This is a genomic window from Paenibacillus xylanilyticus (genome assembly GCF_047246825.1).
GTDB classification, from domain to species: domain Bacteria; phylum Bacillota; class Bacilli; order Paenibacillales; family Paenibacillaceae; genus Paenibacillus; species Paenibacillus xylanilyticus_B.
Window position 1 is genome coordinate 1 of sequence record NZ_JBFOLB010000004.1, and the last position, 57,671, is coordinate 57,671.

General features: G+C 47.7%; 49 protein-coding genes, 1 tRNA gene and 2 other annotated features (1 of these 52 running past the window's edge). Of the genes, 2 read left to right on the forward strand and 48 right to left on the reverse strand.

The features are described from left to right. Positions 1-511: 511 nt before the first annotated feature. From AB3N00_RS22595 to AB3N00_RS22825, 47 genes are all read right to left on the reverse strand, one after another. Positions 512-2,137, reverse strand: coding sequence for a LysM peptidoglycan-binding domain-containing protein (locus AB3N00_RS22595; protein WP_413036616.1), 1,626 nt, complete (start codon positions 2,135-2,137; stop codon positions 512-514). A gap of 196 nt (positions 2,138-2,333) precedes the next feature. Beyond that, positions 2,334-3,218 carry a branched-chain-amino-acid transaminase gene (ilvE, locus tag AB3N00_RS22600; protein WP_413036617.1) on the reverse strand — a complete coding sequence of 295 codons (885 nt, stop codon included), beginning with the start codon at positions 3,216-3,218 and terminating at the stop codon, positions 2,334-2,336. 143 nt (positions 3,219-3,361) lie between these two features. Beyond that, positions 3,362-4,243, reverse strand: coding sequence for a prephenate dehydratase (gene pheA, locus AB3N00_RS22605; protein ID WP_413036618.1), 882 nt, complete (start codon positions 4,241-4,243; stop codon positions 3,362-3,364). Next, complete coding sequence (gene thrB, locus AB3N00_RS22610) at positions 4,240-5,208, reverse strand: homoserine kinase (protein ID WP_413036619.1); 969 nt, start codon at positions 5,206-5,208, stop codon at positions 4,240-4,242. Before thrB ends, pheA begins: the two co-directional genes overlap by 4 nt. After that, positions 5,205-6,275, reverse strand: coding sequence for a threonine synthase (gene thrC / locus AB3N00_RS22615; RefSeq protein WP_175394378.1), 1,071 nt, complete (start codon positions 6,273-6,275; stop codon positions 5,205-5,207). Before thrC ends, thrB begins: the two co-directional genes overlap by 4 nt. 107 nt (positions 6,276-6,382) lie before the next feature. Further along, positions 6,383-7,669: a homoserine dehydrogenase gene (locus tag AB3N00_RS22620; protein ID WP_413036620.1), complete on the reverse strand. Its 1,287-nt coding sequence runs from the start codon at positions 7,667-7,669 to the stop codon at positions 6,383-6,385. Between the two features lie 111 nt (positions 7,670-7,780). Next, a complete protein-coding gene (locus AB3N00_RS22625; protein ID WP_024633956.1) occupies positions 7,781-8,218 on the reverse strand; it encodes an ACT domain-containing protein in 438 nt (145 codons plus the stop codon). 231 nt (positions 8,219-8,449) lie between these two features. Further along, positions 8,450-9,760 (reverse strand): GTPase ObgE, encoded by a 1,311-nt coding sequence (obgE, locus tag AB3N00_RS22630; protein WP_413036621.1) that lies wholly within the window; start codon positions 9,758-9,760, stop codon positions 8,450-8,452. Positions 9,761-9,775: 15 nt separating this feature from the next. Beyond that, positions 9,776-10,513 carry a Spo0B domain-containing protein gene (locus AB3N00_RS22635; protein WP_413036622.1) on the reverse strand — a complete coding sequence of 246 codons (738 nt, stop codon included), beginning with the start codon at positions 10,511-10,513 and terminating at the stop codon, positions 9,776-9,778. 161 nt (positions 10,514-10,674) lie between these two features. Continuing rightward, entirely contained in the window at positions 10,675-10,986 is a 312-nt protein-coding gene (gene rpmA / locus AB3N00_RS22640; RefSeq protein ID WP_095293321.1) for a 50S ribosomal protein L27, read from the reverse strand. A gap of 23 nt (positions 10,987-11,009) precedes the next feature. Then, complete coding sequence (locus AB3N00_RS22645) at positions 11,010-11,339, reverse strand: ribosomal-processing cysteine protease Prp (RefSeq protein ID WP_413036623.1); 330 nt, start codon at positions 11,337-11,339, stop codon at positions 11,010-11,012. A gap of 13 nt (positions 11,340-11,352) precedes the next feature. After that, a complete protein-coding gene (gene rplU, locus AB3N00_RS22650) occupies positions 11,353-11,664 on the reverse strand; it encodes a 50S ribosomal protein L21 (RefSeq protein WP_095293319.1) in 312 nt (103 codons plus the stop codon). Between the two features lie 14 nt (positions 11,665-11,678). After that, positions 11,679-11,763 (reverse strand) — a sequence feature (ribosomal protein L21 leader region). A gap of 56 nt (positions 11,764-11,819) precedes the next feature. After that, on the reverse strand, positions 11,820-13,070 hold the full coding sequence (locus AB3N00_RS22655; protein WP_413036624.1) for an Rne/Rng family ribonuclease: 1,251 nt from the start codon (positions 13,068-13,070) through the stop codon (positions 11,820-11,822). A 106-nt stretch (positions 13,071-13,176) separates the two neighbouring features. Beyond that, on the reverse strand, positions 13,177-14,037 hold the full coding sequence (locus AB3N00_RS22660; protein ID WP_413036625.1) for a M50 family metallopeptidase: 861 nt from the start codon (positions 14,035-14,037) through the stop codon (positions 13,177-13,179). Beyond that, positions 14,030-14,908 carry a peptidoglycan DD-metalloendopeptidase family protein gene (locus AB3N00_RS22665; RefSeq protein WP_413036626.1) on the reverse strand — a complete coding sequence of 293 codons (879 nt, stop codon included), beginning with the start codon at positions 14,906-14,908 and terminating at the stop codon, positions 14,030-14,032. The genes AB3N00_RS22660 and AB3N00_RS22665 overlap by 8 nt, the downstream gene beginning before the upstream one ends. Positions 14,909-15,141: 233 nt before the next feature. Beyond that, positions 15,142-15,936: a septum site-determining protein MinD gene (gene minD, locus AB3N00_RS22670; RefSeq protein ID WP_024633965.1), complete on the reverse strand. Its 795-nt coding sequence runs from the start codon at positions 15,934-15,936 to the stop codon at positions 15,142-15,144. Between the two features lie 3 nt (positions 15,937-15,939). Continuing rightward, positions 15,940-16,602, reverse strand: a complete 663-nt coding sequence (gene minC / locus AB3N00_RS22675; RefSeq protein ID WP_175394387.1) for a septum site-determining protein MinC — start codon at positions 16,600-16,602, stop codon at positions 15,940-15,942. A gap of 74 nt (positions 16,603-16,676) precedes the next feature. Next, positions 16,677-17,210, reverse strand: coding sequence for a rod shape-determining protein MreD (gene mreD / locus AB3N00_RS22680; RefSeq protein ID WP_175394388.1), 534 nt, complete (start codon positions 17,208-17,210; stop codon positions 16,677-16,679). Then, on the reverse strand, positions 17,210-18,085 hold the full coding sequence (gene mreC / locus AB3N00_RS22685) for a rod shape-determining protein MreC (protein ID WP_413036627.1): 876 nt from the start codon (positions 18,083-18,085) through the stop codon (positions 17,210-17,212). Before mreC ends, mreD begins: the two co-directional genes overlap by 1 nt. A 185-nt stretch (positions 18,086-18,270) precedes the next feature. Then, positions 18,271-19,305, reverse strand: coding sequence for a rod shape-determining protein (locus tag AB3N00_RS22690; protein WP_095293312.1), 1,035 nt, complete (start codon positions 19,303-19,305; stop codon positions 18,271-18,273). Positions 19,306-19,490: 185 nt separating this feature from the next. Continuing rightward, positions 19,491-20,180 (reverse strand): RadC family protein, encoded by a 690-nt coding sequence (radC, locus tag AB3N00_RS22695; protein WP_413036628.1) that lies wholly within the window; start codon positions 20,178-20,180, stop codon positions 19,491-19,493. 34 nt (positions 20,181-20,214) lie between these two features. After that, positions 20,215-20,826, reverse strand: coding sequence for a Maf family protein (locus AB3N00_RS22700; RefSeq protein ID WP_413036629.1), 612 nt, complete (start codon positions 20,824-20,826; stop codon positions 20,215-20,217). 93 nt (positions 20,827-20,919) lie between these two features. Next, on the reverse strand, positions 20,920-21,162 hold the full coding sequence (locus tag AB3N00_RS22705; RefSeq protein WP_175394392.1) for a DUF4321 domain-containing protein: 243 nt from the start codon (positions 21,160-21,162) through the stop codon (positions 20,920-20,922). Positions 21,163-21,306: 144 nt separating this feature from the next. Continuing rightward, entirely contained in the window at positions 21,307-22,485 is a 1,179-nt protein-coding gene (locus AB3N00_RS22710; protein WP_413036630.1) for an SPOR domain-containing protein, read from the reverse strand. A 133-nt stretch (positions 22,486-22,618) separates the two neighbouring features. Beyond that, positions 22,619-23,938: a UDP-N-acetylmuramate--L-alanine ligase gene (gene murC, locus AB3N00_RS22715; protein ID WP_413036872.1), complete on the reverse strand. Its 1,320-nt coding sequence runs from the start codon at positions 23,936-23,938 to the stop codon at positions 22,619-22,621. 56 nt (positions 23,939-23,994) lie between these two features. Continuing rightward, positions 23,995-25,371, reverse strand: a complete 1,377-nt coding sequence (locus tag AB3N00_RS22720) for a bifunctional folylpolyglutamate synthase/dihydrofolate synthase (RefSeq protein WP_413036631.1) — start codon at positions 25,369-25,371, stop codon at positions 23,995-23,997. A 78-nt stretch (positions 25,372-25,449) separates the two neighbouring features. Next, positions 25,450-28,116, reverse strand: coding sequence for a valine--tRNA ligase (locus tag AB3N00_RS22725; protein WP_413036632.1), 2,667 nt, complete (start codon positions 28,114-28,116; stop codon positions 25,450-25,452). Between the two features lie 58 nt (positions 28,117-28,174). After that, positions 28,175-28,461, reverse strand: a binding site (T-box leader). A gap of 161 nt (positions 28,462-28,622) precedes the next feature. Then, positions 28,623-30,161 carry a LysM peptidoglycan-binding domain-containing protein gene (locus AB3N00_RS22730; RefSeq protein WP_413036633.1) on the reverse strand — a complete coding sequence of 513 codons (1,539 nt, stop codon included), beginning with the start codon at positions 30,159-30,161 and terminating at the stop codon, positions 28,623-28,625. Positions 30,162-30,296: 135 nt separating this feature from the next. Beyond that, positions 30,297-31,205, reverse strand: a complete 909-nt coding sequence (locus AB3N00_RS22735) for an RluA family pseudouridine synthase (protein WP_413036634.1) — start codon at positions 31,203-31,205, stop codon at positions 30,297-30,299. Then, entirely contained in the window at positions 31,202-32,506 is a 1,305-nt protein-coding gene (gene hemL, locus AB3N00_RS22740; RefSeq protein ID WP_413036635.1) for a glutamate-1-semialdehyde 2,1-aminomutase, read from the reverse strand. The genes AB3N00_RS22735 and hemL overlap by 4 nt, the downstream gene beginning before the upstream one ends. A 147-nt stretch (positions 32,507-32,653) precedes the next feature. Beyond that, positions 32,654-33,655 carry a porphobilinogen synthase gene (gene hemB / locus AB3N00_RS22745; protein ID WP_413036636.1) on the reverse strand — a complete coding sequence of 334 codons (1,002 nt, stop codon included), beginning with the start codon at positions 33,653-33,655 and terminating at the stop codon, positions 32,654-32,656. A 136-nt stretch (positions 33,656-33,791) separates the two neighbouring features. Next, the gene (gene cobA, locus AB3N00_RS22750; RefSeq protein WP_413036637.1) at positions 33,792-35,354 is read right to left on the reverse strand and encodes a uroporphyrinogen-III C-methyltransferase; all 1,563 of its coding nucleotides are present in this window, start codon (positions 35,352-35,354) and stop codon (positions 33,792-33,794) included. Between the two features lie 4 nt (positions 35,355-35,358). Continuing rightward, positions 35,359-36,315 (reverse strand): hydroxymethylbilane synthase, encoded by a 957-nt coding sequence (gene hemC, locus AB3N00_RS22755; RefSeq protein ID WP_413036638.1) that lies wholly within the window; start codon positions 36,313-36,315, stop codon positions 35,359-35,361. Between the two features lie 2 nt (positions 36,316-36,317). After that, complete coding sequence (locus AB3N00_RS22760; RefSeq protein ID WP_413036639.1) at positions 36,318-36,968, reverse strand: bifunctional precorrin-2 dehydrogenase/sirohydrochlorin ferrochelatase; 651 nt, start codon at positions 36,966-36,968, stop codon at positions 36,318-36,320. A 5-nt stretch (positions 36,969-36,973) separates the two neighbouring features. Then, positions 36,974-37,801, reverse strand: coding sequence for a cytochrome c biogenesis protein CcsA (ccsA, locus tag AB3N00_RS22765; protein WP_413036873.1), 828 nt, complete (start codon positions 37,799-37,801; stop codon positions 36,974-36,976). Positions 37,802-37,816: 15 nt separating this feature from the next. Beyond that, a complete protein-coding gene (hemA, locus tag AB3N00_RS22770) occupies positions 37,817-39,205 on the reverse strand; it encodes a glutamyl-tRNA reductase (protein ID WP_413036640.1) in 1,389 nt (462 codons plus the stop codon). A gap of 328 nt (positions 39,206-39,533) precedes the next feature. Continuing rightward, positions 39,534-39,932 carry an adenosylmethionine decarboxylase gene (gene speD / locus AB3N00_RS22775; RefSeq protein WP_413036641.1) on the reverse strand — a complete coding sequence of 133 codons (399 nt, stop codon included), beginning with the start codon at positions 39,930-39,932 and terminating at the stop codon, positions 39,534-39,536. Positions 39,933-40,259: 327 nt separating this feature from the next. After that, positions 40,260-40,847 carry a non-ribosomal peptide synthetase module gene (locus AB3N00_RS22780; protein ID WP_413036642.1) on the reverse strand — a complete coding sequence of 196 codons (588 nt, stop codon included), beginning with the start codon at positions 40,845-40,847 and terminating at the stop codon, positions 40,260-40,262. Beyond that, a complete protein-coding gene (locus AB3N00_RS22785; RefSeq protein ID WP_413036643.1) occupies positions 40,832-41,053 on the reverse strand; it encodes a hypothetical protein in 222 nt (73 codons plus the stop codon). Before AB3N00_RS22785 ends, AB3N00_RS22780 begins: the two co-directional genes overlap by 16 nt. Before the next feature lie 63 nt (positions 41,054-41,116). After that, complete coding sequence (gene yihA / locus AB3N00_RS22790; RefSeq protein ID WP_413036644.1) at positions 41,117-41,776, reverse strand: ribosome biogenesis GTP-binding protein YihA/YsxC; 660 nt, start codon at positions 41,774-41,776, stop codon at positions 41,117-41,119. 160 nt (positions 41,777-41,936) lie between these two features. Then, entirely contained in the window at positions 41,937-44,276 is a 2,340-nt protein-coding gene (gene lon, locus AB3N00_RS22795; protein WP_413036645.1) for an endopeptidase La, read from the reverse strand. A gap of 87 nt (positions 44,277-44,363) precedes the next feature. After that, positions 44,364-46,121 carry an ATP-dependent protease LonB gene (gene lonB, locus AB3N00_RS22800; protein ID WP_413036646.1) on the reverse strand — a complete coding sequence of 586 codons (1,758 nt, stop codon included), beginning with the start codon at positions 46,119-46,121 and terminating at the stop codon, positions 44,364-44,366. 173 nt (positions 46,122-46,294) lie between these two features. Continuing rightward, entirely contained in the window at positions 46,295-47,392 is a 1,098-nt protein-coding gene (gene ispG / locus AB3N00_RS22805; RefSeq protein ID WP_413036647.1) for a flavodoxin-dependent (E)-4-hydroxy-3-methylbut-2-enyl-diphosphate synthase, read from the reverse strand. Between the two features lie 120 nt (positions 47,393-47,512). Continuing rightward, complete coding sequence (gene clpX / locus AB3N00_RS22810; RefSeq protein WP_063566713.1) at positions 47,513-48,766, reverse strand: ATP-dependent protease ATP-binding subunit ClpX; 1,254 nt, start codon at positions 48,764-48,766, stop codon at positions 47,513-47,515. Between the two features lie 12 nt (positions 48,767-48,778). Continuing rightward, positions 48,779-49,369, reverse strand: a complete 591-nt coding sequence (gene clpP, locus AB3N00_RS22815; protein ID WP_091001992.1) for an ATP-dependent Clp endopeptidase proteolytic subunit ClpP — start codon at positions 49,367-49,369, stop codon at positions 48,779-48,781. 376 nt (positions 49,370-49,745) lie between these two features. Then, positions 49,746-51,086 carry a trigger factor gene (gene tig, locus AB3N00_RS22820; protein ID WP_413036648.1) on the reverse strand — a complete coding sequence of 447 codons (1,341 nt, stop codon included), beginning with the start codon at positions 51,084-51,086 and terminating at the stop codon, positions 49,746-49,748. 135 nt (positions 51,087-51,221) lie between these two features. Continuing rightward, positions 51,222-52,064, reverse strand: coding sequence for a hypothetical protein (locus AB3N00_RS22825; protein WP_413036874.1), 843 nt, complete (start codon positions 52,062-52,064; stop codon positions 51,222-51,224). A 326-nt stretch (positions 52,065-52,390) separates the two neighbouring features. Between AB3N00_RS22825 and AB3N00_RS22830 the strand changes: the two genes are divergently transcribed. Both AB3N00_RS22830 and AB3N00_RS22835 read left to right on the forward strand, forming a co-directional pair. Then, a tRNA-Arg gene (locus tag AB3N00_RS22830) sits at positions 52,391-52,464 on the forward strand. 292 nt (positions 52,465-52,756) lie between these two features. Next, a complete protein-coding gene (locus AB3N00_RS22835; protein ID WP_413036649.1) occupies positions 52,757-53,986 on the forward strand; it encodes a CynX/NimT family MFS transporter in 1,230 nt (409 codons plus the stop codon). 358 nt (positions 53,987-54,344) lie between these two features. Here AB3N00_RS22835 and AB3N00_RS22840 read toward each other — a convergent pair whose 3' ends face one another. Next, positions 54,345-57,671 carry the 3' portion of a S8 family serine peptidase gene (locus AB3N00_RS22840; protein WP_413036650.1) on the reverse strand. It continues 666 nt past the right edge of the window, so 3,327 of the gene's 3,993 nt are visible here — the last part of the coding sequence; its start codon lies beyond the right edge, outside the window — the gene reads right to left on this strand; the stop codon is at positions 54,345-54,347.

Consider the following 57,671-nt stretch of genomic DNA (forward strand, 5'->3'; position numbering starts at 1 on the left):
CTCCAATAAAGTATTGAAAAGAGCGATTAGCTCATTTTGAATCTGACGAGATTAAAAATCTCAATTGTGCTTCGAAATCATACAGTCAAATGACTTATACCGATTTCTCAGCGTCGATCTTGCAAGCAAGATCGTTACTCACTCGTTGTTCAGTTTTCAAAGATCAAACTTATCATTTTATCTCATTATCGCGTCAGCGCTGTGTTTCAGCGGCGACTTAAATAATATAACATATCGGTGAATCCATTGCAACAGTTTTTTTCTTTTTTTTATTTCATAGATTTCAGACACACGTTAACTCTTTCAAATCCAATAAAATAAAACGTATTGATATACTATCACAAATACAACGAATTAACAATTATTTTACAACTTTTCGTTTACTACTAGTTTATATTTCTCACTTTACTGAGTCTGATCAATCCTGCTAATAGTAACAAGCCAGCCCTTCTTACATAGGCTGGCTTGTTACTATTTTAGCAATCAGTTATTGACCATCCCATTTAGTTGACTATGACTGTATCCAGGGATTACGACGCTTTTGGGTTGAATTGCGTTTGTCAGCTTCTGTTTTACGTCTGTCATTTGCAGATGAAACGGATACTTTGGAAGCTCTTCTCCCAGTTGGTTTACTTGTTCTGCGCTTCGCTGTTCCGGTTTTTGCAGAAGCTTGCTTCGTTTTCCCGCCTGCATCTGTTACTTCTTCCCCTGATACATTGGACTTGCTTAAATCCGCCTCTTCCCGTTCACCTTTTTTACTTCCTCCATTACCTTGTGAAGGATACAATTCTCCAAAAGCTCCAAGCGGAGATGGGGGTACCATATTTTGTGAAGGGTATGGATTTTGATAGGCGTATTCCACGGGTTGGCTTGGTACAAAGTTCGGCCCCATGTTGGACTGCATACCATACGGGTCGTATGGGCTATACATTCCCCACGCCGGCTCCTGATAAGTATGTGCAGGATAATGACCATAGTGTGGAGTATGCATGTGTCCACCACACCCACAAGGCGGATACGGAAGCGTTGAATATGGTGAAATAAATGGCGACTGATTCATTTGTGCATCAGCGACAAACGGAGGGAATGGGCTGTTTACTTGAGCTGCCGGCGCTGTTGGATAAACATTACCCTGCAGCTCTGGAGCCAGGTTCGGCATCACATTGTTATGGTTGTGCTCCGGCCATTGACCTTGGTGTGAATGGCTTACTGAATACGGTGTAGCTTCGGGTAAGCCAGGAAATCCTGAATTATGGTTAACCCCAGCAATATAGGTCGATTCAGGAGCGGCATATACCTCTTGGACCGGTACCGGAATTTCAGCATATGGATGCTCTGCCGGTGCATGATGCAATTTGTTCCCGCAACCGCAAGGCGACTTGGTTGCTGGAGATACGACAGAAGGTGATTTGGTATTGGGGATGACTGGTAGCGGCATAATTTCAGGAGAAAGATTGGGCATTGTGTACGTTGGCACTTCCGGCAGTGGCGCTACTTCGGCCGCTGGAGCAACCTGTTCTTTTTTCTCAGGCTCCTTCTCCGGCTTAACTTCAGGAATCTCCGGCAGTTGTGGCAGTACTTCCAGTTCAGGCATGACATTAGGCATGACAGGATTTGGAGGAACAGGTGTAGGCGCTGGTGTCGGAGCAGGAACTGGCGCTTCTTCCACAGGCTTAGGCGTTACCGGTGCTGGTGGTGCTGGTGCTGGCTCTTCTTTGACTCCCGTGTAATCTTTCCCTTCGGGTGACAGCTTTTCATGAGCGACAATGTTACCCGCCTCACTACCTGCTACCGTATTCCCCTGAAGATGCTGGGATGGAATATAAACGGTCTCTCCTACAAGCAGTGCATTCGGGTTTTTCAATTGAGGATTGGCGTTGATCATATCCTTCAATGGAACTCCCCAAGCCTGAGACAGCTTCCATAAGGAATCTCCCTGTTGGACTTTGTGGCTGTGCAATATTCCTTCCGGTTTCGGTGTTACAGGCTCTGCAGGAATTTTGACTTTCATACCGATATCCAGCTTCTCGGGATCGGCAATTTGCGGATTAGCCGCAATAATTTTGTCCAGGCCCACATTATATTTTTGGGACAGTAAATATAACGTGTCGCCTTTTTTCACCATGTGTATTTTCACGGGGAACTAACCTCCTAGACGTGATACTTGGGCAGTGCATTCGCCCATACCGTTACTACATCCTATGCAGGAACTGGGCCAATGACATCAACTATACAAAAAAAATCCTCCCCGCCTCTAAAACCCGCCCCCTGATTGGGATACAGATTTTATTGGACAAGAAGGACATTATATTATTTAAATATATTTTTAATAATTAAGCTTCCCAAACCTTATAACCGTCTTTATCAACAATTTGACGGAACGCTTCGAGCAATCTCAACGTGACTGGGCCTGCTACACCCGATCCAATTGTTCTTCCATCAACCTTATATGCAGCGATGACTTCTGCGGCTGTTCCCGTGAAAAAGACTTCATCAGCGATGTACACATCATGCAGGGTAAAAGGAACTTCTTTTAGTTCCAGATCCAATTCGCCACACAGATCAATGATAGCCTGACGTGTGATCCCTTCCAAAGCTCCCAGGTAGCAAGGCGGCGTATAGACAACACCATTTTTAACAATAAAGATATTATCACTTGAGCCCTCAGTAACGTAGCCTTGAGAATTCAGCATAATCGCTTCACCAACACCTGCATAGTTGGACTGAATTTTAACAAGTATGTTATTCAGATAGTTGAGTGATTTAATTTTCGGATTGAGCGCATCCGGGATATTCCGTCGCTGGGATACAGATACGGCCTTCAAACCCGTGAGATACGCTTCTTCTGGGTAAATCGCCAGTTGCTCTACAATAATAATAACCGATGCCTTCGGACAGCGCAGCGGATCCAGACCCAGATTACCAGGTCCACGCGATACGATCAGTCGAATATAGCCGTTACGCATATCATTGCGACGAACCGTTTCCGCCATAACTTCGAGCATTTCATCATACGATAAAGGAATGTTTAGACTGATTGATTTTGCCGAATCATACAGACGGTCCAAATGTGCCTTACATCTGAAAATGTTACCGTTATAGATCCGAATGCCTTCGAAAATTCCGTCCCCATACAAAAAGCCGTGATCATACACAGAAACGGTTGCGTTCTCCTTGGTCACATATTGACCATCCAAATAAATCCACTGTTCTGACATGGATGACTGCACCTCCGTTAAATTTCCAACCATTGAATCCCGATTCTTGAATTATTCCATTTTATTGTACAACAAATGACAAGCCTTTACGTGCACTTTTTACCCGCCTCGATGTCAACCCTAGGCTGAATTCTATCCTATTATTAGGTGGTCTTCAATGAAGGATATGTATAACATGGATAGCTGCCCAAAACACGGACCTGACAATTCAAAGCCTCGATCTCAGCCATGGCTGCTGTAAGCAACACGGATTCTACCGTTTCCTCAACATCGATATAAAAATAGTAACTGCCCAGCCGTTTCTTGGTAGGACGTGACTCCAGTCTTGTCAAGTTCAGCTTCCTCCAGGCAAATGCAGACAACACCTGATGCAGGGCACCCGGTGCATCTTCAGGCAGCGTGACCAGCAAGCTCGTTTTTACATGGTCCGGCTCACGTTGTACCTGCACGGGCTCATGACCAATCAGCAAAAAACGGGTGTAATTGTTGTCATGATCGGTTACCCGTTCAGCCATAATGTCCAATCCATGCTTTTGTGCGGCAAGCCGGGTGCCAATAGCCACCCAGCCTTTGCCCGGATTCTTTTTCACCAGTTCCACAGCTTCTGCTGTACTGTTAACACCCTCAAGCTCAGCTTCCGGGGAATGAAGACGGATAAAGTTCTGGCATTGCGGAATGGCTACCGGATGAGACATGATCTTGGTAATTTTCCCAAAGTCATATGCACCACTCTCATCAATGAACTCGGAACCATGCCCGATAACATTTTGTATGGAGGGATAGACCCACTCGGCTTGCATCGGAATATCCACTTCGTTAACCAGCCAGTCCATATGCAAACTAACGGAACCTTCAATTGTATTTTCAATAGGAATTACACTATATTGTGATTTCCCGCTATCCGCAGCACGAAAAACATCAGAAATCAGCTTGGAATGAAGCAACTCGAGCGGTTCCCCATTAAACAGAAATTCTACGGCTTCATGGGAAACTGAGCCTTCAGGTAATACGGCAATTCGTTTCATGCATTAACTTCCCCTTTAATTCTGTCCAAAAAAGGACGTTCATCTTGATCAGACAGTACGGTTACGCCGTCCAAATCCGGATCCAGCCACAAGGCCGTCGCAGTAATGCCCTCACTGCTCATGGTCTCCATCAAATACTGCTCTAGGTCCGCTTTGCGAATATCATGCCGATCTACCAGTGTCAGAACAGTGGGACCAGCTCCACTGAGTGCAGCTCCCAAAGCGCCATGTTGCACAGCATGTTCCAAAATTTCAGTCATTCCCGGCACCAAGGATGCCCGATAGGGTTGATGGATACGATCAGACATTGCTTTCTGGATCATATCCAGCCGACCGCTTGCCAGGGCCGCAACTAACAAGGAAGATCTGCTTATATTATGCACGACATCCGACTTATCAAACTGCTGCGGAATCACATTTCTTGCTTTTGAAGTCGACAACTCGAAGTCCGGCACGATGACCAATGTCTGCAGATCCTGGTGAGGCTCGATGCGAATATAATCTACACGACTACCATCCCACGCTGCCGTGATGATCCCGCCATATAGCGAAGCACCAACATTATCCGGGTGCTTTTCCAGCGAAGTCGCCATATCCATAAGCTTGTCTTCCGATAACGGAGCTCCAATTAACGCGTTCGCAGCAGCGAGTGCACCAACAATAGCAGATGCACTGCTACCCAGTCCGCGGGTAAGAGGAATATCCGAATACATGGAAATCTCCAATTCAGGTACAGAAACTCCTGCTTCTTTGAATACCATTTGTGCAACTTCGTAGATCAGATTGGAATGATCTGTTGGCAAACCAGTCAGATGTTCTCCATGTAAATGGAACACAGTCTGATCAGCCGGTTTCATCTCAATCCAGGCATATAAAGACAATGCCATGCCCAGGGTATCGAACCCCGGGCCCAGATTGGCTGTACTTGCGGGTACTTTTACTGTAACTCTTTGCTGCAAGCTCATACAGATTGCTGCTCCAGCTGTGCAATGGCCGCCATAACCGCTTCTTCCGAATCTTCTACAACCAGCGGCTCTGTTGCAACCGTTTTGATTGCGATGTTCGGATCTTTCAAGCCATGTCCCGTCAAGACACAAACAACTGTCTCTCCGCCTTTAAAGTATCCTTCCTGCTTCAGTTTATATACTCCTGCAACTGAGGCAGCCGATGCCGGTTCAGCGAAGATGCCTTCCCGTGCTGCAATGGTACGGTATGCTGTCAAAATTTCTTCGTCTGTTACATAATTGATCTGTCCACCAGATTCCTCAGCCGCGGCTACAGCCGTCTTCCAACTAGCCGGGTTACCAATGCGAATCGCCGTGGCTACAGTCTCAGGCTCAAGAATCGGCTCTCCTTTAACGATCGCCATCGCTCCTTCCGCTTCGAAACCAACCATACGTGGCAGGGAATCCGATTTTCCTGCTTCTTTATATTCTTTGAAGCCTTTCCAGTAGGCTGAGATGTTACCCGCATTGCCGACTGGGATTGCGAGAACGTCAGGTGCTTGGCCCAATTGGTCAACAACTTCAAATGCAGCGGTTTTTTGACCTTCAATCCGGAAAGGGTTCACGGAGTTTACCAGCGTAATTGGGTGCTTGGCTGTAATCTCACGTACAATTTCGAGTGCACGGTCAAAGTTACCGTTAATCGCAATCACTTTGGCTCCGTAAATCATGGCCTGAGCCAATTTGCCCAGCGCGATGTTGTTATTTGGAATTAATACGATACAGTTCAGGCCACCACGTGCCGCATATGCAGCTGCTGCAGCTGAAGTATTTCCTGTCGAGGCACACATGATGGTACGGCTGCCCTCTTCCATGGCTTTGGCAACAGCCATTACCATTCCGCGGTCTTTAAAAGAACCGCTTGGGTTCAAGCCTTCGTATTTGAAATATAAATTCAGTCCAAGCTCCTTGGACAGGTTTTCAGCATGAATCAGAGGTGTATTCCCTTCCTGAAGCGTGAGCATAGGTGTATTTTCATTGACCGGAAGGTACTCTTTATAAGTTTGCAGCAATCCTTGATATCTCATTGTAGTAAGCTCCTTTATGATTAAATAATACGAATATGAAGACCTGCATCTATATAATTAAACGTGTACATTTAAAATTGGAATCCTAACGAGAAATGAAATGCAACCTAACCCTCAACCCGATATACACTCTTGATGCGACGAATGACACTAAGCGATTCAAAGTGCTTCAACACTTTATCCATGCTTGCCTTGCTTGCATTATGTGTAACAATAATGATCTCGGCATCCGGGTTATGCTCATTTGGCTGTTGAACTACAGAAGCGAGACTGACTTCATATTCGGCAAAAATTTGCGTGATCTGTGCCAAAACGCCCGCTTTGTCGTCCACGTGCAGCAAAATGAAGTTTTTCGACATAATCTGCTCATCGCTCTGCAGACGTTTTTGTTTGTAAGGGACGATGGCTTTGAGTCCATTTACGCCGAGCTTCAGATTTTTGATGACAGCGACCAAATCTGCGACTACGGAAGTTGCCGTTGGAAGTTCGCCCGCACCCGCACCGTAGAACATCGTCTCGCCCACTGCTTCCCCATGGACATACACCGCATTGTATACACCATTAACAGAAGCAATCGGGTGACTCTGTCTGACCATGGTTGGTTGAACACTGATGTTGATCTCATCATCGCGGCAATCCGCGATCCCAAGCAGTTTCATCTCGTAGCCGAGTCTTCTGGCATACGTAATGTCTTCACGGGTTACAGATGAAATACCACTAACGGTTACATCCTGCAGCTCCACATTGGTGCGAAAGCCCAGTGTTCCCAGGATTGCCATTTTGCGAGCGGCATCCAGACCTTCCACATCCGAAGTCGGATCTGCTTCTGCATAACCCAGAGCCTGTGCCTCTGCGAGAACCTCTCCATAGGAGGCACCTTCCTGACTCATTTTGGTCAAAATAAAGTTCGTAGTTCCGTTCACAATCCCCATAATGCGGGTAATCCGGTCAGAGGAGAAACCTTCAATCAGTGTGCGGATAATTGGGATCCCCCCGGCTACACTGGCTTCATAGAAGACATCACATTTCTTCTCCTGCGCCTTTGCCAAAATCTCCGAACCGTGGAGAGCCATCAGATCCTTGTTTGCTGTGACGATATGTTTACCCCGCTCCAGCGCTTCAAGAATATACTCTTTCGTCTGGTCAATACCGCCCATTACTTCAACGATCACATCAATGTCCGGGTGGCGAATCACTTCCCAGGGATCTTCTGTCAGTTTGGCACGATCCACAGCAATGACACGATCCTTGTCCGTGTTTTTAACGGAAATCTTTTCAATGACAATTGGTGAACCAACCTGACTGCTCAGATCCTCCTGATTGCCTTCCACAATGCGAACGACACCGGTACCTACCGTTCCCAGTCCCAACAATCCCACTTTCACTGGCTTCACTAACGATCTACCCCCTAATATCTTTTACGTCTGCTATTCCTGTACACTTTCTATGTACAATAAAGCAGTTTAGTTAAGCATATATTCGAACATTTATGAGATAAATTTCAGTTAGCCCTGACCTACAATCCGTGTGCGCCGAACTCCAGGCATATCCTGCATCCGATCCAACATTTCACCGATCTCTCCATGGAGATGTGACGTCTCGACCGATATAACAACATTGGCTCTCCCCTGAAGCGGGATACTTTGGTTAATGGTGAGTACGTTGGCCCCATATCCAGCCACATGTCCTAACACACGAGACAGTATACCGGACTGATGCTCCAGGTCAATCGAGATGGTAACGATTCTTTCCCGTTCAAGCTGGTTGATTAAGTGGATTCCATCCTTGTACTTGTAAAAGGCACTCCGGCTTAATCCGACCTGCTCTACGGCTTCATGCACTGTTTTGACATCTCCCGAAGCCAGCAGCTCTTTTACCTGCATCGTCTTCACGACAGCTTCTGGCAAAATGTCTTCCCGTACTAAGTAATAGCGTTCATTCACAGAACGTCCTCTCCTCAAAGACTCATGTTTTCATATAGTGGACATTATAAAGGATCTACACTAAAAGGGCAATACGTTACATGTCTATTTTTTTGAGATACGTTCCTCACAGTATACAAGTTTATCCCTGCTTCATGTTAGGAAAAACAAAAAAACGCAGAGCCGCGGGTCGATTCCCCACGTCTCTGCGTTTATATGAGCATAGCTAAAACTCACTTCACACGCCAGAACTTAATAGTAGCTGCTGCCTTCAACAAATTCGAATTCAAAGTCACCAATGCGCACAATCGTGCCTTCTTCGGCCCCGCGTTTACGCAACTCTTCATCCACGCCCATATGACGGAGCGTACGTGCCAGTTTAAGTATGGCCTCATGCGAGTTCAACTGCATCCGTTTCATCATGCGATCAATCTTGGCACTCTCGACAACAAAGATTTCATTCTCCCGCACAATACGGAAACCTTCGTCCTCTTTCTTGTCCAGACTGTACACCTTGCGTTCGGATATGTCCGCTACCTCTTCCACTACAACCTCGTCCGGGATTTGATCGAGCAAATCCGCCGCACGATACAAGAGCTCTTGAATCCCTTTACGTGTCAGGGACGAGATCGGCATGATCTCAATATCCGGTTGAACCTCGCGGACCTTTTGCATGAACTGCTCCAGATTTTCTTCCGATTCCGGCATATCCATTTTGTTGGCAGCCACAATCTGAGGTCTTTCCGCAAGCACCGGGTTGTACAGCTTCAGTTCATCATTGATTTTCACCCAATCCTCAAACGGATCCCGTCCTTCTGAACCGGACATATCCACAACATGAACAATGATACGGGTACGTTCAACATGCCGCAAAAACTCATGTCCAAGTCCGATTCCTTCATGAGCACCTTCAATCAACCCTGGCAAGTCCGCCATGACGAAGCTGCGTCCTTCACCTACACCGACTACACCCAAGTTAGGAGTAATCGTAGTGAAATGGTAAGCTCCGATCTTCGGCTTCGCCGCCGATACGACAGACAGCAGTGTGGATTTTCCGACACTCGGGAACCCTACCAGGCCAACATCTGCCATAACTTTAAGCTCAAGCACAATATAACGTTCTTCGCCCTCTTCACCATTTTCCGCAAGCTCCGGGGCAGGATTGTTAGGTGTAGCAAACCGGATATTTCCCCGGCCGCCTCGGCCACCACGTGCAACAACAACCTGTTGGCCATGACGTGTCAGGTCTGCCAGTACTTCTCCACTGTCATCATCCATAATGACAGTTCCCGGTGGAATACGAACGATCATATTCTCTGCATTGGCACCGTGCTGACTTTTATTACGGCCTTTCTCTCCGCGCTTCGCTTTGAAATGGCGCTGGTAACGGAAATCCATCAACGTACGCAGACCTTCATCTACACGGAAAATGATATCGGCACCCTTGCCTCCATCGCCTCCTGCTGGTCCACCTTCAGGCACATACTTCTCCCGACGGAAGGAAACGATCCCGTCTCCTCCATCTCCTGCTTTTACATAAATCTTCGCTTTATCAACAAACATGGCTACCCCTTCTTCCTATATTCCACACGGCATTCTGAATTGTATAAACGTGTCTTCAGACGGAAGCTGCTCCGTTCTGACTTTTTTTCCTTTGAGTACGGCATTAAGCTGCCGCAATGTTTCCGGATCAGGTGTTTGATCCCCATCCAGTCGAACAACCACATCCCCATGGTCCTGTCCGAAGTTCAAGGTCAGTTTGCGAACCTCTCCCCAAGACGACCGGCCGCCACCGTATTGATAGGCTCTGATTGCATCTGCAATTGCCCCCGTAAGCGACTCGCCATCCTCGGGAGAGACCAGAGCACTAAGCTGCAACTCTTCCTCGACTTCCACATGCAATTCCAGAGCAACTCCACTGGCACGGAACGACTGCAGATAAAAAACGAGTGAGGGAATGCCTAATTTGGAAATGCGGCTCTCCTCGTTTACCCGCTCTTTTATTCTTTCCACACATTGCACGGATTTATCAAGTTTGCCCAGCCGAAGATATCCATATAACACCTGAAGATCGTTCATCCAATCATGCCGATGATGATTTAATGATGCAATTGCTGTCTTTTCCATAGATTGTATGATGGTTCTGCGTTCCGCTTCTGCTTGTCTCTTCATCACATTCATCGAAATAAAGAGCACAGCCACGGACCACAATGCGCATACAGCACCCGAAATGGCTGCCGGATACAGCATAACGAAAACCAAAGGAATCAGAAGTGAACATGCCGCGATCCACGGCACTCTTTTCCAAGATTTCATGGCTTCTCCCCGTTCTACAAAACTCGGTTGGTTTTAAACCCCACCGTAACCAAGTATAACATGTCTTTTCTACCAGTTCATTATCGAAAACATTTATACCACCGTAAATACAAAGAGCCTCCGGCAAAATTGCCGAAGGCTCCTTAGGCGGAATGCCGATATTATGCTTTTACTGCAGCTGCTACTGGAGCAACGTCCACAGGGTAGATGCTTACTTTTTTACGATCGCGTCCCCAACGTTCGAATTTCACAACGCCGTCCACTTTCGCAAACAAAGTGTCATCTTTACCGATACCCACGTTAGTACCTGGGTGGATTTTCGTTCCGCGTTGGCGAACGAGAATGCTACCACCAGTTACTGTTTGACCGTCAGCACGCTTAACGCCAAGGCGTTGCGCTCTACTGTCACGACCGTTCTTCGTGGAACCTACACCTTTTTTCGATGCGAATAACTGAAGATTTAATTTCAACATGATTGGTTGTCCTCCTTCTTTACTTATTTGAGTTGCTCTATCTTAATATACTTCCCGTATGACTCTGCAATATCAGTGAGCATAAGAACCATGGATTCGAGCAGCAATTGCACCTGGGGCCAAGTTTCATCTCTCTCCAGCATTGGTAAAGAAGCGCTTAGAAAGCCATTCTTCATCTTGGCGTCCATTTCAACACCAGTCAATGTTTCGATCGAGTTTACCGTACCCACTGTAACAGCAGATACCCCGGCACATACGATATCTTCTCCCCGCTTGGCATAATTGGCATGCCCTTTGATGGAAAAGCGATCGATACTCTCGTCATCGTTACGAAAGATTTGAACGATAATCACTTATCGCACCCTCTTACGCTTGGATTTTCTCGATAGTTACTTTAGTGTACGGTTGACGGTGACCTTGCTTCACATGGTAGTTCTTTTTCGGTTTGTATTTGTATACAACAACCTTTTGACCTTTGCCATGTTTCTCCACTTTAGCCGTTACAGTAGCTCCGGAAACCAATGGTGTACCTGCTGTCAAACCTTGATCGTTAGATACAGCCAGGACACGGTCGAACGTTACGCTTTCGCCATCGTTCGCAGTCAATTTCTCGATGAACAGAACATCGCCCTCTTGGACTTTGTACTGTTTGCCGCCTGTTTCAATAATTGCGTACATTTGCCTTGCACCTCCTCATGTCTCAGACTCGCCCGGTCTCAGGTGACAGCCTCCTTGCGGAGCTGTTCTTGTACCCGGCCAGTGCGGTTACAGCATGTGCAAGACCATTTGGCTAAACACATACCTGATGATTATACCACCAACTATAATAAAAATCAATGCAATGGTGAAATATATCTTTTACCTGTACCATGGCAGGAAGAACAAGGCTCCACATAAGGAAGTGTACTTTCTTCCCGGACCTTTTTGCGGGTAAGCTCCAGCAGACCCAGTTTGGTCCAGCCCATTACAAACGCCTTGGTTCGGTCTTTTTTCAGTTCAGCTTCCAGCGTTGCAGCCACTTCCTGCCGATTGGTCGCTTCCTCCATATCAATAAAGTCCACAATAATCATGCCGCCAATATCCCGCAGACGCATCAAACGCGCAATCTCAACCGCTGCCTGCATGTTGGTTTCCGTTACGGTTTCTTCAAGGCTATCGCCACCGCCTCCAGTGAACTTGCCAGTATTGACGTCTATCACGGTAAGCGCCTCTGTATGGTCAATAACAATATAGCCCCCACCCGGAAGCCACACTTTACGTGCAAAATCCCTGTTGAGCTGCTCCAGAACCCCATACGCAGCAAAGATTGACTCCGAGCCTCGGTAAACCTGTACTTTCGGCTGATGGCCAGGACAGATTTCCTCAAGCAAAGCCGTCACTTCGCGGGCTTGTCCTTCACTGTCAGTAATGACTTCATCACTGCCCGGTGTGTACACATCCCTGATAATTCGCTGTACCATGCTGTGATCCCGATGCAACAGGCTCGGTGAAGGCAAACTATCTGCTTTTTCGCGAATCAAGCGCCATTGTTCACGCAACGTTTCCAAGTCAGTCTCAATCGCTTCCCGCTGCTCTTCTGCCGATACGGTTCGTATAATGAGCCCTTCCTCATCCCGCCTGAGCTGATCACCCAGTGCCTTGAGGCGAGAACGATCCCCTTCACGGGCAATCTTCTTGGAGACGGCTACGTAATCCGCTATTGGCATGTAGACAAGCCATCGGCCCGGCAGTGAGTAGTGTGTCGTCACCCGGGCTCCTTTGCTTCCTACAGGTTCTTTCAGAACCTGAACGATGACATCCTGACCCGGACGAAGCAATTCGGAGATCGAAGGCTTCACTTTGGGTTGTTTTTCCAAATGCGGATGCAGGACATCATCGACATATAGAAAGGCATTTTTTTTCTGACCAATATCCACAAAAGCAGCCTGCATACCCGGTAACACGTTGACGACCCGCCCTTTGAAAAACGAACCAAGCAGCCCGCGTTCACGCGTACGTTCTGCCGTGAATTCCACAGCTTTGCCTTCTTCCAGAAGCGCCATTTGCATGAGGTTGTGTTCATTATGTACGATCATTTGTTTCATGGCTTCACCTCTAGAAGACAATTCAATTCATCCACATCCATTCTATATCTTTGCATTACGCATTGTATATGTATTACCCCAATTTAGGACGAGTTCACCAACCATGTTACAGTTTATCCGTGTTCTGTTTGAAGTACGAACCGATAATGCGTTGTTCCGGCAATACGGCCATAATTCGTCCCTGTCTGTTCATCACATATACCATATGATATCTCTCTCTCTTTAATAGACGCAAAATAGTGTCCAAAGGTTTCGCCGGAAATGAGATTATCGGCTGCGCCAAACTGCCTGCAGCGGCGTGATGAGCAAATGCGCCTTCCCGGTTCATCAAAAAGCGGATAAAACGGTAGGGCACGTTGCGGTAATCGGTTACGTTGGAATAGAACAGAAAAAGACCAATCAACAACACATTTAGCGGAAGCCCGTAGTCTCCGGTGATCCATTTGCTGATGGCAAACAAAATAACACCTATACTGCACAGGATACTAATCCGGTAGGTCCACATTAAAGTGGTATAGTATGGAGCAATCAGACTAACAAGGGCCTGTACGATTTTCCCGCCATCCAGTGGCAGCACCGGCAGCAGGTTAAACAGAGCGATCATCAGATTCCCTTGAATGATGTATGCCAAGAACACCGGATCTCCCAGATTGGCATATTGCAGCAGCAAGGTGATTCCAACCATCAACATATTTTGCAAGGGGCCAGCCAGCGCAATCACGATCTCCCGCCCAGCAGTAAGACGGCCTCCATCTTCGATGACAGCCACCCCTCCAAAAGGAAGCATCTGAATCGACAGGACACGGCAGCCCAGAAGGGCTGCCGCCGCAGCATGTCCACACTCATGAATAAATACGATCGCAAACAGGGTGATAAGTTCGATAAAGTGACCCGTGGCCAGGGAAGCCAGCATGATAATGACAAAAAACGGATGCAGCGAAATGCGTACACCCCGTAACCTAATCAAGGGCAACCACTTCCGCAGGGTCCACGTACTCCTCGCCTTCTTTTACAGCAAAATATAACGTGGCTGGCTGTTCCCCACCTGTTGCCTTGAGGCTCCCTACGACACTTCCCGCTTCAACCCAATCATTCACGTCCACTTCACTCTCGTTCAGACGGCCGTAAATCGCAGTCAGGTTTCCCGTGTGCTGGATGACTACGGTTATACCACTCTCTGAATCACCAAGAACTTGCAGAACTCGCCCCGCATCCGAACTGACTACCTGGACCAATCCCGTCCCCTCTGCTTCCGGAACGATCTCTATGCCCTTCATGCTCAGCGCAAAAGGCTGAACGACCGTTCCCGAGATGGGTTTGTCCAGCAAGGACCGTACTCCCGAACCATTAGCAGCATCTGTTGTATGGCCCAATACGGGCAGAAAGGACGGTGTGCCGCCAAAATGCCGTTCATACCAGAGAGCTGCCGAAGCAAAATCCATATCCCGATGTAGTGCATCTGCAATTGCCGTTTTCGGGGAAGCGGTCCAGGACGAATTTAGTTGAAACAGGCCCCACACTGCACCGAAAATCAACGCACTAACTACTGTTCTTCGTACTAAAGATTTCGTCAAGTTAAATCGTGCATGCCCACCTGGAACGTAACGCCCGTTCTCTTTTTTCCACAGCCATTCCGGATCCCTCTCTTGCTCCCCCACTAGAGACCCTACACTTCGTACTGGACCCTGTATATCAAAAGAAGAATGGGGACTTTGGCTTTCCGAACCCTTCTTGCCTGGCCCAGAGCCCGCTTCCTGCATGATCTCCATCGCAGCACCATCCAGCAATCGCCGAATGCGTTCTTCTCTTCTCTGCTTGATTCGAAGTTTCGTATTCATGGAATATCCTCCCGCCGAGGCTTGTTTAATACATCCTATGAAGGCCCCCTTCATAATATGAACAAGCTCCAGGGTCGAAGCAAAATAACCCCGCCGAATGAGGTTAACCTTAACCTGTCGAAGGAGTCCGCTGCAAGAAAAGAGCATAAGGATATTTCAATGTTGTGCTGAAACATAAAAAAGCCGGGCTAAAGGCCGCGGCTGTAAGGAATAACGTTATGAAGACGATCGGATTAACCCATACCAAAAAACTTCTTAAAGCGTGAAAATGCGCCTTTTTTCTGCTCCAACTGCATTAGTGGAACGGTGTCTCCCAGAATACGACGGGCAATGTTCCGATATGCAATGGCTGCAAGTGAGTCCGGATTCATTACCGTAGGCTCTCCAGAGTTGGCCGCCTTGATGACGAGTTCGTCATCAGGAACAATTCCAATCAGATCAATGTTAAGGACTTGCAAAATACCATCAATATCAAGCATGTCACCCGATTTGACCATGTTGTTCCGAATACGGTTTACAACAAGCTTCGGCGATTGGATATGTGAGCTTTCGAGTAAACCAATGACCCGATCCGCATCACGTACAGCGGCATTTTCAGGTGTAGTCACCACGATTGCCTGATCCGCTCCGGCTACCGCATTTTTGAATCCCTGTTCAATTCCGGCAGGACAATCGATAATAACATATTCAAAATCCTTTTTTAATTCAAGGATGATATCCTTGACCTGCTCCGGTGACACAGAGTTTTTGTCTCTTGTTTGAGCCGCAGGCAGCATATATAATTCTTCGAAGCGTTTGTCTTTTACCAACGCCTGATTCAGACGGCAGCGGCCGTCTGCAACATCACACAGATCGTAAATGATCCTGTTCTCGAGTCCCATCACGACATCCAGATTGCGAAGGCCGATATCGGTATCTACCAGACAAACTTTTTTTCCGAGCAGCGCCAGCGCTGTTCCGATGTTTGCTGAGGTGGTTGTTTTACCAACGCCGCCTTTACCCGAAGTGATCACGATCGCCTCTCCCATGAGCTACACTCCTTTAAACACATTAAAATCTCGGCGCAACCGAACGATATTGCTCATCTTGTCGATCTGCATCTGATTGTCCTGTAAATAAGCAAATTCCATTCCGGTATCCCGGCTCTCCCATTCATCAGGAGGACGGCTGATAATATCAGCGATTCGAAGCTGTGTCGGCGCAAACACCGATGCAGCAATAATTGACTCTTCATCCCCGCCGATCCCAGCGTGAGCCATGCCTCTGAGTGAACCCAAAACATATATATCTCCGGTACACGTCACCGTGCCCCCCGGATTGATATCCCCAAGAAACAGGAGATTTCCTTCGTGATGAAGCACCTGACCTGAACGCACCATCCCGCACATTGTAACAATCGGCGGCGGCCCTTTAACCTCGGGTTTAAGGGCTGGTGAGTCGATGGAGCGAATGAGCAGATTACCTTTTTGCTTCAATATGTCCAGTATCGCTTCTTTTTGGTCCTCTGTTACTTCACGGCTGCCCAGTTTGATATCCACATGAACAATCGGTCCGGTCAATATATTTTGATGGCTGTGTTCCAGCTTATAGCGGAGCTCATAGAGCAATTCCTCGAATTCACATTGATCGTCCAACAGGAAAACCAAGCCGTCTCGGATGCCTTTAATCGTTACGTGATTCGATTTTACCGTCATAAGCCTGTCCCTCCCATCTCATTACATTTCGTGCCCGGGCCCCCAAGTTCCTGCTTTCCGCTCCAACAAATGTATCAGGATGCCTCCTGCACTTTGCTCTTTCTCTTGCCAATACGCTCCAACTGCTTCCGAAGCGGAGTATAAATGATCAGGGCAAACACGAAATGAATGAACAAATTGGGTATCATGTATTCCAGCAGCGCCCAGTCAAATGTCACATGATTCAGACGGAAAAGCTTATACAAAAAGAACAACATGGTGTCATTAAGCAGACTCCCCAGAATGACAACCGATACCATAACCGGAAGCGGTGCACGCGGTGCCTGGAATATGAGTCCCATCATATAAGCAGATAACCCCATCGCAAATCCGTAAGGTCCGATCATCTCCCCATAAAACACAACGTCATGGAGCAGTCCAAAAAATATGCCGAGCACCAGCGCAGTATGGCGATGATGATACACAGCGATAAACAAAATTACAATGTAAACGAGGTTTGCTGAAATTCGCAATTGCCAGGCAGATGGAATAAGCAATGGAAGAATAGTTCCTTCGGCGATAAACAAAATGAACAGCAACAGAAACAAGACTTGCTTGCGCGTCACCATTACTCCTTCACCTCGGGAGGAATAATTACAATTAGCTCTTTCCAGTCAAGAAAGCTAGCATATGGTTTAATTGTAGCTGTCTGTGTTAAACCATATTCACTTTTTTCGACCTTCTCCACTTCCCCGATCCGCATGTACTTCGGAAAGTTATCAATAATCCCAGAGGAGATGATTTCATCGCCGTCTTTGATGTCTGAATCCTCTGAAATTTTGGTCATTTTAAGCATGCCTGTCTTCGGATCGTAGCTCTCAATCATACCAAACACCTTATCTTCTTTACCCACCGCGGTAGCTGCTATTGCATTGGAATTCGGATCATTGGCATCCATCGAAGTCAGCAAATTAACCGTTGCTGTATAAGCACTTACATGACTGACAACTCCTACAAGACCTTCAAGTGAAGTGACTGCCATCCCTGGTTTGATATTCGCATTTTCCCCAATATCAATGTTGATGGACCTGCTATTTGGATCAGAGTTAGCACTGATTACCTGAGCAATCCGAGTTTCATAATTATAGCGTTCTCTCTGTTCAGTGGTGAAATTCAACTGACTTTCAAGTCTAGCAATTCGTTTGTCTATTTCATTATACTTCAATCGATCACGGGTATAATGCCCCATCGCAATTCGCAACTTTTCATTCTCTTCATAAACCGCACGCATGTTCGCCACATCTTTGAAAAAGCCCGCTACAGCAGAAGCGGGCTTGTAAAATACGTATTGTACAAATCCGACTGAATCCTTCAGGAATTTTTCCGGCCAGGATAGAGCGGTTCGCGGACCGAGCGTAAAGCCCATTAACGCGATAAATGTAACAAGGCCCACCAGCAAAACAAAAAGTCTTTTGTTGCCCAGCAGTTTAAACAGTTCGAACACCCTCTAACATCCATTATTCTCTTCCGAGCCATGCCCGGCGGGGAGACTGTCCAGACGGATAGTCCCTTCGAGAATATTCGCTGATCTCCCCGGGTATGCGGGTTATAGCTCTCCCGATTGAGGTCGGGTCCTCTTCGTTGGTTACTGCCGCTCAAGTCAAACGTAATTAAGCGATCAGTACCGGATTAACGTTTGGAACGAACTGCCGAACTGCTTCTGCTTTTGAACAAATGGATGTTCTCAAGAGCTTTACCTGTTCCGATTGCTACACAATCGAGTGGATTTTCCGCTACGATCACTGGCATGCCTGTCTCACCAGCCAGCAGCTTGTCCAGATTGCGGAGCAATGCACCGCCGCCAGTCAAAACGATACCACGGTCCATAATATCTGCCGCAAGCTCAGGAGGACATTTTTCCAAAGTTACTTTAACAGCTTCAACAATAGCATTTACCGTATCTGCCAGAGCTTCGCTGATTTCATCCGATGTGATCGTAATGGTCTTAGGCAGACCTGTTACGAGATCGCGGCCGCGAATTTCCATTGTCTCCACTTGTTCCAGTGGCATAGCCGATCCGATTTCCATTTTCAATTGTTCTGAAGTACGTTCACCAATCATCAGGTTGTACTGCCGTTTAATATACTGGATGATTGATTCGTCCATTTCATCACCAGCTACACGAACCGAACGACTTGTTACGATCCCGCCGAGGGAAATGACAGCCACTTCTGTCGTACCGCCACCAATGTCCACAACCATGCTGCCTGTTGGCTCCCATACCGGAAGGTCAGCACCAATCGCTGCTGCAAAAGGCTCTTCAATCGTATATGCCTCACGTGCGCCGGCCTGTTTCGTTGCATCTTCAACCGCACGTTGTTCTACCGCTGTAATTCCGGATGGTACACAGACCATAACGTTCGGATGACGCTGGAACATCGAGCGCTGTTTTTGCGCCTGGCGAATAAAATATTTAATCATCGTTGCCGTTGTATCAAAATCAGCAATAACGCCATCCTTCATTGGACGAATGGCACGAATGTTGCCAGGTGTACGTCCGATCATTTTTTTTGCAGATTCCCCGACAGCCTCAATGCTTTTTGTATCTGTCCGCAGGGCAACAACCGAAGGCTCCCGCACCACAATTCCTTTGCCACGTACATAAACCAGCGTATTCGCTGTCCCCAAGTCAATACCCAAATCTTTCGTAAAACCACCAAACATAACGTAATCTCCTTTTCTGCCTCATATAGCCGCTCCATCAACGTTCAGAGCGTTTCATTTTCATTTCCGCTGCAATCCTGCAGGGTTCATCATTCATTTATATTTATTGCATCTGTAAAGTGAACCTATCTTCTACGGACAACGCCGTCAATATTCATAGGAAAACATCAACGCCAACCATTATATTATACTAAGCCCTTCTCCTTCAAACTTACGTATGTTCCGTCGCCGATAATGATATGATCCAGCACATCTATGCCGACGATTGAACCAGCTTCGATCAGTCTCTTGGTTATTTGGATATCCTCAGGACTAGGTGTAGGATCACCACTCGGGTGGTTGTGTGCACATACGATCGAGGCACTGCTGCATTTGATGGCAGCACGAAACACTTCACGTGGATGAACAATCGAAGCGTTAAGGCTGCCCATGGAGAGTGTTTCCTGGGCAATAATATGATTTTTGCTATTCAGGAAAAGGCACACAAAGTGCTCCTTCTGCAAGTAACGAAGCTGTTCGAGCAGAATATCTGCTGCATCACGAGGTGTACGGATTGAAGAGGACTGTATCCGTCTACTCTTCGCAATCCGGTGACCAAGTTCAATGCCAGCCTTGAGCTGGACGGCCTTGGCCATACCGATCCCTTTCATTGCTGTCAACTCGTTCAAACTCATATCCATCAGCGAACGAATGTCACCCGCTTCGCTCAGAATGCGCTGTGCCATGTGCACTGCTGATTCCTGCCTTGTACCCGTCCGCAGTAAAATAGCCAGCAGTTCTGCATGGCTTAAGGCGCCCGCCCCATATTCCATCATGCGTTCTCTCGGGCGTTCTTCATGGGGGATGTCGCGCATCATGTACTGAGGCGACTCCATATACTCCCTCTTTTCACATCGTCATTTCCCAAAATCAAGTTCGCGGCAGCACATGGACTCCGAATCCATCCAGCATGTCACTCAGCAGGGAAAGAGGCAAGCCCACCACATTAAAGTAGCACCCTTCAATGCGGTCTACCAGTGAAGCGCCAATTCCTTGAATTGCGTACGATCCGGCTTTGTCCATAGGCTCCCCTGTCTGAACATACGCACGAATCGTAGCCTCGGACAGCTCCTTCATCGTTACATCCGTCTGCCGATAATGCACAACGGATTTTCCATTTCCGGCATCAATGCAAGCCACTCCAGTAAACACACGATGTGTACGTCCCTGAAGCCTTCCTAACATACGCTCAGCGTCGTGTTGATCCACGGGTTTGCCCAGAATGTCTCCATCCAGTACAACAACTGTGTCACTGCCCACAATGACAGCGTCCTGTTCAAGACCTTCAAGGCCACGATAGACTGCCATTGCTTTGCGCATGGCGAGCTCCTGAACAGTCTGCTCTGGAGTCCATTCCGGCGGTGTATCTTCATCCGCGTGGCTTGGTATTACTTTGAAAGCTAATTGGAGTGAAGCAATCAGGTCTTTGCGCCGTGGCGAAGTGGAAGCCAGAATAATCGGGCGCGATTGTGATCTATTCAAAATGAACGGCTCCTTATGCTACGGCGACATCCGTCCTAACCACGATAAATAGATGTCATTCGTTTAGTTTCTTCGTCAAAAATCGTCATACTCCTACAGTCTGCGATACAGCCATACAGCGGCAATAATGCCGATCAGACTGAGAAGGCTCATTTGAAATTGAAATGAAATGTCATAACTGATAATGTCCAGATCAGCCTGCGGTGACCAACGTATGGTCGTGGCTTTGGTTAGAATGGCAACAGCCTTTACCGGCTGCAGTGCCTTGGCGATCCACGCTCCGGCCATCCAGCCGAGCAGCAGAAACAGCAATAACATGCCGAAGTTTTTTTTCATCGGTTATCTTCCCTCGCCATTTTTTGACACCCACATTATTATACGGGGTTTTGTACGTCAATACAAACACAAATCCGGCAAGGGGAACTATTTCCAGTTCCTTGCCGGACAGGGATTTCGGGGCAGTGTTAGGGGAAGGAAAACTTATTGCTTTATCCCCTCAAGCCATTTTTTCTGCTGCAAGACATAATCCATCAGATCGGATTGTACGGACCACATGTGCACATCGGAGGGGTTTTTGTTATATTCAGCAACCGCTGTAATTGCGCTGTTCATCGATTTTTCCATGGCCGAAACGATGGGCTCCGCCTCCTGTCCCATTGCTGCTGAAAGTTTCCCTACACCTGTTAGCCAGGATTCGTGCTGATTTTGTAAAGCCGTCATTGTTTCAGCAGGCACAGGCTCAGGAGTCACCTGTCCGAGCTGCCCGATCGACAGTGTCGACAGTTGTTCCACCAGTGCCGCACTGCTGCTGAAAAACAGCTGTACATCTTCCTGGTTCATGCCCAGAGCAGCGGAGTTTACTGCGGGATATGCAATCTCTTTGACATACAACTCAACTCCCTCAGCCTTAAGACGAGAGCTAAGCAGTTTAGCTTCCTCTCGGTCAGCGGATATGCCTGCATACACCCGATTCCCATCATCCGGATCCGTTCCCGCGGCAATCCCAGCCTGCGATAGCTCAAGCTTGGCCTGTTCAGCACGTTCCGGTGAACTAAACACGCCATACTGTAGCGCATAGTAGCTGCCTCCGTTCAACACCGACTGAACCTGCTGCTCCGTCCCTGCTGCGCCTTGTACTCCCGTTACACTCGCTACCGGTTGATTGGTTTGAGGAAGGACCCCCGGATCTGTTCCTTCCCGATTAAAAAAGGAGAGAATAACCATGCCGAAAAGAGCGCCGGTTACCAGGGCTCCCGTGACTGAACCAATCATCTTCCAGCCTCTTGGAGGACGATTTCGCTTGTACGAGTAATGATCACGATCCGCCATCCAATCGTGGCCCCCATAGTTGCTGTCATCAGGAAGCTCCCTCTCGTTTTCCTCGGGATCCATAACACGGTCCGAATAGACATACTGCGGCTGCATCAAATCCGAGTTTTTATCCTTTCTCTGATCAGACTCTGATTCTAGCAAGCTTGTCCCTGGCAATGTTATCTCTCCCCAATCTCCAGGGATATCTTCCGGTGTCCAGGAAGGTGTGCTATCCATCCGTGCCGAACTCTGTGAAATCTCATCGGTCAAGGAAGGAAAGGCTCCGACCACCTTCTCCTCCTTGTAATTCGGCTTGTCCGACTCGTTCTCCCCAAAACGAAATGTCATTCTAGCATTGCTCACCCCGTACCCTCTCCTTTGTTCCATTTATATCAACTATATGACTGGAGACAATGAAAGATTCCGGGAATTCAAAAACCCGCCTGCCTCCATACGAGGACAAGCGGGTCAGGACCATGTTTTATTTCAAGCCTTTGGCGAGCGTATCGCCAACTTTCCAAATATCCCCCGCACCCATGGTGAGTACAAGGTCTCCTGGCTGCAGACGATTCTGCAAATCAGCTACAACTTCTTCCTTGGTAGGAAGATAACGAGCAGCCGCATTACTGTTCTGAACAATCAGTTCAACCAGTTTGGCAGAGTGCACGCCTTCAATCTGTTTTTCGCCAGCCGGGGAGTAAATGTCGGTAATCAGCACCTCATCTGCCTCCGCGAAAGCACGACTAAACGCATCCAGCAGGAAAAAGGTACGAGTGTATCGCTGCGGCTGGAACACTGCAATAATACGTTTCCCTGTTGCTTTCGCTGCACTGATGGTTGCCTCGATTTCAGTCGGGTGATGCGCATAATCATCGATGACCAGAATATCCCGTGCTTCACCAAGTACCTGGAATCTGCGTTTGGCCCCATGGAACTGGATAATGGCTGCCGTGATCTTCTCGAACGGAATGCCCGCTTCCAGACAGGTAATTACCGTAGCCATAGCGTTATAAACATTATGTTTACCCGGAACAGAGAGCTCTACCGTTCCCAGAGCGGTACCCTGATGGCTCATCGTAAAGGAGATCCGGCGATCACCTAACACGATATCCGATGCCATATAGTCAGCCTTTTGATCAATACCGTACGTCGTGATTCGAGATTTCAGCTCAGGCAAAATGCTCTGAATGTTCTCATCATCCGCACAGACAATCGCTGTTCCCTCCGGACGAATTTGACTCAAAAATTGCACATACGCCTTTTTGAGTTCCTCAAAGTCACTGTTGTAATTCTCCAAATGATCCGCTTCAATGTTGGTTACAATACCAAGCCATGGATGGTATTGCAAAAACGACCCATCGCTCTCATCCGCCTCGGCAACAACCCAGTCACCTTGACCTGCCTTGGCATTGGTGCCCAGATTCATGATCTCCCCACCAATGATATAGGTTGGGTCTGTATCGCATTTGTCCATGACAAGTGCAATCATGGACGATGTTGTCGTTTTACCATGGGCACCAGCAACCGCCACACCCTTGCGTTCGTTCAACAAGCGCGCCAGCATTTGCGCACGGTGAAGAATCGGGATATTAAGCTGCTCAGCTGCCACACGCTCCACATTATCCGCCGGAGCCGCCGTAGAATAGACCACGAGATCTGCTCCATTTACATGTTCTGCCGTGTGCCCGATATATATTTTCGCTCCCTTGGCTGCCAGCTTCTCGGTCAACTCCTGTGAAGCGACATCCGATCCGGTAACGGTGTATCCCATCTCCAGCATAACTCTTGCGATGGCACTCATGCCATATCCGCCAATCCCTATAAAATGAACGTGTTCTGATGTATTTAACAAAACTTTCACCAACCTTTTTCAGAATCGGTTTGATGCAAAAGGGCTGCCCGCACATCCGCAATGAGATACAATGTGCCGGACACCACCCCCAGATCTTCCGCTTCCGTCCGTGACTTCAATAGATCAAGTGCCTTCGCCCAATCGGGCTCGACGATGATTTCCAGATCCTGCTTCGCAATGGCGGGACGTACCCGCTCGACGATCTGCAGCAACTCGGCTGCATCCATCTTGCGTCGAAAATCTGGCTCGGTCAGGATCAGCGTATCCACTAGTGGCAGTATATGCTGCAAATACGCTTCGTGATGCTTATTCGCCAGCATGCCCATCATCAAATTTAACTTGTTGTGAGGATATACGTCGATAATGCTCTTGGCCAGTGATTCTGCCCCTTCCGGATTATGTGCTCCATCCAGTACAATTCGGGGTTCATCCACAACCTTCTCGAACCGGCCAGCCCAAAAGGCATGCTCCAGTCCAAGTGCAATATCTCTGTCATCCAGCATAAACGCCATGTACTGCCTGAGCAATTCAAGCACCATAAGAGCACCCGCAGCATTATCAATCTGATGTATGCCCTGCATGCGAATTCGAACATCCAGCTCACGGAACGGCCCTGTAAAATGAAAAGATTGACCATTCTCATCGCTATTCAGCCTATGGTAAGAAAATTGTTCTCCTGACAAATACACGGTTGATCGGAGCTGGTGTGCCTTTTCCTGAATCACCTTCACCGCCTCCGGCTGCGTGACACAGGTGACCACAGGTACGCCTGGTTTGATAATGCCCGCTTTTTCTCCCGCGATCGCTTCAATGGTATCTCCGAGAACATCCGTATGATCCATACCGATATTGGTAATCACCGAAACCACAGGTGTAACGATATTCGTTACGTCCATCCTTCCCCCCAGTCCAGTCTCCCATACTACGACATCCGGATAACACTCTTCTGCATAGTAGAGTAGTGCAAGTGCCGTAGACACTTCGAACATGGTAGGTGACCCTTGGGAAGTGGAAGCCATATCTGTGACCAAAGGATGAAGTCGATTCGCCAGCTTCAGCAGCGTCTCTTCGGGAATATCCTCACCGTTGTACTGAAAACGATTTGTGAATTTCGTGATATACGGAGACGTAAACGTGCCGACATCGTATCCTGCCTGAAGCAGCACTGACGTCAAAAAAGCGCAAGTCGAACCTTTACCGTTCGTTCCCGCGACATGAATAAATTTGAGACGCTGATGAGGATTGCCCAGCAGTGACATCAACTCCATGATTCGTTCCAATCCGGGTCTGATGCCAAAAGGAATAAGGCCATTGATCCAGTCCACAGCCTCGTCATACGTATGCAGAGGGGCAATTGTACCCGTGCCATTAAGTTCCGTCATAGGTTTCACCTTCGGTCCCGAGTTTGATTGAAAAAAGCGGCCGGATGGCATGTTTCCTCTCCATCCGACCCAGAAATATTAACCTTTCAGTTCCTTGATCCGGGCGATGACTTTATCCCGTTTATCCGAATAATCCGCTTGTTTGGCGCGTTCTTCTTCAATAACCTTGGCTGGTGCCTTGGCCACGAAGCCTTCGTTTGCCAGTTTTTTCTCTACACGGAGTACTTCGCCTTCAAGGTTCTGCAACTCTTTCTCCAGGCGAGCCACTTCCTGCTCAATATCAATAAGTCCTGCCAGCGGCAAGTACAGTTCAGCTCCCGTAATTACGGCAGTCATTGCCTTGTCCGGTGAACTCAGGTCAAGCCCGCTGTCGAACTCGGATGTATTGCAGAATCGTTTGATGTAATGGCTGTTGCGTTCGATGATGCTGGATGTCTCGGCACTGTTCGCTTTTACCATCAGTTCAATCTTTTTGCTCATCGGCACGTTAACTTCTGCACGAATGTTCCGTACGGCACGAATGGTATCCATGAGCAGGTTCATCTCAGCTACTGCTTCTTTGTTCTCCAGCGCAGGATCATATACCGGCCAGGAAGCAAGCGTAATCGTCTCACCTTCATGCGGCAGGTGCTGCCAGATTTCTTCCGAGATGTATGGCATGAACGGGTGAATCAGGCGCATGGTGTGATCCAGGACGTAAGCCAGTACCGATTGTGTTTTTTTCTTGGCAATCGGATCTTCACCGTAGAAGGACAATTTGGCAAATTCAATATACCAGTCACAGAGGTCATCCCAGATAAAGTTGTACAGCAATCGTCCTGTTTCTCCAAATTCGTATGCTTCGATTAGACGCGTAATATCGCGGGAAGTTTCGTTCAGGCGGTGCAAAATCCAATAATCAGCTGTTCCAAGCTCTCCACTGATATCGCGATCTTCGTAAGTGAATCCTTCCAGATTCATCAGTGCGAAACGTGATGCGTTCCAGATTTTATTCGCAAAGTTACGAGCCTGTTCTACCCGTTCCCAGCGGAAACGAAGATCCTGTCCTGGCGTGCTGCTGGTAGAGATCATATAACGCATCGCATCTGCACCGTATTTCTCAATAACATCCAGCGGATCTACACCATTACCCAGTGATTTGGACATTTTGCGTCCATCTGCATCACGAACCAGACCATGCATCAGGACATCCTTAAATGGAATTTCGTCCGTGAACTCCAGAGCTGTGAAGATCATCCGTGCAACCCAGAAGTAAATGATGTCATATCCGGTTACAAGCACACTTGTCGGATAATAACGTTTCAGATCCTCTGCATCTTCCGGCCAGCCGAGCGTGGAGAAAGGCCACAAAGCCGAACTGAACCACGTATCCAGCACATCTTCATCCTGTCTCAGCTTGCGACCAGCGTATTCCGGCAGCGTTGTTGGATCTTCAGCTGATACAATAATTTCACCCGTCTCGTCGTCGTACCAAGCAGGAATTCGATGTCCCCACCACAACTGGCGGGAGATACACCAGTCACGGACATTTTCGATCCAGTTCAAATATGTTTTCTCAAAACGATCAGGAACAAAGTTTACACCATCACCGTTTTGTTGTTTTTGGATGGCTCTTTCTGCCAGAGGCTTCATCTCAACAAACCATTGTGTGGACAAATACGGCTCAACGACAGCTCCTGTCCGTTCGCTGTGTCCAACTTGGTGCGTGTGATCCTCAATGCTGATCAATACGCCCTGTTCCTGTAGATCTGCAACAATCTGCTTGCGGCAGTCGCTGCGGTCCAGACCCTGATATTTGCCAGCCTCAGCATTCATGGTACCTGTCTCATCCATCACTGTAATCTGAGGCAGATTATGACGAAGACCCACTTCGAAGTCATTCGGATCATGTGCAGGTGTAATTTTTACAGCACCGCTTCCGAATTCTTTATCCACGTAGTCATCTGCGATAACCGGAATCTCACGGCCAATGATCGGCAGAATCAGCGTTTTGCCAATCATGTCTGCGTAGCGCTCATCTTTTGGATGAACAGCAACAGCAGTATCACCGAGCATCGTTTCCGGACGAGTCGTCGCCACTGTAACATGACCGCTTCCGTCCTTAAGCGGATATTTCAGATGATACAGGTGTCCCTGAACCTCTTTGTATTCAACCTCAATATCTGACAATGCAGTACGGTTTACCGGGTCCCAGTTGATGATGCGTTTGCCTCTGTAAATAAGGCCTTTCTCATATAGTTGAACAAACACCTTGCGCACGGCTTGGGAAAGCCCTTCATCGAGCGTGAAGCGTTCACGTGAATAATCCAGTGACAACCCCATCTTGCCCCATTGCTGACGGATCGTTGTCGCGTATTGTTCTTTCCAGTCCCATACTTTATCCAGGAACTTCTCGCGTCCCAGATCATAGCGGGTTAGGCCTTCTTCACGCAGTTTCTGCTCCACTTTGGTTTGGGTCGCAATCCCTGCATGGTCGGAACCAGGGAGCCACAGCGCATCATAGCCCTGCATCCGTTTGGTCCGAATCAGGATATCCTGTAATGTGAAATCAAGTGCATGACCGATATGAAGCATCCCGGTTACGTTCGGGGGTGGAATTACAATGGTATACGGCTCAGCATCCTTGCGCTGCCCAGCCTTGAAATACCCACGCTCTGTCCAGGTAGAGTACCATTTTTGCTCCGCAGCTTTCGGGTCATACGTCGTCGGCATCTCAGTTGCGGCTGATTTTTTTTCTTCAGACATGTGTCATTCCTCCGTTACTTAATCATCTTCGCCAAAAAACAAAAAAACCTTTCATCCATCAAAGGACGAAAGGTTAGCTTTCGCGGTACCACCTTTGTTTCACGCAGACAGAAAGAAGATGCATGCCTTTCTGTGGCCTCACGTGACACTTCAAGCAGATAACGGCTGCTACCGGCCCATCCTACTTCGGGAACAAATCGCAAGTACATGCTTCATTATTCCTTATATTCAAACAGGCAACTCCCGGGCGACTTCGATCAGTTGGGTTCCTGCGGAATTTCTCAGCGCTGCAATCCCGCTCTCTGAAAGGCCATGCTGTCTACTACTCCCGTTCCACGTTGTTCTTCAAAAAACCTAAACACATCATACCCTGACCGTGCCCGATAGTCAACCTGACAGCAGCGGAAACAGGCGGCAGGCTTGAGTGCAGGACCAAAAAGCTGCAAAAACCCGCAATCCTCATGGGATTGCAGGTCAGTGCGGATCGTTATTTCACAGGCTAGAAGTCAGGGGATATATAATATCTGCCCTTCTTCAACAACCTGTTCGGACAAACGATTGTACAACTGGAGTTCCCGCGTACTCAATTGATAGCGGTCAGCAATGGTATCCAGTGTCTCTTCACGCTGGACAATGCACAATTTTACTTTGCGGAATGGCGTCTGATCGACGATGGTACCCAGAAACAGGTTCTTCCATTGAACATCATCGGCCTGATAGGCCTCTTCCTGAATGGTACCCGCGCCCGACTCGTCTTCCCGATCTGATTCAGCATCGCGCACGGATCTGCCCGAAGACAACAGGGAGGAGATACCCACCCCTTCTTCCTGTCTTGATGAAGAGGCCTTCTTGCTGCCAAAAGCAACTTTGAGCTCCGGCTTGTCTTCCGTCTCAGCCACAGGTTCAGGAATAAACGGGGCAGATTCCAAAGCTTCGTCTGCACTCACTGCTTCCAGCGAAGAAGGTCTTTCCCCCTCGGCAGATTCAGGTTCAGACGCGGCGAATACATCCTGCCAATTTTCTGCTGGAACTTCAGCCGCAGGCTGATCTTCCTGCTGGGAGATCGATCGGGACTCAAAATTCCAAACATTCGAGGCGGCTGAATCTTCCGAAGTTTGTTGGTTCAGCCCCGTGTTTGTATGTAAGGTCTCCACGGAAGGCTCGGACCAGACAGACGACGAATCTTCGGCCAGGGGAAGCAAAGGCTCTGACTCCGGATAAGAAGCCAGCCTGTCAGCAGTCTCCGCCATAAAAGAAGAGACAGGCGAAGGCGAGCTGGACACCTCATTCTCGGCCAATTCATCTTCTTGAGTGATTAAGGATGGATATTCTTCGTCAGCAGGGGGTCTGTTCTGACTTTCCTCTTCATAGGGATCTTCACTCGTCTCAGCATAGAGCTGTTCCGGTGCAGGGTTTATCTGGGATTCCGACTGGGTGTCTGCTTCATAGCGAATATTTTTGTCAGCAGGTTGCAGCAAATGGTTAGATTCTTCCGCCGCATACAGAGATTCAGCAGCTATGGAAAGACCTTCCTCTTCACTACGTTGAAGCAAATATTCCTGTGCAAAGGTGTTCAAACCAACATCCGTTAACTCTTCTTCAGGGGTTCGGTTACCCTGCTGCGGATCAGGTGAATGTACGACAGTAAACTCGTCTGCTGACCAGGCCTGAGGCTCTTCCACAGGAAAACCCTCTATGCCACGCAGTGACAATACACCCGTAATATTCAGACTGCGGCTGGATAACAAATCCACATCAAAATTTTCAATCTCAATCGAAATATCCTCAAGCGATCTTACCCGATTCAGGGGAACCGTGATTTCAACCGGAATAAAATGTTTCAGTTCCTCCGAGATCTCGTTCTCTCCCCGGTATGCACCTGTAAGCAAAAGATGGCCTCGCAGCGTTGCATGATCATCCTGACCGATGACTTGAATGCGCGGGTATAACTCAATTTCCTCCAGTTCCTCAATGGCAGGGACTCCCTCGGACAAATGAACGCGCTCATAAATATCGAACCGTAATCCATAAGGTTGATTCAACAAAGGTGGCGTCCTCCTTTCGGCATATGTTCACCATGATCCTTCTCATGGGACTGATCCATGGTCCAAATCCTTCGTTACCCCATCTATATGCCATGGATGAGATGAGCATGCCACCTTTGTTCAAACCTTAACTTTTTATTGGGTCTTGCCTTCCCGCTGTGCGAGCTGCCAAAAATCAGAAGGCCATGGATCACGAACTTCAATCAAGGCCCCGGTGAGCGGATGATTAAACATTAACATTTCTCCATGAAGAGCCTGACGTCCAATCGCATCAGGTCGACCACCATATAGCAAATCGCCAACAAGCGGGTGTCCAGAATAACTTAGATGCACCCTGATCTGATGCGTACGCCCTGTATCCAATCTCAATCGCACAAGTGTGGAATGTTCCCACACTTCCCCAATCTCTACATGTGTTACTGCCTCCTGCCCGCCCTCGGAAACACGTCTGCGCTGCTTGTGATGTCTGTCCTTGCCAATTGGAGCATCAATTTTGCTGAGTTCCGGAGATACCCGGCCTTCAGCAATGGCTACATACTGGCGTCCAATCTCTTTGCGCCGCATCGCCTCATCCAGCTTGGCAAGAGCAAAAGCATTTTTGGCATATAAAACAGGACCCGTTGTATCCTCATCCAATCGATGCACGTGGCGCACATTCGCGTCAATTCCATTTATTTCATAATAGGAAGCCACTGCATGGTCCAGCGTGATTGCATGATCGGCTCGGCTTCCATCGGGATGGAGCTTCATATCTGCGGGTTTGTGCACCACCAGACAAAAATCATCCTCAAATAAAACATCCATATCCGCCCAGCGAGGCTCAACATCAATGGGCTGAGACGCAAAAAGGGCCAGCCGAAGCCGGTCCCCTGCCAGTTGAATTCCGTGATTTGCCTTGAGCTGACGAAGCAGTTTCTCCGGAAATGAAAGTTCAGTGAGCAGCCATTGCTCTGCAGCAAGCTGTTTGTCTGAACTGCCTGTTACCACTTTGCCTGGCATCAGCTCAAGCCATTCCCCACGACGCTTCCAACTTTTGATCGTCATAGAGATTGAAGTGCCTTGCGGTTCGCTTCAATCGTATCGTCAATGTCCTGTTCCGTATGCACACCAGAGACGAACATGCCTTCAAACTGGGAAGGTGCTACACTTACGCCGTGATCAATCATGGCTGCAAAGTAGCGACGGAATTGATCCAGATTGCTTTCTTTAGCTGCATCGTAATTGGTTACCGGGACATCACTGAAGAATGGACATACCATGGAACCAACGCGGTTAATTGTTACCGCGATCCCCGTCTCTGCTGCGTTTTTCTCAAAACCTGCTTGCAAACGTGCAGACAACGTCTCCAACCGGTCATAGACTTCTGGTGTCAGCAATTTGAGTGTCGTGTAGCCTGCTGCCATAGCCAGTGGGTTACCACTCAATGTTCCTGCCTGATAGATTGGTCCGGTTGGAGCAATCTGCTCCATCAGATCCCGGCGACCACCATATGCTCCAACCGGGAGCCCGCCGCCGATCACTTTACCCAGACAAGTCAGATCAGGTGTAACACCATAACGGCCCTGTGCACAGTTTAAGCCTACACGGAAACCGGTCATGACTTCGTCAAAGATGAGCAGGCTTCCGTACTGGTTGGTCAGACTGCGTAATCCCTCAAGAAAACCAGCTGCCGGAGGTACAACGCCCATGTTACCGGCCACAGGTTCAACAATGACAGCAGCCAGTTCCTCACCAAAACGTTCAAAAGCAAGACTCACCGATTCCAAATCATTGTAAGGTACTGTTATCGTATTGGTGGCTACTCCTTCTGGAACTCCGGGGCTATCAGGCAGCCCAAGGGTCGCGACACCAGAACCCGCTTTGATCAGCAGGCTGTCCGCATGTCCGTGATATGAGCCTTCAAATTTCAAAATTTTGCTGCGGCCCGTTACTCCGCGTGCCAGCCTGATGGCACTCATGGTAGCTTCCGTACCGGAGTTGACCATCCGCACAATATCAATGGAAGGCACACGTTCGCAGACGAGTTTAGCCATCTCTGTCTCCAGCAGCGTTGGGGCGCCAAAGCTCGTTCCTTTAAGGGCAGTCTCGCGCAGTGCCTCCACAACTTCAGGGTGGGCATGCCCCATAATAAGCGGTCCCCATGAGCCTACATAATCAATAAATACATTGCCATCAATATCGTAAATTTTGGAGCCTTCTCCGCGTTCCGCATAGATTGGGGTAAGTCCTACCGATTTGAATGCCCGAACGGGACTGTTTACGCCTCCAGGTATGTACTGCTTGGCTTCTTCGAATGCGCTGCGTGAGCGCTCATCATTGCGTCGTTTTCCTTGTTGTGCAGTCATGGAACATCCTCCTTAATAGTGAAGGCCCTGCTCGTGCATGGACACTTCTTAATCCATACAGCGACATTTTCGAGTCAGGCAGGGCCATTAATATGTTTGAACCAGAAAATCTCATTCAATGAACAGGAATATGGTTACAACGTGCTATTATTTTTCAGCCAGCCAGCGGGAAGCGTCTTTTCCATAATACGTAATGATCATGTCCGCACCCGCGCGTTTCATACTGAGCAGAATTTCCATGGCGACTTTTTTCTCATCAATCCATCCCTGCATAGCTGCTGCCTTGACCATGGCATACTCCCCACTTACATTATAGGCGACCAGCGGAAGATCAAATTGATCCTTAATCGTCCGCATTACGTCCAGATAGGAAAGTGACGGTTTCACCATTAGCATGTCCGCTCCTTCCAGCACATCCGTTTCGGCCTCACGCAGCGCTTCCCGTGCATTCGCAGGGTCCATCTGATATGATTTGCGATCCCCGAACTGCGGTGTGGAATCCGCTGCTTCACGGAAAGGTCCATAAAATGCGGATGCATACTTGACGGAGTATGACATGATTGGAATATGGCTGAAGCCATTCTCATCAAGTCCTGCCCGAATGGCCTGAACGAATCCATCCATCATGTTGGATGGGGCAATAATATCCGCGCCTGCTTTGGCCTGGGATACGGCTGTTTTTACGAGCAAATCCAGCGATTCATCATTCAGAACATCCCCGCAAATGTGCCCGTCCACTTCAACGGTATGCACCATGCCGCAATGTCCGTGATCCGTAAATTCGCACAAACAGGTATCTGCCACAACCAGCAGCTCCGGATACCAGGATTTGATCAACTTCGTTGCTTCCTGCACAATGCCATCTTCAGCAAATCCGGAAGTACCGATACTATCCTTGGTCTCAGGAATACCGAACAACAATACAGCCGGAATACCCAGCTCGGCAATCTCTTTCACTTCTTCCTGCAAACGATCAAGCGAGAAGCGGAATACGCCCGGCATGGACTTGATTTCGGATTTTACATTTTCTCCGTAGGTTACATAAATGGGTTGAATAAAATCATCCACTGTCAGATGAGTCTCTCTGACCATATTGCGAATGCCTGCGGATTGTCTTAAGCGACGGTGTCGTACAATTGGAAAACTCATATAGAAACATCCTCCCTGTAAGTAAGTAGAACAAAAAGGGAAGCGCGCCGGTATCCTAACGAATTCAGCACGCTTCATCTAATCAGCATTTTGTATATGGATACGATCTATTACAATAGCGGTCTGATTTTTGCAATCAACGAAGCATAGCCCCTTCTGCAGAAGGTGTCCGTTTCCAGTCGCACAGAGCAGCAATCAGGCTTTCGATCGTTGCTTCTGCAGCCATCAGTGTCACCTTCAACCCCGCGGCTTCGGCCGTCTTCGCAGTCACCGGTCCGATGCATGCAACCTCGACATTTTTTAACAAAGGTAATGGATCTTGCAATCCCATCCGTTTAAGCATCTCCATGAAGTTGGTGACTGTTGAAGAGCTTGTAAATGTTACAGCGTGAATACCGCCTTCTTCCAGCAGTTTCAGGAGTTCGTCATCATCTTCACCCGCCAAAACCGTGTCATAGATAATAGCTTCTGTGACCTCAAGTCCACGCTCCCTTAACTGATCAGGCAACCATGATCGTGCCAGATCGCCGTGGGGAAGCAGCACTTTTTGACCTTCTTTCAGCTCACTTTCGAAAGCTTCCAGCATGCCTTCCTGCTGAAAAGGTCCCTTGATCACTTCGGCAATGATACCGTGTTTACGAAGGGCTTCAGCGGTCGAAGGTCCTACCGCAGCGATTCTCGCTTGATGGATCTGGCGGATATCCCTGCCCTGTTGTTCCAGATGACGGAAGAAAAATTCCACGCCATTTACACTTGTGAAAAATACCCAGTCAAATGTATTTAACACATCAAAAGCGCCTTTGACACTTTGCCGTGCATTCTCACTGGAGGGCATAACCGTTTCAATCACCGGAAACTCATACGGCTCACCGCCAAGTTCCTCGATTCGGTTCACCAGTTCGCTCGCCTGACTGCGGGCTCGCGTCACCAGAATTCGTTTGCCAAACAACGGCAGCGCCTCAGCCCATTTCAACTGCTCACGCTGGTTCACCACATCCCCCACCACAATAACTGCAGGTGGTTGGAAATTGGCAGCAATGACCTTGGCCTCTATATTTTCAAGCGTACCTATGAGGGTATCCTGCTCCGCTCTGGTTCCCCAACGAACCAATGCGACAGGGGTCTGTGCCGGACGGCCATGACGGATGAGCTGTTCACTGATATAGCCGATTTTGGCTACACCCATCATAAATACAAGTGTACCCGTTGCGTTCGTTACTTTATCCCAATGAATGCTGCGATCCAGCTTGTCCGGGCTTTCATGTCCCGTAATAATGGAAATGGAAGATGCATAATCGCGATGGGTCACCGGTATTCCGGCATAAGCAGGTACACTTATGGCTGCGGTAACTCCAGGCACAATTTCAAAAGGAACACCGTTTTTGCGCAGCAGATCCGCCTCTTCGCCCACGCGTCCAAATATCGTCGGATCTCCGCCCTTCAGCCGGACGACCACTTTCCCTTCCAGGGCAAGATCCACCAATAGCTGATTGATCTCTTCCTGTTTCATCGTGTGCCGATCAGGCCGCTTGCCCACGTAAATCTTCACCGCGCCAGGCTTCATTTGCTTCAGTAATCTCGGACTGGCCAAACGATCATATACTACGGCGTCTGCTTTGCCGATGGACTCCCATCCTTTTACCGTAATCAGCTTCGCGTCACCCGGACCTGCCCCAACCAAAAAGACCTTTCCCACCATGTCTTCATCCCCTAACTTCTGCCAGTATCTGCTCTGCTCCCCGTTCAATCAATCTCCAAGCCACTTCTTCTCCTAGACGAACCGGATCTTTGCCGGTCAGCGTTTCCTTAAGAATCAGTCCGCCATCCGGCGTGCCGACCATACCTGTTAATTGTAACGTGTTTTGCCCATTCGGGGAATCGGTATCTTGTTGAGGAATCCAGACCGCATGAGCTCCAATCGGAACCTGACATCCCCCATTCAATACACTAAGGAAACGACGTTCTGCCAATACGGGAGATGCTGTCTCCGAATCATTATACAGCTTCAGCAGATGAAGCAGTTCAGCATCATCCTCCCGGCATTCAATCCCCAGTGCACCTTGACCAACCGCAGGAAGACAAGCCTCTTCGGACAGATACTCGGTAATCCGATCCTGCCAACCCATTCGATACAATCCAGCAGCAGCTAGAATAATAGCGTCGAGGCCCTCTGTCTCCAGTTTGCGAAGACGTGAGTCGATGTTGCCACGAAGAGATTCAAGCTGCAGATCCGGACGGTATGCTTTCAATTGACTGGAACGACGGAGGCTGCTTGTCCCCACTCTCGCACCTTCTGGCAGTTGGTCCAGAGAGAGGCCACCATTGGAAATCAATGCATCACGCGGGTCGGCACGACGCGGCACAGCGCCGTTGGTCAATCCTTCCGGCAATTCGGATGGCATATCCTTCATGCTGTGCACGGCCATATCGATGGTATGATCCAACATCGCCTGTTCAATTTCTTTGACAAACAGCCCTTTGCCTCCGACTTTGGACAGCGTTACATCCAGAATCAAGTCTCCCTTCGTAACGATCTTATGTACTTCAAAGTCAAATGCTAAACCTTCCCGCTCACAAATGCTGCGTAAATCCTGAATTACATGGCCTGTCTGTGTCAAAGCTAGTGCGCTTTGTCTGCTTCCCACTTTAATTATACGCATGTCTACAGTTCCTCCTGATTACGGGATATCCAATTCCCGATTTCTTCTTCTGTCCACCACCGGAATTGCCCTGTACGGATGTCCTCCAGTACATTCATTTCCGTCAATTGCCGCAGCAACACCCTTCTGTGACGCGGAGACGATACACGTGCCTTCACTTCAGTCCTCATCTGATGCAAAAACTCAATATAAGTCTCGTATTCTTCGCCGAACTGTTGTTCCAGTGTAGACCTAATCTCTGCAGCGGCAGCCGGTCCTGCTCCAGCCGTCGAAATAGCAATACTTAATCTCCCACGCCTGACTACGCTGGGGGTAATAAAAACACTGCGCTCGGAAGACATGGCATCATTCACCAGTATGCCCGCTTCGTTAGCTTCTTGTACAACCGATGCGTTGACTTCAACCTGATCCGTTGCTGCATATACGAGAAAGGCCCCCCGCAAATCACCATTGCGGTAGGACCGGGCTATCCACTCAATTCGGGAATCATCATGCAGTTGTTTCAGCTCCGATGTGATCTCTGGACTAAATACTTTAATATGAGCTTCGGCGTGAAGCAAACCTTTAATTTTACGTTCGGCGACACGTCCGCCACCAATGACACAACACGTTTTACCTGCAGTATTTACAAATAGCGGCGTATAGCGATCCATAGCCTTCACTCTCCTGTCCAGCGATGAAACGCTGAATACGCATTGGATAAAAAGCTCATAATGACAAAACCATATCCAATCAATGTCCATCTTGCCATAATAATGTTGGAAAACTGTTTTCTTTGCTTGGACACAAAATAACCAATATAAATCGCGATTGCGAGACCTGTGGCAATAACTTTGAGATCCAGTAGCAGATACCAGCGTGTCTCTGCGACAATGGATAATACAGCCAGTACAACAGAGACACCAAGCAATGGTGTTCCTATCAATGTAGCACCGTCCATGTACTTGCCAATAACTTCGAGACTGGGCATCCGCCGCATCGTATCGTTCCACTTTTTGTTCTTCAGTTTGCGATGCAAGAATAGATACAACAAGGCAAAAACAGCAGCCACCGTTAATGCTGCGAATCCCAAATTCGCCAGCGTAATGTGCATTATAAGCAATCCGTGTACAGTCTGCCAGTTGTGCAGTGATATCTCGCCAGCTGTGAACCACAATCGGTTCAGTACCGTAACGGAAAACCCGACGATATTTAACAGCAGGATGACAAATTCTGAACGTTGGACACGAATTATCGCCAGCGACATCAATACAATACTAAACGAAAAGATGAATAAAAAATCAAAGGTCGTATAGATCGGGAAATGCCCCTCGGTCCACATGCGTAAAATCACATGAACAACCTGAAGCAGCCAGACAACGACAAGAAACCCTGTGCCCGTCCGCTTCGCCCCCGCATTCCGTCGAATGCAGTCCGAGAAATAGAACAGAAGGCTCAGGGCATACATATAGATCAGAGCTTCATAGATTTGTTCAGCAAGGGTCAAGCTGCTCACCCGCCCTTATACACTAGCCGGAGCGTAAGCCGGCATAGCGTCTTGCCGGTTGTCTTTAAGATGAACGGCGGCCGGTTTCCCCAAGGCCGAGGCATCGCTTTGGTTTACTTTTTCTGCGGCCGTCTCCACTGCATCCTCCAGGGCAAAAATTTGAGTGAACATGCGCAAAGCTTCATCACCATGCTTCGTGCCTGCCATTTCCTTGATCCGGTTAATCGGATCTGTCGTCATTTGATTCACGATACTTTTGGTTAATCGACGAATGACCTTGCGTTGATGTTCGTCCAATTCAGGCAGTTTATTAAAGAGACTCTCCATCGTTTCTTCATGAATGGAAGCCCCCTTCTCCTGCAGTGCCCGAATGACCGGGCGAACACCCAAGGTTTTGAGCCAGTGATAGTAGTCTTCCATCTCCAGTTCAATCATCTTTTCAATCTTGGCTGCTTCTATCTTCCGCATCTCCAGATTGCTCTCCACGATTCCTTCCAGATCATCAATATCATAGAGAAATACGTTGGATAACTCTCCAATGGCCGGATCAATGTCACGCGGAACCGCAATATCGATCAGGAATAACGGACGCGATTGACGTCGCTTCATACTCTCCCGAACAACAGAAGCATCCAGAACATACCGTTCCGCCCCAGTAGAGCTGATGACGATATCAACCTCATTCAGTCTGTCCAAGGCTTGCTCCATCGTACAAGGGGTTCCCCTAAACTTGGCTGCCAGCTCCTGAGCTCTTGCAAGTGTCCGGTTCGCTACAATGACCTCTGAGGCGCCATTGGCGTACAAATGCTTGACGGTCAGTTCGCTCATTTTGCCCGCTCCAAGAATCAGAACTTTCTTATCCGTAAACATGCCAAAAATGCGTTTCCCCAATTCAACAGCTGCGTAACTGACCGATACCGCACTCTCTCCAATTGAAGTCTCTGAATGTGCTCTCTTGCCCAAGGTTACCGCCTGTTTAAACAGCATGTTAAACCATGTGCCTGTCGATTTCTCTTCCTGGGCAGTGAAAAAGGCTTGCTTCACCTGTCCAAGAATCTGTGTTTCCCCAATCACCATTGAGTCCAATCCGCAAATCACACGGAACAAATGGCGAATGGCTTGATCATCTTCATATATATATAAATGTTGCGTAAATTCTTCCCGCGGAACATTAAACCATTGTTCCATAAACGTACGAATAAAATAACCACACATGTGAAGACGGTCCACCACAACATACAACTCGGTACGGTTACATGTGGCTACGATTACACCTTCCAATACACTCTTGGTCAGCTTGAGCTGCTGCAGCGCTTCAGACAAGTCCTTTTCTGCAAATGTGAATCGTTCCCTAACCTCTACAGGCGCCGTGCGATAATTCAAACCAACTACAACGATGTGCATTGCAAGTTCACCTGCCTAATAAATTTCCAATCAAAGTGTTTTCTACATATCTCCATCCATTTATGCTTGACATGGTTAATTATATCACACATCATGACCGGGTCCGGGCCATTTTTATGAAATGTTTATGAAATCCCCATGTAGATCATCTTATGCATTGTCATTTATTGTAGTGTCTCACCAATCTTCACCGTTATGCGTGCAAATCCATTTCTTCGGTTATTAAAACAAATAGCCATGGAATAATTCCATGACTATTATGAGTTGGGGATTGATCTTGCGCTCATCCCAATATGTGAACATTGTTCATGATGTGTGTCTAATTCAGTTATACCAGTCCGATGGGTTGCATTTCTGGTGTTTCGACCTGCAATTCGCCCAATCCACGCACCAATTTCTTGGCGTATGTTTTTTCCGGTTTCAAAACGGATACCAGGTAGTCAATGGCCAGTTGTGGGTCAACCGTTTCTCCACAAGTGTAGCAGTCAATCGCCGCAAACCCTCTCTCAGGATACGTATGAATGGAGAGATGGCTCTCTGACAGCAGTACAAGCACTGTCGCTCCTTGCGGTTCAAACTGCTTGGATTGTACGGACATCACTGTCGCGCCACATGCCTCCGCTGCTTCAACCATTTGGGCTTGCAAATACTCAGCACTGTTCAGTAGATCAAAGTCGACACCCCAAGCGTCAACAGCAACGTGTCTTCCGAAAGTTGAATATTCCATCCTTCGGTTCCCCCTTCCTAGGAATAAAATGTTTGAAAAAATTTCATCCGCTAGGACCTACGTCATTCACTTCCCGAGGGAATAATCTCTCGCAACATATAATGTCCTGAGTGAATCCTGGTTCCTATATTCTTTTCAACGAGATTAAAAATAACATCTATTTAAAAGGAATGCAACCCTTTTTTTACAGTTAAAAAAATAAATAATTGCCATCCAAGTTGGACATCTCCATCACAAAAAAATCCCCTTCGGACGCTGAACCGGCAAGTGCCTGTAATCAGAATCGATAAGGGGATTGATTTACATTTGTACCTGTCTCCAGGTTATTTAAGCTTCGAGTTCGAAGAGTCGTTTTTGATGTTGAGCAAGCCTTTCATCAATCTGATGAAGTTCTTCAGGAACTGAAGTATGATTTCTAGTGTCCAAGAGTGTGTCGACCTCTGCGTATACCCGGTTAATTTCACGTTCAACATCCCGGGCCTGAAATACTCGCTGCAATTCGAGCAACGTGTTTTTGTATTCGTAGATGAGGCGCGTATTCTCCCCGTTCTGCTCTACGATTTTACGGACAGAGCCTTGAGCATAAACATACGTCATAATGAAATCTTCATAAATCCGATGGACGACACCGTCTCCCTTAAAGGTCATGAACAATTTCCGCACAACGTTGGTCAGATGATGGTTTACCAGCCGGCAAGACAATTCACAGATGTAAAACCCTTCCTGGCGGTCAAACGGGAAATGAACTTCCTCTCCACTTACATCCTCAAGCACAATCTCCTGGCAACCGTTATCCAGCACCTTCACTCGGTGATGAATCCGGCCATCCTCTGACATGCGCAAAAACTGATGCATCTGGGGTTCCGACAATTTCAAAGTGGCTTTAACATACTCTGTGGCTAACCGCTGAGCCATACAAATCTCCTCAATTCTTTCCCGGATTGTTTTGCCTTCCTGCTCATGGCAGTGATCTCAAAACTCTTCAGGCCGGCAAGGCCGGTATTTTTGGTTCCTGTAGCACGAATGCACCTATGCTCATTATACACCACCGCAAAACCATTTTGCTCCAGAACGAAACGATAAATTCTCACGAAAATCCATAAAAATACGGAGTAATTCATGATCTCATCCAGGATTCACCCTGGTTACTCACTTTCCCGCATTAAAATGGCGCAATCTCTATATCATCCGTTAATTTCGGTGTTTTCTTCCTCTTCTGGATTACCTTCTGCATCCAGTACTTCTGGTGCATACTTATCTATGCGGGCATGGCGGGTGATGATGTCCCATAACTCTTCTTTACCCAATCCTTCTTCTGATGAAAATGGTACAAACAGATCTCCTGAACGAAGATCCAGCGCTTGCTTGATCACTTTGATGTGCTTCGCTCTTCTTGTTTTTGGAATCTTGTCCATCTTGGTTGCTACCACAACCAAAGGCAATCCGTGATGGCGAAGCCATTCATTCATCATCTTGTCATCCTTGGATGGTTCATGCCTCATATCCACCATCTGCATAACAAGTTTCAATTCTTTACGTCCCAATAAGTATTTCTCCATCATTTTACCCCAGGCAAAGCGCTGCTCTTTGGAAACTTTGGCGTAACCATAACCAGGGAAATCCACGAAGTATAGATCCTGGTTAATTTTGTAGTAGTTCAGTTGCTGAGTTTTACCTGGTGTTGAACTTGTGCGTGCCAGATTTTTGCGGTTTATCAAGCGATTAATCAAGGATGATTTGCCCACATTGGAGCGTCCCGCCAAAGCGATCTCCGGCAGGCCGTCATCAGGATATTGTTCAGGCCGAACGGCACTGATAATAAATTCGGATTGGTTTACTTTCATAATATATCTGTCCTCTCTGGATCTCATGTTCTTGCATTTGAAGCTGATGAAGGTATTATGCCTTGGATCATTGTTCTATCATACCAAAAAAACCGTTCGGGCGGACGCCGAAGCTCCGCAGAACGGTTTTTTCTTCATACGCTCCCTTGGTTAACCGGATCTACAGATGAATACCTGTCTGTTCCACGAGTGCATGCTGCAGCACCTGATCCATATGGGCTACAGGGACAAATTCCACATCTTCCTTGATGCTATCCGGAATGTCCCGCAGGTCCCGTTCGTTATCCTTGGGCAATAATATTTTTTTATAACCGGCGCGGTGAGCAGCCAGTGATTTTTCCTTCAGACCACCGATGGGAAGCACGCGACCACGCAGGGTGATCTCGCCAGTCATCGCAATGTCTTTGGAGACATGCTTGTTCGTCAATGCAGAAATCAAAGCTGTAGCCATCGTAATCCCAGCAGATGGACCATCCTTAGGAATGGCACCTTCGGGTACGTGGATATGAATATCATTCTTCTCATGGAAGTCAGCTGGAATTCCCAGTTGTGCCGCTTTGGATCGGGTATAGCTGAATGCGGCCTGAGCGGATTCTTTCATGACATCGCCCAGTTTACCCGTTAATGTCAGTTTTCCTGTACCAGGGACAACCGTGACCTCAATGACGAGAGTATCCCCGCCAACTTCAGTCCATGCTAGCCCGGTTACTGTACCAATCTGATCTTCTAGTTCAGCCATACCGTAACGGAACTTGCCTGGTCCAAGATAATCCTTGATTTCATCCGGCGCAATATTAATTTGGCCTTCCACACCAGATACGATATTTTTGGCCGCCTTCCGGCACAACGAAGCCATTTGCTGTTCCAGATTCCGCACACCGGACTCGCGGGTATATTCACGAATGACACGCAGCAAGCTGTCGTCCCCAATTTCCAGCTGTTCATCTTCCAGACCATGATCGCGCTTTTGTTTCGGCAGCAGATAGTTTTTGGCAATCTGCAGTTTCTCGATCTCGGTATACCCTGGAATGTTGAGCATTTCCATCCGGTCCAGAAGCGGGCGAGGAATGTTGTGCACCGTATTGGCGGTTGTAACGAACATGACGTTGGATAAGTCAAAAGGCAATTCCACAAAGTGATCGCTGAACGTGCTGTTCTGTTCAGGATCGAGCACTTCAAGCAGCGCTGCAGAAGGATCTCCCCGGAAGTCTGAAGCCATTTTGTCGATCTCGTCCAGCAGGAAAACGGGGTTAAGTGAACCTGCCGTTTTCATCCCCTGGATAATTCGTCCAGGCATTGCTCCTACATAGGTTCGGCGATGTCCACGGATCTCTGCTTCATCGCGCACACCACCCAGAGAAATTCGGACAAACTCCCGGCCCAATGATCTGGCAATGGAGCGGGCAAGCGACGTCTTACCAACACCCGGAGGCCCGACCAAACAGAGAATAGGTCCTTTGAGCTTTTTGACGAGCTTCTGGACTGCCAAATATTCCAGCACACGTTCTTTCGGCTTTTCCAAACCGTAATGATCGGCATTCAGTACATCTTCCGCTTTCTGAATATCCAGGTCGTCCTCTGTCATTTGACTCCAAGGCAGAGCCAGCAGCCAATCCACATAGTTGCGAATGACCCCGCCCTCCGCAGAGCTTGCAGGCATTTTTTCCAGTCGATCAATTTCTTTCTCGACCTTTTCCTTGACCTTGTCCGGCAAGCCGAGGGTATCCATTTGATTACGGAGTTCCTCGACCTCACCGGCACGGCCTTCTTTTTCACCCAGTTCTTTTTGAATGGCCTTCATCTGCTCGCGCAAATAGTATTCCTTCTGGGTCTTCTCCATCTGTTTCTTCACACGTTGGCTGATTTTGCGTTCAAGCTCCAGCACTTCCCGCTCGTTATTGAGAATGTCGAGAAGTTTCTCCAGACGTTCACGAACATCAATGGTCTCCAGGATCTCCTGTTTATCCTTGATTTTCAAGGAAAGGTGGCTCGTGATCACATCAGCCAGCCGGCCTGGTTCTTCAATATCCGACACCGCAGCAAGTGTCTCAGGTGTTACCTTTTTGGACAGATTAATATAATTTTCGAACTGGTTCAGAACCGTACGCATCAGGGCATCCGTCTCCGGATGACTGTTCTCCTCTTCAGGCAGTTCTTTTGCCAGTACTTCGTAATATTCCTCGTTGTCCGTATATTCAATGATTTCAGCCCGTTCCAAGCCTTCCACGAGAACACGAATCGTTCCGTTTGGAAGCTTCAGCATCTGTCTGACCTTGGCTACGGTTCCGATTCTGAAAATATCTTCTTGTGTTGGTTCTTCAATATTCACTTCGGCTTGGGAACATAGGAGAATCAGATGTTCTTCTACCATCGCTTTTTCTAAAGCCTTGACCGATTTCTCCCGGCCCACATCGAGATGCAGTACCATACTCGGGTAGACGAGAAGTCCTCTTAAAGGCAGTAAAGGAAAACGACGACCTTTCGCTTTGCTCGGTCCCATCGCTTTCGCACCTCCAATGGCTCTCAGGTTGTAGTCATTCATTATTCTATCAAATGTTCACATAAAAAACCAATTGAAGGGAAGCTCTTAGCAGCTTCCCGAATCCGTAACCTGTCCCGGACGGGGTAAATCAGCACGCAAATATGAAGCAGATGCCGGAGGGAAAATTTCTGCAGCGGGTGTTGCTGACTCCTCCGCCTGCTTTGTTTGTTCCACCTGCCCCGAATCAGGAACCCAGGCAAATACCTCGCGGAAAACATCCTGTACCGTATCTACCGGAATGACACGCAAGCCATTCAGATTCTCAAAAATGGACTGCCAGTTCTCTGCTGGAATAATAACGGTCTTCGCTCCCGCCTGAAATGCAGCCTCTACTTTGGCAAGCACGCCACCGATCGGCTTCACCCGGCCATGAATGCTGACCTCACCAGTCATCGCTGTCTCGTGATCTACAGGGCGTCCCTGAATGGCAGAGGTAATGGCCGTGGCCATGGCAATACCAGCCGATGGGCCATCAATCGGCGTTCCTCCCGGAAAATTGATATGCAAATCATAATCATTCGGACGGATACCCATGGCTTTTAATACAGTGATTACATTTTCAACCGAGCCTTTAGCCATGCTTTTTCTCCGGAGTGTACGCGAACCGCCTCCAATCTCTTCCTCATCCACAACGCCTGTAATATTAATTCGGCCCTGATCTTTCAATGCAGGCACTGCAGAAACTTCGATCTCAAGAATGGTGCCCATATTCGGACCGTATACAGCCAAGCCATTAACAAAACCGACCTGCGGGTGCAAAGGCACCTTGCGATCCGGCCGTGGTTGAATTTGGCTGCTGCCAGCCACCCATTCGACATCCGAGGCCTGAAGGGTCTCCCTTTTTTCGGTGAGTGCCAGTCCGGCAGCCAGTTGAATAATATTTACCGCCTCGCGCCCATTCGTGGCATATCGCTTGACCACTTCAACGGCATCCGGACAAGGACTGAAGCCAATTTTCTGCACAGCGTCTTCAGCAATCTTCCCGATCTCCTCCGGCAGCAATGGTCTGAAGTATACTTCCATGCACCGTGAACGGAGCGCTGGAGGCAGTTCATGAGGAGAACGAGTCGTCGCTCCGACAAGGCGGAAATCAGCCGGCAGGCCATTTTGAAAAATATCGTGGATATAAGCAGGAGTATGCGTGTCTTCCGAGTTATAGTACGCACTTTCCAAAAAGACCTTGCGATCCTCCAGCACTTTCAGCAATTTATTCATCTGAATGGAATGCAATTCACCGATCTCATCGATAAATAACATGCCACCATGCGCTTTGGTCACGGCTCCCGGTTTTGGTTGAGGAATACCCGCAACCCCCATGGCACCCGCTCCCTGATATATCGGATCATGCACAGAACCGATTAAGGGATCGGCAATACCCCGCTCATCAAAACGAGCTGTCGTCGCATCCAGCTCCGTAAACTTCGCATCCGGCTTGAAAGGCGAAGATGGATTTTTTTTGGCTTCTTCCAAAACCACCCTGGCAGCCGCTGTCTTACCCACCCCGGGAGGTCCGTAAATAATGACGTGCTGTGGATTGGCACTGCACAAGGCAGCCTTGAGAGCACGCAGGCCGTCTTTTTGCCCTACGATATCATTGATGGTAGCCGGTCGCGTCTTCTCGGCGAGCGGTTTGGTGAGTGAGATAGAACGCAATTTGCGCAGCTTCTCCAGTTCTTTGCGGGATTCACGCTCGACTGCGCTGCGGTTGGTTTTCTGGCCTCGAAGCAGATTCCAGAAATACAAACCGATCACCACACCAAAAAATAACTGTATCAACATGAAGACCATGCCTAAATCACCCATATCTCAACATCCTCCTGTTCTTCTGTCCTGTTCCCTTACGGAATCATGCTAATACATGGTAGTATAGCCGTTTCACGAACAGGTAAACGGTCCAGTCGGAATTTGTTATGGATGTGAAGACACCAAGAGCCCGTCATTGCTGACGGGCTCTCTTCGAAGCATATATGAATCAATCAGTGCGAGCGACCAGGAATTACACCTGTCGTTTCATAGGTTTCGACGATTTTATCGATTTCCTTTTTCAATTCCTCAACCATAATTTCTTCAGGCACCTTACGGATCATCTTACCGTGACGGAACAAGAGGCCTTCTCCGCGAGCACCAGCAATCCCGATATCCGCTTCTTTGGCCTCACCTGGACCATTCACCGCACAGCCGAGAACAGACACTTTAATCGGCACCTTGAGTTTGGAGATGTACTCTTCCACTTCGTTGGCAATGGAGAACAGATCGATGTCCAGACGTCCACAGGTCGGGCAGGAAATCAACGTAGCTGCATTGGAGATCAAGCCAAAGGTTTTGAGCAGATCACGTGCAACCTTGATTTCTTCCACCGGATCCGCGCTAAGCGAGATCCGCATCGTGGAACCAATACCCATGGACAGCAAAGCCCCCATACCGGCAGAGCTTTTAATGGTTCCCGAGAACAATGTACCAGCTTCCGTAATCCCCAGATGCAGCGGATATTTAATGATCTGAGCCACTTTGGTGTACGCCTCAATCGCCATCGGTACATCCGATGCTTTGAGAGAAACGATAATATCATGGAAATCCAGTTCTTCCAGAATACCAATGTGATACAATGCACTTTCTACCATAGCATCAGCCGTAGGATATCCGTACTTCTCAAGCAAATGGTTTTCAAGAGATCCCGCATTTACCCCGATCCGAATCGGAATACCGCGTTCTTTACATGCTTTAACGACTTCTTCCACTTTGGCACGTTTACCGATGTTTCCGGGATTGATCCGAACTTTATCGATGCCGTTCTCAATCGCAAGAAGAGCCAGCTTATAGTTAAAGTGAATATCCGCTACAAGCGGAATGTGGATGCGTTTTTTGATTTCCTTAATGGCTGCGGCAGCTTCCTCATTATTCACGGTTACACGCACTATTTGGCATCCTGCTTCTTCCAGTCGCAAAATCTCTGCAACGGTCGCCTCAACGTCTGCCGTTTTTGTAGTACACATACTCTGGATAATGACTTCGTTGCTGCCACCAATCGTTAAGTTCCCCACTTTTACGGGACGTGTATCTTGTCTTAAATACATGAGTGATTTCTCTCCCCACAACGTCAAAGCTCCACCCTGACAGAGACATGAATTCGCCTTCTGCCAAAGTGGAGAACTGACAAGTCTATATTTCAGAGCTGAACAGGATTCATGCCTTGGTTAGGCACTCTCTTCCTGCTTATCGTCCTTCGATTGGCTCAGTTCAGGCACAACTCTTTTCTCAACGACTTCTTCGGTAATCACACAGTTCGTAACATCATCACGCGAAGGCACTTCATACATGATTTCAAGCATGATGCCTTCAATGATCGCACGCAATCCACGGGCACCCGTGTTACGCTTGATCGCTTCCTTCGCAATCGCGAGCAATGCTCCTGGTTCAAATACCAGATTCACATTGTCCAGCTCAAGCAGTTTTTGGTACTGTTTTGTAAGCGCGTTTTTTGGTTCGGAAAGGATCCGTACCAAAGTATCTTCATCCAGAGGCTCCAAAGTGGAGATAACCGGAAGACGACCTACAAACTCCGGAATGAGACCAAATTTCAACAAGTCTTCCGGCAGAACCATACCGAGGTACTCACCTGGTTTGAGATCTTTTTGTTCTGCAACGGTGTTAAAGCCGATGACTTTTTTACCGATCCGGCGTTTGATCATTTGCTCCAGACCATCAAAGGCACCGCCGCAAATGAACAGGATATTCGTTGTATCGATCTGGATGAATTCTTGATGTGGATGCTTGCGACCACCTTGTGGTGGTACAGATGCCACAGTTCCTTCCAGAATTTTCAGCAACGCTTGTTGTACCCCTTCACCCGATACGTCGCGTGTAATGGACGGATTTTCGGATTTACGGGCTACTTTGTCAATTTCATCAATATAAATGATACCGCGCTCTGCTTTTTCAACGTCATAATCAGCAGCTTGAATCAGCTTGAGCAGAATGTTTTCTACATCTTCGCCGACATAACCAGCTTCCGTTAATGAAGTCGCGTCTGCAATAGCAAATGGAACATTGAGAATTTTAGCCATGGTTTGCGCAAGCAACGTTTTACCGGAACCAGTAGGTCCAAGAAGCAAAATGTTACTTTTCTGCAATTCAACGTCCTCGATCTTGCTTTGTGTATTGATCCGTTTATAGTGATTGTAAACCGCTACAGACAAAGACTTCTTCGCCTGATCCTGTCCAATAACGTATTGATCCAGAATGTCGCGGATTTCTTTTGGTTTCGGTATATCTTTGAGGTCCAGTTCTTCGTCATGACCGAGCTCTTCCTCAACGATTTCGGTGCAAAGTTCGATACATTCATCACAAATGTATACGCCTGGTCCAGCGACCAGCTTGCGCACCTGTTCTTGAGATTTACCGCAAAAAGAGCATTTCAGTTGCCCTTTCTCATCGTTAAATTTAAACATGAAACCACCCCTTTAGGAATTGATCGGTCTGCTGAGCACCTGGTCAATAATGCCGTACGCTTTGGCTTCTTCCGCACTCATGAAAAAGTCACGGTCTGTATCCCGCTCAATTTTCTCAAGGGGTTGACCTGTACGATCGACGTATATTTGATTCAGTTTCTGACGTGTTTTAATAATCCATTCTGCGTGAATTTTAATGTCCGCAGCCTGTCCTTGAACGCCGCCAAGCGGTTGATGAATCATCACTTCGCTGTTGGTGAGCGCGTATCGTTTGCCAGGTGCACCGGCTGTTAACAACAACGAGCCCATGCTTGCTGCCATTCCAACGCAAATGGTAGATACATCCGGTTTGATGTATTGCATCGTATCGTATATACCCATCCCTGCGGTGACAGAACCACCAGGTGAATTAATGTACAAGCTGATATCCTTCTCAGGATCGTCGGCTGCCAAAAATAAAAGCTGTGCTATGACAAGATTGGCTACATCGTCATCAATCGCACTGGTTAGAAAAATAATGCGATCCTTCAGCAAACGCGAATATATATCGTAAGACCGTTCGCCTCGATTGGTTTGTTCCACAACCATTGGCACCAGACTCATGAGACCAACCTCTTTTCTACATGTAATTAGACATAGGCTACCTGTAAAGCAAACCCAAATTCATTCTAACACGTTCCTGTGACAATGTCATTTTTCACAAGTGGTGTCAAGCATAAGTTAGTTTACTTTTAAGCCTGATCATATTTAACCATGTTTTCTATGTATGTGCAAATCGAAGGATTCCTATGCCGTTTAACCTTATTTTATTTGCATGGTGTACATAGGAGGGCAAAATGTTATATCCCTATCCATCATAATAACCATCCATATTATTACTGAATCATCTATAAAATGGATGCCATAATTTAAAAATAAGGCACGCAATGATTCACGTGCCTTATCGTTTATTCAGCTGTACGTTACTTCACAGCTTGTCTTATTTTTCGTCAGATTCTGCAGCAGCTTCTTCAGCAGGAGCTTCAACTGGCTCTACAACTTTGCTGTTCTCAACGAGAACATCGATCGTTTTGCGCAGTTTAACTTCATCGCGAAGGCTGTCCAGGGAACCATTGCTCTCCAGAATGCCACGAATCTCTTCAGCAGGACGCTTGTAGGATTCAGCCATTTTTTCGAGTTCTTGGTTTACTTCTTCATCAGAAACTTCGATGTTTTCCGCTTTACCTACGGCTTCAAGAACCAGGTTGTTGCGAACACGTTTGGAAGCATCATCTTGCATTTGACCTCTCAGGTCAGCTTGTGTTTGACCGGAGAAGCTCAGGAACATTTCCAAGTTCATGCCTTGGTTGCGCAGACGGTTGTCAAAATCACGCATCATGTTTTGTACTTCGCTGTCAACCATTGCAGATGGGATGTCCACTTCGGCATTTTCAGCCACTTTTTCTACAACCGCATTTTCTTGAGCTGCTTTGAACTCATCTGCTTTGCGGGATTCCAATTGCGTTTTCAGATCAGCTTTGTACTCTTCCAGAGTATCAAATTCGCTGACATCTTTTGCAAACTCATCATCCAATTCTGGCAATTGTTTGCGTTTGATTTCGTGTACTTTCACTTTGAATACCGCTTGTTTGCCAGCAAGTTCTGCTGCATGGTAGCTCTCAGGGAAAGTCACTTCCACGTCTTTGAAGTCACCTGTGGACAGACCCACAACTTGCTCCTCAAAGCCTGGAATGAATGTGTTGGAACCGAGTTCCAAGGAATAACGCTCAGCTTGTCCACCTTCGAATGGTACGCCATCAACGGAACCATCGAAGTCGATAACTGCAACGTCACCGTTTTGTGCAGAACCTTCGTCGATTACAACGAGTTCAGCGTGACGTTGTTGAAGACGCTCAAGCTCTTCAGTCACTTCTGCTTCAGTTACTTCGCCTTTAGCTACAGCAACTTCAACACCTTTGTAGTCACCCAGGGTAACTTCAGGTTTAACTGTTACTTTCGCTTTGAACTTGAACGCTTGCCCTTTAGCGAATTGTTCGATATCTACATCCGGACGATCTACCGGGAAAATATCCGTTTGGTCGATAGCTTCTGTGTAAGCTTCAGGAAGCAAAATGTCGATTGCTTCTTGATACAAGCTTTCTACACCGAAACGAGCTTCGAAGATTGGACGTGGAACTTTACCTTTACGGAATCCAGGTACGTTCGCTTGTTTTACTACTTTATTAAAAGCTTTGTCGAGTGCTGCAGTTACACGATCTGCACCAACTTCAACTTCAAGAACCCCAAGGTTCTTCTCTATCTTTTCCCAAGTTGCTTTCATTGTATACTTTCCCCTCCAAAATTCACATGTTCACGTAGGCGATCACGTACAAAATAACCATTTTAGTATAAACAAGATTACATTCTTTTTCAAGGGGAATCCCTTGATGCGGTTTGAGGTAAACGTTTCCGGTCCCTATTGGCCTCCCAAACCCGCCGAAACAAACTGCTTCATAGAACGATATGCCTGCTCCAAACGGAAGCGCATTGCTCCGGTCACAGCATACATTGAGCGCGTATCTTCTTCGTCGTGCGAACCGCCCAGGCTGTCTGCAACGGTCATATGTAGAGCAGCTGCCCATATGTCTGTCATGGAATCATTCTCTTCAAGCATGGAAGCATAATCTCGTGTTCCATACACAGCCATGACAAACTGAATCCACAGTTCCTGTGCAAAATAAAAAAGTGTCGGTTCGTGTACTTCCGTCTGATCAGCCACTCTTTCCAGAATGCGAACAATCTGAAGCGGGAAATCCTCTGGCCTAAGCGGTACCGTATCGATCTCCACTTCAACCTGTTCTTCTCCTCTTGTGAAGGTGATCATTCCCTGTATACCTCGACGACGCAGCGTTTGCAGCACTCGGAACTGCAGCAGTGGGTGAAGGGACTTATCCGTCAACCAGCGAATCAACGAATCATCAATCTCTGGCATCTCCAGATAGGCCAGTTGCTCCAAAGCAAGCATGGTTTGTTCGGACAGCGGTTCCTCCATTACGGTGCGAAGCAGCTTATCCGCGTATCCCTTATCCTGCTCCAGCTTGGACCTTGCATGCTGACGCGCCATGTCTTCCTCACTGATTTCCTCTTCTTCATGTTCATCTTGGACCACAGAGGAATCGTCCGCATAATGAGGGAAGGCAGCCTCAAGCCATTCAAGCAAAGCCCGCCATTCATCATAATGACGTTCCTCCTGCCCCTGACATTGCAGCAAAAAGCGGAGCAGATTCATTGCTTCACCATACCGCTCATTTTCAAGCATGACGGTCAATTGAATCTGGTAATAGTCCAGCGTCTTAGGAAACAGCACGATATTGTTACTGTGCTCGTTTTCCGGGGTCGTGGATTCCTTGATAGGAGCACCTCCTCTATATCCTGAATCTCCAGTCGGAATCAACCATAAATAGATGTATATTAAACGAAAGTCGATCTATTTTCTGAGTTCTCCTGATATTCTAACATAACCGTAAATATAATGAAAAAAACGTCATCTACCGCCAAACATCATATACGAAAAACATATTAAAACAAAACGCTTGATATTCATATTTATTTATGATAAAATCATTTTTGCTTGAAAAATTTCATGTCTCAGTAGCTCAGCTGGATAGAGCAACGGCCTTCTAAGCCGTCGGTCGGGGGTTCGAATCCCTTCTGGGACGTATTAAAAAAAGCTTCCTTCGGGAAGCTTTTTTTGCGTTCTGGGGATGAGAACCCCCATGGTTCGTCGGAGCATCCTCTTCGTTAGCACCACTTCGCAGTCTCGACTGCAAGGAGAGTATCCCTTCTGGGACGTATTAAAAAAAGTTTCCTTCGGGAAGCTTTTTTTTGCGTTCTGGGGTGTATTTCAGCCAACTCCGTTGTCCGATGTTGACACCGAATGTTATGCTTGTTGTGTATATGTGTGTATCAAAGTATACATATTAGAAAAAATAAATAACAGGAGATTTACCTATGCCATCTTCTTTACATCAACATTCATCTGAACACGCAGTTGCGGATAGCTCCTCAACGTCCATGAAACTCGGACTTCTTCTTACGGGTATTATCTTCATCGCAGCTACGATGCGTTCACCGATTACAGCGACAGGCCCTATCGTTGAACTGATTCGCTCCGATACAGGTATAAGCCATACCATGGCCGGGCTGCTTACATCACTGCCTTTACTTGCATTTGCTGCAATTTCTCCGTTTGCCCCACATCTGGCAAAAAGATTTGGTCTGGAATCAGCTCTGCTTACTGCTATCATTATTGTAACGTTGGGCATAGCCCTGCGGTTTTTACCGTCAGTCCCTGCACTTTTTGCAGGTACAGCCATCCTCGGATGCGGGATTGCTCTAAGTAATGTGTTACTTCCCAGTCTAATCAAGCGGGATTTTCCATTACGAGTGGGACTCGTTACTGGTCTGTATTCCGTGTCCATGAATATATGGGGTGCTATAGCTTCTGGAATTAGCGTCCCGGCAGCAGGCTTAACCTCCATGGGTTGGCATGCCTCACTCGGAATGTGGGCTGTGCTCTCCATCCTGGCTCTCATTTTGTGGCTGCCCCACGTTCGTAATGGACGCCGCGGAGAAGTTTATGTAGCCTCCCGAAAAACCGAGAAACCGGTCCGGCTTCTCTCCTCTTCTCTCGCCTGGTACATCACGCTTTTCATGGGATTGCAATCGTTGATATTTTACTCAACCATTACATGGCTGCCTGAAATTTTGTCTAATCAGGGCTTTAACCCTTCTTCGGCAGGTTTGATGCTCTCTATGATGCAAATGGTCAGTGTTCCAGTAACGTTTATTATTCCCATTCTGGCGGGACGAATGAAGGATCAACGTATGCTGACGGCCATTACCTGTACGTGTCTCATTTTAGGATATGCGTTCCTGCTAAGCGGTATCTCATCACTGGTTACAATCGGGGTTGCTCTCGCAGGCATCGGAGGCGGTGCTTCATTCGGTCTGGTTACCATGTTTTTTGTACTTCGTACAGCTGACGCCAGACAAGCCGCAGGTTTATCAGGAATGGCTCAATCATTCGGATATATGTTGGCAGCCGGAGGACCCTTGTTGTTTGGCCTGATCCACGACTGGACTCAAGGATGGACTATTCCATTGCTTCTGCAGGTTGCGCTCGCTGTCCTTTTGTTACTCATGGGTCTGAAAGCCAGTGCGAATCGTTTGATTAGTTAGTTCGGATTAACGATATCTTTATTTGTATACGTAATCGTTATTTTGACTCCCCTTATAGTGACAGGTTAATAATACACCCGTCACTATAAGGGGAGTTTTTTTAATCATTAACCGCCTTATACGCCTTATATATAAACTATATACATCTCAATTAACAGCATCTTAAATCAACAACCAATTCATTCTTTCAGCGCCGCCTACAACAAACGACCTTCATCCCGTGAAATAAGGATAAAGGTCGCTTTCGAGATCATTGCTTCATTGATGTTTCTAACATGGAGGCCGGATAACCCGCTTGACAGTCTGAGTTGTTCTCTACACTAACTTGAACATTTTACTCTGTTCAATGCCTAAGAAATCACTTGACCTTTACTGTGATCGTGTCGGTGCTGGTGACTCCGGCTGCATTGATTAACTCTGCTCGGTACTTATACGTACCCGATGTGCGTCCTGATATTGTACTAACGGCGCTTTGCGCAAAAGGTGTAGCGGCGCTTAGTGTTTGGGTGTCGATCAACTGATCATTTTCGTAGAGGCGGTACTCAGTAGCATTGGTACCCCACCACAAATTCATGGTGATCTTATATTTACCGTCACCATCCCAGTTATCTTGAGAAAGAACGGCTTTACTTGGCGATGCATTGATAACCCGGACAGTCAGCGTCTGACTTCTCGTTGTTCCCTTGTCGTTCGTTAGCTCGGCTACATACGTATATGTGCCGTTTGTTTTACCCTCTATCTTCGTTTGGGCAAACTGTGCCATAGGTGCGTTGTAGGTCAACTTCTGTGTATCAATTAAAACCCCATCCTCATAAAGCTTATAGCTAGTGGCGTTCTCACCCCACCACATGTTCATGCTGACAGTGTACGAGCCTTCGAGCAATCCGTTAACATGCCCGTTATTGTGGGACAATACAGGTTTACCAGGCGCTTTGGTTGCTGGAGTTTCGGGCTCAGGCTCATTGGACTCCAAACTTAGGGCGACGTTGGCCGTACCAGAAAGCCCCTGTTGGTCTTCTACCTTAAGTTCAACGGTATACTTTCCTGCTTCGATATCATCTAAAGGAAGACTGAAGCTGCCATCATTTTTCACTTCAAAAGTACTCTCCCTATAAATCGAACCATCCTCTTTTTTCACAACATAAGTCGCTTCCAATGAACCCGACGGGTCAAACTCAATGTTCCATCCATCTTTAAGTGCAGGAGCAATCCGGAAGTACAAGTCGTCTACGTTACCGTTAATAACAGCAGATTCACCCTGCTTAATCTCCAGCCTCTCAGGAGCGGTGACAGCCGGTGCTGTCTTTTTCACCAAGAATGGAGGGGTATCTTCCCGATATGTCTTTCCATCAGTACCTCTAGATGTGATATCAACGGTATACAAGCCATCCGGAATTGCTGTCTCTTCCTCCGTTGTATAATCTACATATTGTCCGTCCCAGGCAAGTTTATATCTCGCATTTGCATTGAAGTCATAATTGCCACCAGATATATATCCAATGTACCCATCCTGATAAAAACCACCATCCGGGTTAAGACCGTCAAAAATTTCAATGAGTGCGAAATTCATTGGGTTATGGAATTCCATAAATACATCGAGTGTATCCAGCGTGCCATCGGCCTTCAATGGATAATGGAACGGATTCGTTTCATTGCCATACTTCGTTTCGATGTATTTGATGCCGGATTCTGTCAGATTGAAGTGAGCCACGTACGGCACGCTGTACGTTTTCGCTTCATGACTGAATTGGAGATATCCTTGGGCTTCTCCTACAGTAGTCACGCCTTTTGGCACCGTAATCGTCACCTGTACCTCTTCTTCTCCATTCAAGGCAAAGGACGGTTTATCCACGGAAACCGAGACGCCATTTACAGAACGTGTAGGGTTGACCGTTACGGAGTATTCCCCACCTGCCCCATTTAGCGATTGCACCTTGAGCGTTTTACTGACCGTTTTCTCGTCTGTGCTCAGGAAGTTGCCGAAATTGACGCTACCTGTAATGTTTTCCTTTTCGACTGCCTCGCCGCTCTCGGTGTATTTCGTCACGTCCATGACTTTAACAAAAGTTTCAGGGTCGATCGTTTCCAGTGCTTGAATGCGGCCAGCACCTTGATCGAATACGTCATATAGAGCTGTATCCAGCACTTTGGTATTGTTCATGAGAGCAACCTTAATATCAAAAGGAGTCCAGTCCGGATGTTTCTCAATGAGTAGTGCAATCAGTCCTGCTACATGAGGAGTAGCCATACTCGTGCCTGTTTTGCGATCATATGCTTGCGCATAATCTGCTCCAGGCTCATCCTTCCCGTAGGCTGGAATCGTAGACAAGATGCTTGTACCCGGTGCAACCACATCCGGCTTGATATCCAATGTTACTTTGGCAGGTCCGCGGGAGCTGGAGTCATACATGTCATCTCCAGGCGTTTGATCATGGACAAAATCACTGAAGCTTACTTCAACCGGTTCTCCCGCATCCAGTTGAGCCTTGATCCCTTCACCATCTTCCTTGGACATGCTGAGTGTCGGAATAAGTTCAAAGTTATCACCCAAGCTTAGACCAATCGGACCTGGAAGATTGTTGTACACAATGACGGCCACTGCGCCAACCGCTTTCGCATTGGCTACCTTCTCCACAAATGCCAGCTCACCCCGCTGTACAAGTGCAACTTTCCCTGCAAAATCCTTGCCTTCGAAGTCGGTTGGTTTCCCGAGTCCGGCAAATCCAAGTTCATATTGCCCTGTCAGAACATCTTCAGGATCTGCTGAAAGATTCCAGCCCATCACGTCCAAACGATAGACCGATTCTGTGACAGTCAGTGGGGTTGACTCTGTTTCCGTTGGAGCTACCGTTTCCTCTTCTTCTACAGGTGTAACTTCCTGTGTACTAGGATCAGTTGCATCCTGAGACGTCACGGTTTCAGCTTCAACTTGCTCTTCTACAGGTAGTGCACCTTCACCTGGTAATGCAGACTCATCACTTTTCTCGTCTGCTTCAGGAGCATCTACAGATGGATCATCATCTGGAGTAGTCGCCGGTACGCCTTGCTCTGGAATTTCAGGAGCTTCCGTCTCTGGCGCTATTCCCAGTTCCGGCAATTGTTCAACCTCAGGTACCGGCAGTTCTTCAGGTAGTGTACCTTCACCATTTTCACCATCTTCACCAATCCAAAAATGCGTGTTTGCCGTAATGATCTGACTAGGTCCTGTGGAGTTACCTACAGTGATGGCCATGGCCGATGCCCCTGGAGAACCCAATGTATAACGATTTGGACCATCATTACCACTTGCTACAACTGCAGTAACACCAGACAGCATGGCATTGTTGAGCGCAACCGAAGTAATATAGCTTGGATCATTCGCAGAATTTCCCAGCGAGAGGTTGATGACATCCATACCATCTTTAACCGAGCGATCAATTCCGCCAAGCACCCAAGATGTTTGCCCGCTACCATATGCTCCTAGTACACGATATGCATAGATATCAGCTTCGGGAGCAATACCAACAACTCCGTAATCTCCAGCCTCGCGAGCAGCGATGGTGCCCGCTACGTGAGTACCGTGGGATGTGTAGTAGGAACTTCCGTTTGCATTAAACTCCGGCTGTTCAGACACTTTCCACTCCTCACGTGTTGTTTCATAAGGATCATCATCGTTTTCAACAAAATCCCAACCACCCTTGTAAGC

Excerpts from the sequence above, each read along its gene's own strand:
- AB3N00_RS22785 (WP_413036643.1), bottom strand. The coding sequence starts at position 41,053 with ATGAATTACTCCGTATTTTTATGGATTTTCGTGAGAATTTATCGTTTC.
- speD (WP_413036641.1), bottom strand. The coding sequence starts at position 39,932 with ATGGAATATTCAACTTTCGGAAGACACGTTGCTGTTGACGCTTGGGGT.
- tig (WP_413036648.1), bottom strand. The coding sequence starts at position 51,086 with ATGAAAGCAACTTGGGAAAAGATAGAGAAGAACCTTGGGGTTCTTGAA.
- AB3N00_RS22710 (WP_413036630.1), bottom strand. The coding sequence starts at position 22,485 with ATGACATTTCGTTTTGGGGAGAACGAGTCGGACAAGCCGAATTACAAG.
- minC (WP_175394387.1), bottom strand. The coding sequence starts at position 16,602 with ATGACGGTAAAATCGAATCACGTAACGATTAAAGGCATCCGAGACGGC.
- AB3N00_RS22725 (WP_413036632.1), bottom strand. The coding sequence starts at position 28,116 with ATGTCTGAAGAAAAAAAATCAGCCGCAACTGAGATGCCGACGACGTAT.
- rpmA (WP_095293321.1), bottom strand. The coding sequence starts at position 10,986 with ATGTTGAAATTAAATCTTCAGTTATTCGCATCGAAAAAAGGTGTAGGT.
- pheA (WP_413036618.1), bottom strand. The coding sequence starts at position 4,243 with ATGAAACGAATTGCCGTATTACCTGAAGGCTCAGTTTCCCATGAAGCC.
- radC (WP_413036628.1), bottom strand. The coding sequence starts at position 20,180 with ATGGAGTCGCCTCAGTACATGATGCGCGACATCCCCCATGAAGAACGC.
- hemA (WP_413036640.1), bottom strand. The coding sequence starts at position 39,205 with ATGCACATCGTTGTAGTTGGTTTGAATTATCGCACGGCGCCTGTAGAG.
- AB3N00_RS22720 (WP_413036631.1), bottom strand. The coding sequence starts at position 25,371 with ATGACGGAACTTAATGGCACGGGTACAATTGCCCCTCTGCATACGTAT.
- AB3N00_RS22705 (WP_175394392.1), bottom strand. The coding sequence starts at position 21,162 with ATGAAAAAAAACTTCGGCATGTTATTGCTGTTTCTGCTGCTCGGCTGG.
- AB3N00_RS22665 (WP_413036626.1), bottom strand. The coding sequence starts at position 14,908 with ATGAATACGAAACTTCGAATCAAGCAGAGAAGAGAAGAACGCATTCGG.
- ispG (WP_413036647.1), bottom strand. The coding sequence starts at position 47,392 with ATGTATTTAAGACAAGATACACGTCCCGTAAAAGTGGGGAACTTAACG.
- clpP (WP_091001992.1), bottom strand. The coding sequence starts at position 49,369 with ATGAGTCTGGTGCCAATGGTTGTGGAACAAACCAATCGAGGCGAACGG.
- AB3N00_RS22760 (WP_413036639.1), bottom strand. The coding sequence starts at position 36,968 with ATGGATCGCTATACGCCGCTATTTGTAAATACTGCAGGTAAAACGTGT.
- thrB (WP_413036619.1), bottom strand. The coding sequence starts at position 5,208 with ATGAGCTTGCAGCAAAGAGTTACAGTAAAAGTACCCGCAAGTACAGCC.
- thrC (WP_175394378.1), bottom strand. The coding sequence starts at position 6,275 with ATGAGATATCAAGGATTGCTGCAAACTTATAAAGAGTACCTTCCGGTC.
- hemC (WP_413036638.1), bottom strand. The coding sequence starts at position 36,315 with ATGCGTATAATTAAAGTGGGAAGCAGACAAAGCGCACTAGCTTTGACA.
- lonB (WP_413036646.1), bottom strand. The coding sequence starts at position 46,121 with ATGGGTGATTTAGGCATGGTCTTCATGTTGATACAGTTATTTTTTGGT.
- AB3N00_RS22835 (WP_413036649.1), top strand. The coding sequence starts at position 52,757 with ATGCCATCTTCTTTACATCAACATTCATCTGAACACGCAGTTGCGGAT.
- AB3N00_RS22635 (WP_413036622.1), bottom strand. The coding sequence starts at position 10,513 with ATGAAATCTTGGAAAAGAGTGCCGTGGATCGCGGCATGTTCACTTCTG.
- AB3N00_RS22825 (WP_413036874.1), bottom strand. The coding sequence starts at position 52,064 with ATGCTTGAAAATGAGCGGTATGGTGAAGCAATGAATCTGCTCCGCTTT.
- AB3N00_RS22735 (WP_413036634.1), bottom strand. The coding sequence starts at position 31,205 with ATGACGATCAAAAGTTGGAAGCGTCGTGGGGAATGGCTTGAGCTGATG.
- hemL (WP_413036635.1), bottom strand. The coding sequence starts at position 32,506 with ATGACTGCACAACAAGGAAAACGACGCAATGATGAGCGCTCACGCAGC.
- ilvE (WP_413036617.1), bottom strand. The coding sequence starts at position 3,218 with ATGTCAGAACAGTGGATTTATTTGGATGGTCAATATGTGACCAAGGAG.
- minD (WP_024633965.1), bottom strand. The coding sequence starts at position 15,936 with ATGGGAGAGGCGATCGTGATCACTTCGGGTAAAGGCGGCGTTGGTAAA.
- murC (WP_413036872.1), bottom strand. The coding sequence starts at position 23,938 with ATGAGTGCCATCGCAAGAGTTATGCTGGAGATGGGATACACCGTTACC.
- lon (WP_413036645.1), bottom strand. The coding sequence starts at position 44,276 with ATGGGACCGAGCAAAGCGAAAGGTCGTCGTTTTCCTTTACTGCCTTTA.
- hemB (WP_413036636.1), bottom strand. The coding sequence starts at position 33,655 with ATGAGTTTTCCAATTGTACGACACCGTCGCTTAAGACAATCCGCAGGC.
- AB3N00_RS22780 (WP_413036642.1), bottom strand. The coding sequence starts at position 40,847 with ATGGCTCAGCGGTTAGCCACAGAGTATGTTAAAGCCACTTTGAAATTG.
- mreD (WP_175394388.1), bottom strand. The coding sequence starts at position 17,210 with ATGGTGACGCGCAAGCAAGTCTTGTTTCTGTTGCTGTTCATTTTGTTT.
- cobA (WP_413036637.1), bottom strand. The coding sequence starts at position 35,354 with ATGGTGGGAAAGGTCTTTTTGGTTGGGGCAGGTCCGGGTGACGCGAAG.
- yihA (WP_413036644.1), bottom strand. The coding sequence starts at position 41,776 with ATGAAAGTAAACCAATCCGAATTTATTATCAGTGCCGTTCGGCCTGAA.
- clpX (WP_063566713.1), bottom strand. The coding sequence starts at position 48,766 with ATGTTTAAATTTAACGATGAGAAAGGGCAACTGAAATGCTCTTTTTGC.
- obgE (WP_413036621.1), bottom strand. The coding sequence starts at position 9,760 with ATGTTTGTTGATAAAGCGAAGATTTATGTAAAAGCAGGAGATGGAGGA.
- AB3N00_RS22690 (WP_095293312.1), bottom strand. The coding sequence starts at position 19,305 with ATGTTTGGTGGTTTTACGAAAGATTTGGGTATTGACTTGGGGACAGCG.
- AB3N00_RS22655 (WP_413036624.1), bottom strand. The coding sequence starts at position 13,070 with ATGAAACAAATGATCGTACATAATGAACACAACCTCATGCAAATGGCG.
- rplU (WP_095293319.1), bottom strand. The coding sequence starts at position 11,664 with ATGTACGCAATTATTGAAACAGGCGGCAAACAGTACAAAGTCCAAGAG.